Annotated in this window: 57 protein-coding genes (1 of these 57 cut by a window edge); 42 read left to right on the plus strand and 15 right to left on the minus strand. The window is 62.1% G+C overall.

Features of this window, described 5'->3' with window-relative positions; translation table 11 throughout:
- The first annotated feature begins 90 nt into the window (after positions 1–90).
- From JQ600_RS17810 to JQ600_RS17830, 5 genes are all read left to right on the plus strand, one after another.
- Entirely contained in the window at positions 91–354 is a 264-nt protein-coding gene (locus JQ600_RS17810; protein WP_212001595.1) for a hypothetical protein, read from the plus strand.
- Positions 355–549: 195 nt separating this feature from the next.
- The gene (locus tag JQ600_RS17815; RefSeq protein WP_192738016.1) at positions 550–807 is read left to right on the plus strand and encodes a hypothetical protein; all 258 of its coding nucleotides are present in this window, start codon (positions 550–552) and stop codon (positions 805–807) included.
- 122 nt (positions 808–929) lie between these two features.
- Positions 930–1832: a DUF692 domain-containing protein gene (locus JQ600_RS17820; RefSeq protein WP_212389950.1), complete on the plus strand. Its 903-nt coding sequence runs from the start codon at positions 930–932 to the stop codon at positions 1830–1832.
- Entirely contained in the window at positions 1829–2611 is a 783-nt protein-coding gene (locus tag JQ600_RS17825; protein ID WP_212389951.1) for a DNA-binding domain-containing protein, read from the plus strand. The genes JQ600_RS17820 and JQ600_RS17825 overlap by 4 nt, the downstream gene beginning before the upstream one ends.
- Positions 2612–2672: 61 nt before the next feature.
- On the plus strand, positions 2673–3662 hold the full coding sequence (locus tag JQ600_RS17830) for a hypothetical protein (protein WP_249133164.1): 990 nt from the start codon (positions 2673–2675) through the stop codon (positions 3660–3662).
- 8 nt (positions 3663–3670) lie between these two features.
- Here the strand turns inward: JQ600_RS17830 and JQ600_RS17835 are convergent, their stop codons facing one another.
- The 3 genes from JQ600_RS17835 to JQ600_RS17845 all read right to left on the minus strand — a co-directional run bounded on the left by JQ600_RS17835 (position 3671) and on the right by JQ600_RS17845 (position 7162).
- Entirely contained in the window at positions 3671–4063 is a 393-nt protein-coding gene (locus JQ600_RS17835) for a hypothetical protein (RefSeq protein WP_212389952.1), read from the minus strand.
- 168 nt (positions 4064–4231) lie between these two features.
- Positions 4232–5617 (minus strand): Spy/CpxP family protein refolding chaperone, encoded by a 1386-nt coding sequence (locus JQ600_RS17840; protein WP_212389953.1) that lies wholly within the window; start codon positions 5615–5617, stop codon positions 4232–4234.
- 132 nt (positions 5618–5749) lie between these two features.
- The gene (locus JQ600_RS17845) at positions 5750–7162 is read right to left on the minus strand and encodes an FAD-binding oxidoreductase (protein WP_249133182.1); all 1413 of its coding nucleotides are present in this window, start codon (positions 7160–7162) and stop codon (positions 5750–5752) included.
- Positions 7163–7289: 127 nt separating this feature from the next.
- Between JQ600_RS17845 and JQ600_RS17850 the strand changes: the two genes are divergently transcribed.
- Entirely contained in the window at positions 7290–7775 is a 486-nt protein-coding gene (locus JQ600_RS17850) for a thioesterase family protein (RefSeq protein WP_212489999.1), read from the plus strand.
- A gap of 22 nt (positions 7776–7797) precedes the next feature.
- Here the strand turns inward: JQ600_RS17850 and JQ600_RS17855 are convergent, their stop codons facing one another.
- Positions 7798–7971: a DUF1328 domain-containing protein gene (locus tag JQ600_RS17855; protein ID WP_212266403.1), complete on the minus strand. Its 174-nt coding sequence runs from the start codon at positions 7969–7971 to the stop codon at positions 7798–7800.
- 281 nt (positions 7972–8252) lie between these two features.
- Between JQ600_RS17855 and JQ600_RS17860 the strand changes: the two genes are divergently transcribed.
- The 9 genes from JQ600_RS17860 (at position 8253) to JQ600_RS17900 (ending at position 18541) form a co-directional block, all read left to right on the plus strand.
- Positions 8253–10949: an ATP-dependent helicase gene (locus JQ600_RS17860; RefSeq protein WP_212266401.1), complete on the plus strand. Its 2697-nt coding sequence runs from the start codon at positions 8253–8255 to the stop codon at positions 10947–10949.
- 249 nt (positions 10950–11198) lie between these two features.
- Complete coding sequence (locus tag JQ600_RS17865; protein WP_212389978.1) at positions 11199–11828, plus strand: L,D-transpeptidase; 630 nt, start codon at positions 11199–11201, stop codon at positions 11826–11828.
- A complete protein-coding gene (locus JQ600_RS36885; protein ID WP_212266644.1) occupies positions 11829–11978 on the plus strand; it encodes a type II toxin-antitoxin system HicA family toxin in 150 nt (49 codons plus the stop codon).
- Positions 11979–12357: 379 nt separating this feature from the next.
- A complete protein-coding gene (locus JQ600_RS17875) occupies positions 12358–13947 on the plus strand; it encodes an ABC transporter substrate-binding protein (protein WP_212489995.1) in 1590 nt (529 codons plus the stop codon).
- A 95-nt stretch (positions 13948–14042) separates the two neighbouring features.
- The gene (locus JQ600_RS17880; protein WP_212266397.1) at positions 14043–14978 is read left to right on the plus strand and encodes an ABC transporter permease; all 936 of its coding nucleotides are present in this window, start codon (positions 14043–14045) and stop codon (positions 14976–14978) included.
- 166 nt (positions 14979–15144) lie between these two features.
- Positions 15145–15966, plus strand: coding sequence for an ABC transporter permease (locus JQ600_RS17885; RefSeq protein ID WP_212389955.1), 822 nt, complete (start codon positions 15145–15147; stop codon positions 15964–15966).
- Positions 15963–16943 (plus strand): ABC transporter ATP-binding protein, encoded by a 981-nt coding sequence (locus JQ600_RS17890; protein ID WP_212389956.1) that lies wholly within the window; start codon positions 15963–15965, stop codon positions 16941–16943. The genes JQ600_RS17885 and JQ600_RS17890 overlap by 4 nt, the downstream gene beginning before the upstream one ends.
- On the plus strand, positions 16936–17964 hold the full coding sequence (locus tag JQ600_RS17895; RefSeq protein WP_212389957.1) for an ABC transporter ATP-binding protein: 1029 nt from the start codon (positions 16936–16938) through the stop codon (positions 17962–17964). The genes JQ600_RS17890 and JQ600_RS17895 overlap by 8 nt, the downstream gene beginning before the upstream one ends.
- A 157-nt stretch (positions 17965–18121) precedes the next feature.
- The gene (locus JQ600_RS17900) at positions 18122–18541 is read left to right on the plus strand and encodes a hypothetical protein (RefSeq protein ID WP_212266389.1); all 420 of its coding nucleotides are present in this window, start codon (positions 18122–18124) and stop codon (positions 18539–18541) included.
- 70 nt (positions 18542–18611) lie between these two features.
- Here JQ600_RS17900 and JQ600_RS17905 read toward each other — a convergent pair whose 3' ends face one another.
- Positions 18612–18839, minus strand: a complete 228-nt coding sequence (locus tag JQ600_RS17905; protein ID WP_212266387.1) for a cysteine rich repeat-containing protein — start codon at positions 18837–18839, stop codon at positions 18612–18614.
- Positions 18840–18932: 93 nt separating this feature from the next.
- On the minus strand, positions 18933–19688 hold the full coding sequence (locus tag JQ600_RS17910) for a hypothetical protein (RefSeq protein WP_212389958.1): 756 nt from the start codon (positions 19686–19688) through the stop codon (positions 18933–18935).
- 274 nt (positions 19689–19962) lie between these two features.
- Here JQ600_RS17910 and JQ600_RS17915 point away from each other — a divergent pair, with 274 nt between their 5' ends.
- From JQ600_RS17915 to JQ600_RS17930, 4 genes are all read left to right on the plus strand, one after another.
- Positions 19963–21714, plus strand: coding sequence for a Spy/CpxP family protein refolding chaperone (locus JQ600_RS17915; protein WP_249135941.1), 1752 nt, complete (start codon positions 19963–19965; stop codon positions 21712–21714).
- Positions 21715–21972: 258 nt separating this feature from the next.
- Positions 21973–23652, plus strand: coding sequence for a hypothetical protein (locus tag JQ600_RS17920; RefSeq protein ID WP_212389960.1), 1680 nt, complete (start codon positions 21973–21975; stop codon positions 23650–23652).
- A 10-nt stretch (positions 23653–23662) separates the two neighbouring features.
- A complete protein-coding gene (locus JQ600_RS17925) occupies positions 23663–25141 on the plus strand; it encodes a UbiA family prenyltransferase (protein ID WP_212389961.1) in 1479 nt (492 codons plus the stop codon).
- Positions 25142–25353: 212 nt separating this feature from the next.
- The gene (locus tag JQ600_RS17930; RefSeq protein ID WP_409363317.1) at positions 25354–25830 is read left to right on the plus strand and encodes a VOC family protein; all 477 of its coding nucleotides are present in this window, start codon (positions 25354–25356) and stop codon (positions 25828–25830) included.
- 86 nt (positions 25831–25916) lie between these two features.
- On the opposite strand, the gene JQ600_RS17935 is transcribed toward JQ600_RS17930, so the two are convergent.
- Positions 25917–26549 carry a LysE family translocator gene (locus tag JQ600_RS17935; RefSeq protein WP_212266379.1) on the minus strand — a complete coding sequence of 211 codons (633 nt, stop codon included), beginning with the start codon at positions 26547–26549 and terminating at the stop codon, positions 25917–25919.
- Positions 26550–26921: 372 nt separating this feature from the next.
- Between JQ600_RS17935 and JQ600_RS17940 the strand changes: the two genes are divergently transcribed.
- From JQ600_RS17940 to JQ600_RS17990, 11 genes are all read left to right on the plus strand, one after another.
- Positions 26922–27143: a hypothetical protein gene (locus JQ600_RS17940; protein ID WP_212266377.1), complete on the plus strand. Its 222-nt coding sequence runs from the start codon at positions 26922–26924 to the stop codon at positions 27141–27143.
- Positions 27144–27149: 6 nt separating this feature from the next.
- Positions 27150–27569 (plus strand): hypothetical protein, encoded by a 420-nt coding sequence (locus JQ600_RS17945; RefSeq protein WP_249133168.1) that lies wholly within the window; start codon positions 27150–27152, stop codon positions 27567–27569.
- Positions 27570–28024: 455 nt separating this feature from the next.
- On the plus strand, positions 28025–28507 hold the full coding sequence (locus JQ600_RS17950; RefSeq protein WP_212389963.1) for a hypothetical protein: 483 nt from the start codon (positions 28025–28027) through the stop codon (positions 28505–28507).
- A 752-nt stretch (positions 28508–29259) separates the two neighbouring features.
- Complete coding sequence (locus JQ600_RS17955; RefSeq protein ID WP_312011048.1) at positions 29260–29925, plus strand: lytic transglycosylase domain-containing protein; 666 nt, start codon at positions 29260–29262, stop codon at positions 29923–29925.
- A 329-nt stretch (positions 29926–30254) separates the two neighbouring features.
- Positions 30255–31805 carry a M48 family metallopeptidase gene (locus JQ600_RS17960; RefSeq protein ID WP_249135942.1) on the plus strand — a complete coding sequence of 517 codons (1551 nt, stop codon included), beginning with the start codon at positions 30255–30257 and terminating at the stop codon, positions 31803–31805.
- A gap of 35 nt (positions 31806–31840) precedes the next feature.
- Positions 31841–32398, plus strand: a complete 558-nt coding sequence (locus tag JQ600_RS17965) for a hypothetical protein (RefSeq protein ID WP_212389964.1) — start codon at positions 31841–31843, stop codon at positions 32396–32398.
- 43 nt (positions 32399–32441) lie between these two features.
- Positions 32442–32813, plus strand: coding sequence for a nuclear transport factor 2 family protein (locus tag JQ600_RS17970; RefSeq protein WP_212389965.1), 372 nt, complete (start codon positions 32442–32444; stop codon positions 32811–32813).
- Positions 32814–33036: 223 nt separating this feature from the next.
- The gene (locus JQ600_RS17975; protein ID WP_212266367.1) at positions 33037–33255 is read left to right on the plus strand and encodes a hypothetical protein; all 219 of its coding nucleotides are present in this window, start codon (positions 33037–33039) and stop codon (positions 33253–33255) included.
- Between the two features lie 83 nt (positions 33256–33338).
- The gene (locus tag JQ600_RS17980) at positions 33339–34019 is read left to right on the plus strand and encodes a Crp/Fnr family transcriptional regulator (RefSeq protein WP_212266365.1); all 681 of its coding nucleotides are present in this window, start codon (positions 33339–33341) and stop codon (positions 34017–34019) included.
- Positions 34020–34890: 871 nt separating this feature from the next.
- Positions 34891–35115, plus strand: coding sequence for a response regulator (locus JQ600_RS17985; protein WP_249133169.1), 225 nt, complete (start codon positions 34891–34893; stop codon positions 35113–35115).
- Between the two features lie 428 nt (positions 35116–35543).
- Positions 35544–35762, plus strand: a complete 219-nt coding sequence (locus JQ600_RS17990; protein ID WP_212266363.1) for a DUF6894 family protein — start codon at positions 35544–35546, stop codon at positions 35760–35762.
- Positions 35763–35824: 62 nt separating this feature from the next.
- On the opposite strand, the gene JQ600_RS37400 is transcribed toward JQ600_RS17990, so the two are convergent.
- Positions 35825–35992, minus strand: a complete 168-nt coding sequence (locus tag JQ600_RS37400) for a hypothetical protein (protein ID WP_212266361.1) — start codon at positions 35990–35992, stop codon at positions 35825–35827.
- 84 nt (positions 35993–36076) lie between these two features.
- Here JQ600_RS37400 and JQ600_RS18000 point away from each other — a divergent pair, with 84 nt between their 5' ends.
- Both JQ600_RS18000 and JQ600_RS18005 read left to right on the plus strand, forming a co-directional pair.
- Positions 36077–36421, plus strand: a complete 345-nt coding sequence (locus JQ600_RS18000; protein WP_409363316.1) for a c-type cytochrome — start codon at positions 36077–36079, stop codon at positions 36419–36421.
- A gap of 247 nt (positions 36422–36668) precedes the next feature.
- Entirely contained in the window at positions 36669–37508 is an 840-nt protein-coding gene (locus JQ600_RS18005) for a universal stress protein (RefSeq protein ID WP_212389966.1), read from the plus strand.
- Between the two features lie 92 nt (positions 37509–37600).
- Here JQ600_RS18005 and JQ600_RS18010 read toward each other — a convergent pair whose 3' ends face one another.
- The gene (locus JQ600_RS18010; RefSeq protein ID WP_212266357.1) at positions 37601–37798 is read right to left on the minus strand and encodes a hypothetical protein; all 198 of its coding nucleotides are present in this window, start codon (positions 37796–37798) and stop codon (positions 37601–37603) included.
- 192 nt (positions 37799–37990) lie between these two features.
- On the opposite strand from JQ600_RS18010, the gene JQ600_RS18015 reads away from it, so the two are divergent.
- Positions 37991–38236: a hypothetical protein gene (locus tag JQ600_RS18015; protein WP_212389967.1), complete on the plus strand. Its 246-nt coding sequence runs from the start codon at positions 37991–37993 to the stop codon at positions 38234–38236.
- A 798-nt stretch (positions 38237–39034) separates the two neighbouring features.
- Here JQ600_RS18015 and JQ600_RS18020 read toward each other — a convergent pair.
- Positions 39035–39220 carry a hypothetical protein gene (locus JQ600_RS18020; RefSeq protein ID WP_249135943.1) on the minus strand — a complete coding sequence of 62 codons (186 nt, stop codon included), beginning with the start codon at positions 39218–39220 and terminating at the stop codon, positions 39035–39037.
- On the opposite strand from JQ600_RS18020, the gene JQ600_RS18025 reads away from it, so the two are divergent.
- Complete coding sequence (locus JQ600_RS18025; RefSeq protein ID WP_249135944.1) at positions 39192–41159, plus strand: thiamine pyrophosphate-binding protein; 1968 nt, start codon at positions 39192–39194, stop codon at positions 41157–41159. The genes JQ600_RS18020 and JQ600_RS18025 overlap by 29 nt on opposite strands.
- Before the next feature lie 31 nt (positions 41160–41190).
- Here the strand turns inward: JQ600_RS18025 and JQ600_RS18030 are convergent, their stop codons facing one another.
- Positions 41191–42405, minus strand: coding sequence for an NAD(P)/FAD-dependent oxidoreductase (locus JQ600_RS18030; protein WP_212389970.1), 1215 nt, complete (start codon positions 42403–42405; stop codon positions 41191–41193).
- 404 nt (positions 42406–42809) lie between these two features.
- Between JQ600_RS18030 and JQ600_RS18035 the strand changes: the two genes are divergently transcribed.
- The 6 genes from JQ600_RS18035 to JQ600_RS18060 all read left to right on the plus strand — a co-directional run bounded on the left by JQ600_RS18035 (position 42810) and on the right by JQ600_RS18060 (position 50068).
- The gene (locus tag JQ600_RS18035) at positions 42810–44120 is read left to right on the plus strand and encodes an adenylate/guanylate cyclase domain-containing protein (RefSeq protein WP_212389971.1); all 1311 of its coding nucleotides are present in this window, start codon (positions 42810–42812) and stop codon (positions 44118–44120) included.
- A gap of 369 nt (positions 44121–44489) precedes the next feature.
- On the plus strand, positions 44490–44696 hold the full coding sequence (locus JQ600_RS18040; RefSeq protein ID WP_212270330.1) for a hypothetical protein: 207 nt from the start codon (positions 44490–44492) through the stop codon (positions 44694–44696).
- Between the two features lie 1912 nt (positions 44697–46608).
- Positions 46609–47238, plus strand: coding sequence for an OmpA family protein (locus JQ600_RS18045; protein WP_249133188.1), 630 nt, complete (start codon positions 46609–46611; stop codon positions 47236–47238).
- Between the two features lie 149 nt (positions 47239–47387).
- On the plus strand, positions 47388–48311 hold the full coding sequence (locus tag JQ600_RS18050; RefSeq protein WP_212392402.1) for an ABC transporter ATP-binding protein: 924 nt from the start codon (positions 47388–47390) through the stop codon (positions 48309–48311).
- Positions 48308–49069: an ABC transporter permease gene (locus JQ600_RS18055; protein ID WP_212270329.1), complete on the plus strand. Its 762-nt coding sequence runs from the start codon at positions 48308–48310 to the stop codon at positions 49067–49069. Before JQ600_RS18050 ends, JQ600_RS18055 begins: the two co-directional genes overlap by 4 nt.
- Before the next feature lie 213 nt (positions 49070–49282).
- Positions 49283–50068, plus strand: coding sequence for a L,D-transpeptidase (locus tag JQ600_RS18060; RefSeq protein WP_249133189.1), 786 nt, complete (start codon positions 49283–49285; stop codon positions 50066–50068).
- Here the strand turns inward: JQ600_RS18060 and JQ600_RS18065 are convergent.
- The 3 genes from JQ600_RS18065 to JQ600_RS18075 all read right to left on the minus strand — a co-directional run bounded on the left by JQ600_RS18065 (position 50052) and on the right by JQ600_RS18075 (position 53297).
- Complete coding sequence (locus tag JQ600_RS18065; RefSeq protein WP_212392394.1) at positions 50052–50516, minus strand: DUF6691 family protein; 465 nt, start codon at positions 50514–50516, stop codon at positions 50052–50054. The two genes, JQ600_RS18060 and JQ600_RS18065, sit on opposite strands and share 17 nt — an antisense overlap.
- 3 nt (positions 50517–50519) lie before the next feature.
- A complete protein-coding gene (locus JQ600_RS18070; RefSeq protein ID WP_212392395.1) occupies positions 50520–50945 on the minus strand; it encodes a YeeE/YedE family protein in 426 nt (141 codons plus the stop codon).
- A gap of 66 nt (positions 50946–51011) precedes the next feature.
- The gene (locus JQ600_RS18075; protein ID WP_212392396.1) at positions 51012–53297 is read right to left on the minus strand and encodes a spermidine synthase; all 2286 of its coding nucleotides are present in this window, start codon (positions 53295–53297) and stop codon (positions 51012–51014) included.
- Between the two features lie 255 nt (positions 53298–53552).
- Here JQ600_RS18075 and JQ600_RS18080 point away from each other — a divergent pair, with 255 nt between their 5' ends.
- Positions 53553–55154 carry an NAD(P)/FAD-dependent oxidoreductase gene (locus tag JQ600_RS18080; RefSeq protein WP_212392397.1) on the plus strand — a complete coding sequence of 534 codons (1602 nt, stop codon included), beginning with the start codon at positions 53553–53555 and terminating at the stop codon, positions 55152–55154.
- 41 nt (positions 55155–55195) lie between these two features.
- Here JQ600_RS18080 and JQ600_RS18085 read toward each other — a convergent pair whose 3' ends face one another.
- The gene (locus tag JQ600_RS18085; RefSeq protein ID WP_212392398.1) at positions 55196–55360 is read right to left on the minus strand and encodes a hypothetical protein; all 165 of its coding nucleotides are present in this window, start codon (positions 55358–55360) and stop codon (positions 55196–55198) included.
- 561 nt (positions 55361–55921) lie between these two features.
- Between JQ600_RS18085 and JQ600_RS18090 the strand changes: the two genes are divergently transcribed.
- A protein-coding gene (locus JQ600_RS18090) for a 50S ribosomal protein L11 methyltransferase (RefSeq protein WP_212392399.1) crosses the window boundary here: on the plus strand, positions 55922–56290 show its 5' portion. The gene runs 522 nt beyond the window's last position; 369 of the gene's 891 nt are visible here — the first part of the coding sequence; its start codon is at positions 55922–55924; the stop codon falls past the right edge of the window.

Here is a 56290-nt window from a genome sequence, read left to right on the forward strand (position 1 = left end):
TTTCATTAGCGTTGTGCGGCTCGATGATCTCACAGTCATCGAACGCTCACGGCGTCCTGTTGTCGTCAAACAATCATCGAGGAGAACGTCATGAAGCTGAATACAAAATCCGGAGCGACGCTCGCAGCCGCCGCGGCCACCTTGTTCCTCGCTGGCGCGGTTGTGTCGACCGGGTCGACGTCGGCAAACGCCGCCGCCGGCAAGTGCATGGTCGGCAACGCCTGCAAGGGCCAGAGCGCCTGCAAGGGCGGCTCGAGCGCCTGCAAGGGTCAGAATGCCTGCAAGGGTCAGGGCTTCTCGATGACCACCGAGAAGGCGTGCACCGCCATGGGCGGCAAGTTCGTCAAGGCCTGATCGTCCCGAATTGACGCGAAAAGGACCCGGCATCGATGCCGGGCCCTTGTTTGACCCAAAAGTTGGCCGATTATTAAAGTAATTTTATCCGGCCGTGTAACCAAGCCAAACCCGCCGCGTATTTATCCCCGGGTACCATCTGTCGGTCCTGATTGCGGGTGGTGCACCTTCACACTTCTTTTCGAGGAGACGTCCATGAAGATGACTTCCAAGTCCGGCGCCACGATTGCCGCCGCTGCAGCCACTCTGTTCCTGGCCGGCGCGACGATGTCGACCGTCACTTACGCCGCCGGCGAAGGCAAATGCGTCGGCGCCAACGCCTGCAAGGGCCAGAGCGCGTGCAAGAGCGGCGCGAGCGCCTGCAAGGGACAGAACGCCTGCAAGGGTCAGGGCTTCTCCGCCATGACCAAGGAGAAGTGCGACGCTGCCAAGGGCAAGTACTCGCCCGCCTGATCGCGATAATCCGGAACGGGGCTCCGTTCCGGGAACGGGGCCCGGTGTATGCCGGGTCCCGTTTCCATGATAATTTGAGGCAATACCCATCGCCTGATCGCGATGCGCGAAGCGGAGACGACATGAACGTCGCAAGCAGATTGCCCAACTCCCCGGCGGCGGTTGAGCGTCCGTTGCAGTCGGATAAGCCTCCCTTCCTTGGCTTCGGGCTCGGCCTGCGCGCGCAACACTACGACGAGATCCTCGGCGGAAACCCGCCGATCGACTGGTTCGAAGTCATCAGCGAAAACTACATGCTGCCCGGCGGCCAGCCGCTGCGCGTACTTGACCGGATTTGCGAACGCTATCCCGTCGTGATGCACGGCGTGTCGCTGTCGATCGCATCGACCGCGCCGCCGAATTTCGAATATCTGCAGGGCCTGAAAGATCTCGCCAGGCGCGTCGAACCAAAATGGATTTCCGACCATTTGTGCTGGACCGGCGTCCACGGCAAGAACCTGCACGATCTCTTGCCGATCCCCTATACATCAGAGGCGCTCGACCACGTGGTCAGCCGCGTGCAGCTGGTGCAGGATTTCCTCGGCCGCGCCATCGTGCTCGAAAACGTCTCGACCTATGTCCAGTTCAACAATTCCGAAATGACGGAATGGGAATTCCTTGCGGAATTGTCGCGCCGCTCCGGGTGCTGGCTGCTGTTCGACATCAACAACGTCTATGTCAGCGCCTTCAACCACGGCTATGACCCCATGACCTTCCTTAACGGGATTCCTGCGGACCGCGTCGTGCAATTCCACATGGCCGGCCACAGCCACATGGGCACCCACATCATCGACACCCACGATCATCCCGTCTGCGAAGACGTCTGGGATCTCTATGTCGCGGCCATCAAGCGCTTCGGCCGGGTCTCGACCATGATCGAGCGCGACGACAACATCCCGCCGCTCGACGAGCTTGTTCTGGAAGTAAACCGCACCCGCGAGATCGCGAAGAAGGTCTTGCCGCCCTTGGGCAAGCAGGCGGGATGAGCGACTTCGCGCGGCAGCAGGCTGATTTCCAGCGCGGCATCCTGACCGGCGACGACACGGTGCTCGCCGAAATCCTCGACAGCCCCCGCGAGAAACGCGAGACGCTGTACGGCGTCTATCGCTATGCCTATGGCTCGCGGCTGGTGGAGGCGCTTCGTAACGACCATGAGCTGCTGCATTCGTATCTCGGCGATGAGACGTTCGACGAGATGGGTCATGCCTATGTCAAGGCGCGCCCCTCAGAACATCCGAACCTGCGCTGGTTCTCGCAAGGCCTGCCGGAGTTTTTGAGATCGGCAGAACCCTATTGCGACCATCCTGTTCTCGCTGATCTCGCAGCGCTGGAGAAAGCGCTCAACGACGCCTTCGACGCCGCGGAAGGTGAGCTGCTTGACCTCACCGCCATGGCCGCGTTTGCGCCGGAGCAATGGAACGACCTCACATTCCGGCCGCATCCGAGCGCGGCCAGGCTCGATTTGTCGACCAACGCATCCGCGGTCTGGATGGCGCTCAAGAACAACGAGACGCCACCGGACGCGGCCACGCTGGAAGAACCGGCGCGCATCCTGGTCTGGCGCCAGGACACCACGCCGATGTTCCGCGAACTCCCCGCTGAAGAGGCGATGATGTGGGACGAGGCCGCGAACGGCATTCCGTTCGGCGTGCTCTGCGAGATGCTCGCGACCTATGACGATCCCGATGGTGCGGCGGCGCGCGGCGCCGGATATCTGCACGGCTGGATCACATCAGCAACCTTGACGGCGGTTTCCGCCGATTAAAAAGGGCCCGAGACATGGGCACCGATACCGATCGATCCGTTACGACCAGAAGCGTGTCACGATGAAAACGCTCGGCGGCATCAGCTGGATCGTGTTGACCGCCGTCCTCACCGCCATGCCGGCAAGCCTGATTTCGTGCCGCGCCGATGCGCAGTCGGACTATATGCGCGGCGACCGGATGCCGTATGACGCGTTCGACCGGATGCCCAAGACCGATATCGAAATCGAAGGCAGCACCATCCATGTCGGCTTCGCGCCCGGCGAGATGACGCTGCCGCGAGAAAAGGTGCTGGGTTGGGTCCGGATGTCGGCGAAGGCAGTCGCCACCTATTATGGACGGTTTCCCGTCGAACAACTGCGGCTGCTGCTGGTGCCGGTCGACGGCGCCCGCATTCGCGGCGGCACGACATGGGGCTATCGCGGCGCCGCGATCCGCATTCCGCTCGGCCGCGATTCCACCGAAGAGGTTTTGCGGCGCGACTGGGTGATGGTGCACGAGATGGTGCACACCGCCCTGCCCGATCTGAACCATCGCCACACGTGGCTGTCGGAAGGTCTTGCCGTCTATATCGAGCCGGTGGCACGGGTGCAGGCCGGGGACCTCACGGCAGCGGAGATCTGGCAGGCGATGATGCGCGACATGCCGAAGGGCCTGCCGCAGGCCGGCGATCAGGGCCTCGACAATACCGACACCTGGGGCCGGAGATATTGGGGCGGCGCGCTGTTCTGCCTGCTCGCGGACATTGAAATCCGCAAGCGAACGAATAATCGCCTCGGCCTGCAGGACGCCATGCGCGGCGTCCTCGCCGCGGGCGGCAATCATGAAAAGGATTGGCCGCTCGATCGCATTCTCTCCACCGCCGACAAGGCCGTCGGCGTCGACGTTCTGGCTACGCTTCATGGCGAGATGGGTTCAAAGCCCGTGACGCCCGATCTCGCGGGCCTGTGGCGCGACCTCGGCCTGAAGCCGCAGGGCGAAAGCCTCGAATTCGACGACGCTGCGCCGCTGGCGGCGATCCGCAAAGCCATCACTTCGCCGCGCGCGAAATAGCGGTGCTGCTACGCCGTGCCCAGAATAGGATGCTGCTTCAGCACGTCGTCACTGATCGATTTGGACTGGATGGCGCGAAACAGCGTTTGCGCGGTCGTGGTGTGATTGGCCTGAAGGCACAGTTCGAGGATCTGGCGCACTGCGGTGTCACGCAACAGACCATCGGAAATCTTCATGGCGATTTCCATAGCGACTTTCGCCGCGCGCTCATAACGTTCGACTTCGGACTTGATTTTCGCGTGCGAACGGTCGGCAGCACCGCTGATCTTTTCCGCACTGCTGGCCGCAGAACGGCAGATTTCCCGTATCTTGTGCGCAGCCTGGATATCGCCGATCGGCCCCTCGATGGGCTCGTCCCAGATCTCCTTCTCCTTGGGTGCGTCGTTTTTGAACCATTGCATGGTATCAACAGCCAGCGCGTTTTCAGGACAAACAATGCGATCGTGCGATCAGCGGCCGCATTCTCATCCGGGAAAATCAATCGGTGGTGACATTCCGGCAACAGAGGTTTGCAAATCCGGTTCGTTGCTCGTGGCGTGCAGCCGGCCTCCATGATCTCGGGCGACCGTCTACGATGGTCGCCTTGGTCCGATCGCCTCGAACTGCGCCTTCTGTTCATCGTCCAGCGTGGCGTAAAAATCCTCCAGCGCAGCGCGCACCTGCTTGACGGCTTGCAGCATGGTATCGAGCCGCTTGGCGATGGCGGCGAACCGCGCTGGCGGCGTCATCACATCGCCCGGCTGACAGGCCGCCTTCAATATCTCGGCGGCCTCGGCGCTGGTATCCTGAAGCACTTGCAGGGTGGAGCGCTGGGTCTCGTTCGGACGCAACCTGGTTTCGATCTCGCTGGCTGGCCATGCCATGGCGGCAGACTGCGCCACGCCACAGCCCTGTGCAGTCCCTTGCGCAGGCACCTGGACAGATTGGTTCCTCGCATTGTTGGCCACGGATATCCTGCGCTGGTCCTGCGCGAGCGCGTTGAAGCGGGCCTTCTGCTCGTCGTCCAGCATTCCATAGAATTTCTCCAGCGGTGGCCGCACCGTGGCGACCGCCGAAATCATCGCCTCGATCCGCTGCTGCATGGCGCTGAGCCGGCCCGGCGCCGTCAATACGATTTGCGACGGGCATGCCGCACGAATGTTCTGCGCAGCCGCGATCGACGCGTTGCCGAGTTCGTCGAGCGCGGCAAATTGCGTTTCGGTCGGCAGAACGGTGAGCTGGATTTGATCGATGGGTAGCCCGGCGATGGCGCGCCTGTCGTCACCGCACATTTGCGCCAGCGGGGCGGGCCCGCGATGTCTGCGGCCGGACGGCCGCTGTGCCAGATAGCCGGTCAACGCATCGTAGCCGTAGGGCGCGAATATTCCGGCGTAAATATCGGTGTAGCCGTAGTCCCAGAAGCCGCTGCGGTCTCCCCAGATCGTGTAATCGTAGATGTCGTGATAGGCGAACGGCCAGAACAGCGGACCAACCCACCCGTAGCCGCCATTACCGTGTTGCCACCACCCGCCTCCGCCGCGGCCCTGATGCCAGCCCGCGACGGCGAGACCGGCGGCGATCTGTGCCCGCGCCGCGGGATTGCTGAGCAGACGCCCGCCACGCAACCCGCTGGCGCGCGACAGCGAATTCATCGCATGGCGGAAGTTTCCGGATCGTACCGAAGCGTTGCGGATCTGGCTGAGATTCGGGGCGAAGCGATGGCCGCGAAAACTGCCCCGCGAATACGAACGGGATATGGCGAACTTGCCGCCGCCGTGGTGACCACGAAAATGACGGTGATGCCCGCCGAAATGCCCGTGCCCGCCACCGTGGGCCCGGCCATGGTGACCCCCGCCATGCCCGTGGCCATGACCACCGCCGTGGCCCCCACCGTGACCTCCACCTTTGCCGATCGCCACGCTCGAAAGCAGGGCCGCCAGAACAAAGACCACAATTCCGATTGCCGGTTTGGGCATGGCACGCTCCCTTGCGCCACTCGCTGACGTTTTGCGGCAACAGACTGACGCCGACGGGGAGCAAAAGTTCCACTTGCGAGGCGGCAAGTGGACGAGCCTTCAGGGAATTCGCGGGAGAATTTGCGCCCGGCCCTAAACCGCCGGCACGATCTTCCCGGGATTGAAGATGTTTTGCGGATCGAGCGCCTTCTTCAGCGCGCGCATGGCGTCGATCGCCTCATCACCGAGTTCGGCCTTCAGGTATTTCTGCTTGCCCTGCCCGATGCCGTGTTCGCCGGTGCAGGTGCCGCCCATCGCCTGCGCGCGTTCGACCAGGCGGTGCATGAAATCCTCGCCGCGGGCCATCTCGTCGGCGTTGTCGACGTCGCAGACCAGCGAGCAGTGGAAATTGCCGTCGCCGACGTGACCGACGATCGGCGACAGCAGGTTGAGCCGCTTCAGATCCTCCTCGGTCTCGGTGACGCAATCGGCCAGCCGCGAGATCGGCACGCAGACGTCGGTCGCCACCACGCCGGCGCCGGGACGCAGCGCCTTCACCGACCAGTAGGCGTCGTGCCGCGCCTGCCAGAGTTTGGTGCGGTCCTCCGGTTTGGTGGTCCAGGTGAAATCACCGCCGCCGCATTCGCCGGCGATTTCCTTGAAGTTCTTCGACTGCTCCGCGACCTCATTGGCGCTGCCGTGGAATTCCAGCAGCAACAACGGCGTCTCCGGCAGCGTCAGTTTCGAATAGGAATTGCAGGCGCGCACCTGCTCGGCGTTGAGCAGTTCGATGCGCGCAACGGGAATGCCGGTCTGGATTGCAAGGATCGTCGCCTGGCAGGCGCCGCGCACGGTCTCGAACGAGCAGGCGGCGGCCGCAATCGTCTCGGGAATGCCGCGCAGCTTGATGGTGAGCTCGGAGATGATGCCGAGCGTTCCCTCGGCGCCGACGAACAGATGCGTCAGATCGTAACCGGCGGAGGATTTCTTGGCCCGCGTGCCCGTGGTGATGATTTCGCCGTCGCCGCGCACGACCTTCAGCGCCAGCACGTTGTCGCGCATGGTGCCGTAGCGCACCGCGTTGGTGCCGGAGGCGCGGGTCGAGGCCATGCCGCCGAGCGAGGCGTCGGCGCCCGGATCGATCGGGAAGAACACGCCCTGGTCGCGCAGATGCTCGTTCAGCGCCTTGCGGGTCACGCCGGGCTGGATCACGCAGTCGAGGTCGTCGGCATGGACCTCCAGCACCTTGCTCATGTCGTGCAGATCGATGCAGATGCCGCCGGCCGGCGCGTTAACCTGCCCCTCCAGCGAGGTGCCGGTGCCGAACGCAATCACGGGAACGGTATGCTTGGCGCAGATCCGCACCACATCCTGGATATCGGCGGTTTCCTGCGCCATCACGACAGCGTCGGGCGGCTGGGTCGGCAGCCAGGTGGTGGTATGGGCATGCTGTTCACGCACCGCCTGCGAGGTGATCAGCCGGTTGCCGAACCGCGCCGCCAGCGCCTCAAGCGCGCTTGCCAGCGCCTGCGGTTCCGGCCGCTTCTCATTGCCCGATATCGTCATCGCCACGCAAAATTCCTCCCGGCTTTGAGCGGACCGTGGCAAAGGATATATGAGGGGTCAAGAGAGATCGGCCAAACAGGGATGGATGATGACTTCAGCTTCAGCCGCCAAAGACAAGCTATCCGATATGCCCCTGCCTTCTGCGCCATTCCTGTCGTCGGTGATGCAGATCGAGCCGCAATGGATCGATTACAACGACCATCTCAACATGGCCTATTACAACGTGATGATGGACCGCGCGATCGATGAAATGTGGCTGCATCTCGGGATCGGCCCTGCGTACATGAAGGAGCGCCACGGCTCGACCTTCACCGCCGAATGCCATGTGCGGTATTTGCGCGAGATTCACCTCGGCGATCCCGTGCAGGTCACGGTCTATCTGCTCGCGGCCGACGAGAAGCGCATTCATACGTTTGAAGAGCTGCGCCACGCCACCGAGGGCTGGATCTCCGCGACTTCGGAGAACATGACCATTCACATCGACATGAACGCGCGCAAGGCCGCGCCGTTTCCGCCCGATATCCGCGCCCGCATCCAGGCTGTGGTGGATAGCCATGCGGCCGTTCCACGTCCCGAGGGCACCGGCCGGAAAGTGGCGATGCCCTCGAAATAGCGCCTGGAAGTAACGCTTGCGGCTAAACCCGCGTGCGTCCACGCACCAGACCGACCACCGCCGAGACGAGGAACAGGATGATGGCGATGAAGAAGATCGCCTTGGCGATTTCGATGGAGGCGCCGGCGATACCACCGAAGCCCAAAATACCTGCGATCAATGCGACGACCAGAAACGTAACGACCCAGCTTAGCATGACACGACCTCTGTTTGGTTGCGATCGGCGCGGTTAGAAAGGATCGCGCCAGCTCATGCCAAAACAATCCGTCCCGGCAGCGATGGTTCCTGGGTGCGAAACCGGGAATATTTGTCAATAAGGCGGAACAAAATCGCGGAGGCCTGCGAAAAACGGTCCCGGGATAACGCCGGATTAAACCTGTCAAAACGGCCGGACAGGCCCTATATGGCGCCTAATCCCTGCTAAGAAGGCTCCCCTTCACCGCCTCACGGTGCCATCGTGGGGACAAGACGATTCGCATGACAGAGCCGAGCAAGCTGCCCCATCACGGCGTTCCCGAGCACCAGCCCGCAGCTGGCGGCATCGCCGCGCGTGCGCGCGCCACGGCGGCCCCGCAATATCTCAACGGGCTCAATCCGGAGCAGCGCGACGCCGTCGTGACGCTGGACGGCCCGGTGCTGGTATTGGCCGGCGCCGGCACCGGCAAGACGCGCGTGCTCACCACCCGCATCGCCCATATCCTGAGCCAGGGCCGGGCGCGCCCGCATGAAATCCTCTCCGTGACCTTCACCAACAAGGCCGCGCGCGAGATGAAGCTGCGGCTCGGCCAGATGCTCGGCCAGGCCGTCGAGGGCATGCCGTGGCTCGGCACCTTCCACTCGATCGGCGGACGCATCCTGCGCTACCACGCCGAACTGGTGCAGCTGAAATCCAATTTCACCGTGCTCGACGTCGACGACCAGGTCCGCCTGCTGAAGCAATTGCTGCAGGCCGAGAACATCGACGACAAGCGCTGGCCGGCGCGGATGCTGGCCGGGCTGATCGACGGCTGGAAGAACCGCGGCCTGACGCCGCCGCAGGTGCCGGCGGGCGAAGCCGCCGTGTTTGGCAACGGCAAGGGCGGCAAGCTGTACGCCAGCTATCAGGAGCGGCTGAAGATCCTCAACGCAGCCGATTTCGGCGATCTGTTGCTCGAGAACATCCGCCTGTTCCGCGAGCACCCGGATGTGCTCCGGCAATACCAGAGCCGGTTCAAATTCATCCTGGTCGACGAATATCAGGACACCAACGTCGCGCAGTATCTGTGGCTGCGGCTGCTGTCGCAGGCGCCGAGCAAGCCAAGCGTGCCGCTTTCTTCCGTTATTCCGGGGGCCATCGATACGCCCGTCATTCCGGGGGCGACCTCCTCCGTCATTCCGGGGCGCGTCGAAGACGCGAACCCGGAATCTAGAAGTGAAGAGGACTCACCTCGAGATTCCGGGTTCGCACCTGGCGGTGCGCCCCGGAATGACGAGCGAGGCGCCCTTCCCGCGATGACCGCGCCGAAAAACATCTGCTGCGTCGGCGACGACGACCAGTCGATCTATGGCTGGCGCGGTGCCGAGGTCGACAACATCCTGCGCTTCGAGCACGATTTCCCCGGCGCGAAAGTCATTCGTCTCGAACGCAATTACCGCTCCACCGGTCATATCCTCGCCGCCGCCTCGCATCTGATCGCGCATAATGAAGGCCGGCTCGGCAAAACATTGCGCACCGAGGATGTCGACGGCGAGAAGGTCACCGTGACCGGCTCCTGGGATTCCGAAGAGGAAGCCCGCGCCATCGGCGAGGAGATCGAGGAACTGCAGCGTGCCGGCGACAACCTCAACGAGGTCGCGATCCTGGTGCGGGCCTCGTTCCAAATGCGCGAATTCGAAGATCGTTTCGTCACGCTCGGCCTGCCCTATCGCGTGATCGGCGGTCCAAGGTTCTATGAGCGCGCCGAAATCCGCGACGCGCTGGCGTATTTGCGCGTGATCAATTCGCCGGCCGACGATCTTGCCTTCGAGCGCATCGTCAACGTACCCAAGCGCGGGCTCGGCGATGCCACCGTGCAGATGCTGCACGACCACGCCCGCAAGCGCCGCATCCCCTTGTTCGAGGCCGCCCGCGCCGTGGTCGAGACCGACGAGCTGAAGCCGAAGGCGCGCGGGTCCTTACGCGATCTGATCCTGCATTTCGACCGCTGGCGCGCCCAGCGCGAGGTGACCGCGCATACGGAGCTCGCCGAAATCGTGCTCGACGAGAGCGGCTATACCGAGATGTGGCAGAAGGACCGCTCCGCGGATGCCGCCGGTCGGCTCGATAACCTCAAAGAGCTGGTGCGCTCGATGGAGGAGTTCGAGAACCTGCAGGGTTTCCTCGAACACATCTCGCTGGTGATGGACCGCGACGGCGGCGCCGAGGAAGAGGCCGTGTCGCTGATGACGCTGCACTCGGCCAAGGGTCTGGAGTTCGACAACGTATTCCTGCCCGGCTGGGAGGAAGGCCTGTTTCCGAGCCAGCGCACGCTCGACGAACAGGGCCGCGCCGGCCTCGAAGAAGAACGTCGTCTCGCCCATGTCGGGCTGACCCGCGCCCGCCGCCGCGCCAAATTGTACTTCGCCACCAACCGCCGCATTCACGGCACCTGGACGACCACGATCCCGTCGCGCTTCCTCGACGAATTGCCCGCGCCTAATGTCGAGATCACGGAATCCAAGGGCGGCTCGGGCTGGGGCGGCAGCGGCGGCTACGGCGCCTCGCGCTTCGACAACATGGAATCCTTCGGCTCCAGCTACACCACGCCGGGCTGGCAGCGCGCGCAGGCCAATCGCGCGCGCAACAATCAGGGCGGCCGTCACGGCCAGACCCGCGACGGTTTTGAGGAAAGCCAGTCGCCATTTTCGGGTTCGCGTAGCGATACCTCAGGTTCGCGCGGCGAAACCTCTGGTTCGCGCAGCGATACCTCCTTCGGCGGCGGCTTCTCCCGCACCAAGCGCGGACCGATGGTGATCGAGGGCGAATTGGTCGCCAAATCCACCGGCACCGTTTCGGAGTTTTCACTGGATGACCGCGTCTTCCACCAGAAATTCGGGTACGGCAACGTCGTGAAGATCGACGGCAACAAGCTCACCATCGCCTTCGAGAAGGCCGGCGAGAAGAAGGTGGTCGACAGTTTTGTCGAGCGGGTGTGAACCAAGGGCTTTCTGTTCGTCCAGGCCCTGACCATCTCATCGGACATTGCCGATCTTCGAGCGGAGCATTCGAAAGTTCGACGAGAGTCTGAGACTCGGCTTCACGATCCGCAAGTGCACGCAGGTCGACGATTCGAGCGCGGAAATCGATGGTTGCCCCCCGTTATCGCGGGGTTGCTTTCCAACGACGCCATTATTTTAGCACTATTTGAGCTGCAAATAGATCGGTCTAGCGCTTTGGGGGTCGCGGTGCCGAGATCCGGACTGGCGTTGATCCTAGTAGGGTTGCTTGGGTTTTTACTCAGCAGCTGCATGCAAGCGACGCTCGCTCCGTCGTCGAATGCCAGCTTGACCCAGAGGGACCGGCAGTTGCTGGCCGACGCGCCTTATGCGCAGGCGAGTATTCCGGAGACTTATCGCCGGCATATTGTCGACTACATGCGCAAAGAGCAGCCGGGCACGATCCTGGTCGATACCAACTCACGCTTTCTGTATTACGTTTTGCCGGGAGGCAAGGCTATCCGCTACGGCGTGACGGTGGGAGAGGAAGCGCTGGCCTGGTCCGGCGTCGCTACGGTTGGCCGTATGGCTGAATGGCCGGACTGGATTCCGACGGCGGAGATCCAAGCCAGGCTCGGCCCTTATCCCAAGCGCGTTGCCGGAGGCCCGGCCAACCCGCTGGGCGCGCGGGCCATCTACCTTTACGAAGGCAACAAGGACACGCTGTACCGCATCCACGGCACCAACCAGCCGGAATATATCGGCCATGCCATCTCGTCCGGCTGCATCCGCATGACCAATGAGGACGTCATTGATCTCGTGAATCGGGTGAAGCCAGGCGCGATCGTCGTCGTCCTCCCACCCGGCCGGAGTGCATAAATTCCGCATCACAAGTTTCGTCATCCGGTATCGAACAAGATCACCATCATCACTCATCCGAAGCGGGATATGCCAGTTGGCACAGTCCGTGCGATCTACCGGCAGGTCGGCTGGGACAAGTATTGGGAGTTCGCGATGAGCGGCGGTTAGTCTTGAGATTTCTGGCTTGGTGATGGCGCCGGCCCGGGTGGACCGCCATCAGGAACCGGCATCAAGGCTTACGACGGTTATTTCGTCTTTCGGAACCCCGGCTTTACGGGCCCAGCACGGAACCGAAAATCCATTCAATCGCAATCGCTTACACGCCCGCGCAAGTTGCGCGCCAGGGAGCGGGAGCGGTCAAATCGATTCCGGCGAACGCGAAGACATCCCGGACCAGATGGCGCACCGCGTGCTGTCTTCCTGCGGTCGTCCCTTCTCGTCTTGAGGCTGCAAGATCGTCAGCAACACGAAACGAGGACCTTGCGCTCGATATGCCGCGAGTGATCAACTCTCGGACCGGAATGCTCCTGCACGGTTGGAGAAAAACATGATGTTCAAGAAGATTGCGATCGTGGCTGGTTTGGGACTGGCGTTATCAGTCACGGCGGAGGCCCAGACGCCGCGCAAGGGCGGCACCATTCGGATGACGGCGCCCTATGGCTCGAGTTTCACCAGCATGGACATTCATACGACGCAACGCGCCCAGGACGAGATCTTCGCCAAGGGCCTGCATCGGTCGCTCTACATTTGGGACTCGGCCGAGGGTAAGCCGGTTCCGGAGCTTGCCAAGGAGGCCATCGTCTCGGGCGGCGGTCTTGTTTATACCTTCAAGCTGCGCGACGACGCTTATTTCCACCATGGTCGCAAGATGACGGCTGACGACGTCATCTGGAGCTACAACCGCATCATGGACGGCGCGAAGGCCTATCCCGGCGCGCGTTTTGTCCGAATGATCGAGGGCGCCTCCGAGGTCGAGAAGGGCAAAGCCAAGGAAATCTCCGGCCTGAAGAAAATCGACGATTTCACGCTCGAAATGAAGCTGACCGAGAAGGTCGATCCGGGTTTCTACTTCTTCACCGCGCTGACTTCGATCTATCCGGCCGACGAGGGTGCCAAGGACAGCTTCATCCAGAAGCCGATCGGCCTTGGGCCGTTCAAGTTCGTCGAGCACGTGCCGGGATCGCGCGTCGTGCTGGAGCGGTTTGACAAGTTCTACAAGCCCGGCAAGCCGTACGCCGACAAAATGATCGTGTCGATCATGGGCGAAGCCGCGGCGCGCGATGTCGCCTTCCGCAACAAGGAAATCGACACCTCGGTGCTCGGGCCCGCGCAGTACGTCGCCTATCAGGCCGACCCCGCCCTCAAGGGTACCATCGTCGAAGTCGCCGAGGTCTTCACGCGCTACATGGGCATCAATCCTTCATTCAAACCGTTCTCCGACAAGCGGGTGCGGCAGGCCATCAACCATGCGATCGATGCCGATCTGATCATCAGCAAGCTGGTCAAGAACAAGGCCTATCGCGCCACCAGCTGGCTGCCTTTGACCTCACCCGCCTACGACAAGACCATGAAGCCCTACGCCTTCGATCCTGCGAAGGCGAAGCAGTTGCTCGCGGACGCAGGCTATCCCACCGGCTTTGAATTCGAATGGACGGCGAGCCAGAATGAAAGCTGGGGCCTGCCGATCGTCGAGGCCATCATCCCGATGCTGGACCGGGTGGGCATCAAGGTGAAGGTCAAGCAGGTCGAGACCGCGGTGCTGGCGGAGGTCGCTCGCAAGGGCGAATTCCAGGCCTTCATCTATTCCCAGGCCACCGGCCCGGACCCTCAGGCCGCGCTCAAATGCTTCCACTCGGCGACGCCGCAATCCGCCTGCAACTACACGGCTTTCAAGAACGCGGATTTCGACAAGCTGCTCGATGAAGCCGGGCAGACCGACGACGCCGCCAAGCGCGTCCAGCTGCTGCAAAAGGCCAATGCCCTGCTCTATGACGAAGCGCCGGTCTGGTTCTTCAACTACAACAAGGCGGTCATGGCGGTACAGCCGTGGCTGAAGGGGATTCAGTTGAACGCGACCGAACTGACGCATCAGAACGTCGAAGACCTCTGGGTCGACGAGACCTCGCCCGCCAAGTGACTTGACCTACAAGTGACCTACAAGTGACACGCGCTCTCGCCCTCCCTCCATCGCAAAAACACAAAAAACGATAGAGGGAGGGAGGAACAGGTCTGATGCTCTCGTTCGCTATCCGTCGAATCCTGCAAACCGTTCCGACCGTGCTGGCTGTCGTGCTGGTGATCTTCGTGCTGTTCAGCGTCGTGCCGGGCAGCATCATATCGAGCATGAACGATGACGGACGGGGTCCGACGGACCCGCAGGTCGTGGAGCGCATGAAGAAACAGCTCGGCCTCGACGATCCCGTCTATATCCGCTTCAGCTCCTACGTCGCCAAGCTCGCGACCGGCGATTTCGGGACGTCGTTCCGGACCCGCGAGCCGGTCACGACGATGCTCGCCAAACGGATGTGGCCGACGCTGCAATTGATTTTCGCGTCGATGACGTTTGCGATCGTGATCGGGGTACCGCTGGGTTTCATCGCAGCGCTGCGGCCGGGCAGCTTCGTCGACACGCTCTCGATGGTCCTGGCGGTGTCCGGGCTTTCAATGGCCAAATTCTGGCTCGGGCTGCTGCTGATGTACCTGTTCGCGTTGAAACTCGGCTGGCTGCCGAGTTTCGGCTATGGCGACGGGGGGCTAAAATATCTGGTCCTGCCTGCCGTGACGCTCGGTGTCTCGCCGATGGCGCTGCTGGCGCGGACGACGCGCGCCGCGGTTCTCGAGATCATGACCGCGGATTTTGTCCGCACCGCGCGCTCGAAGGGCATGAGCGAGACCCGGGTCGTGAAGTGGCATGTGATGCGCAACGCGCTCGTCCTCATCCTCACCACGATCGGCCTGCAATTCGGCGCGTTGATGGGACAGGCGGTCGTCGTCGAGAAACTGTTCTCCTGGCCGGGCATCGGCTCGCTGCTCGTCGACAGTGTCCTGCAGCGCGACCTTCCTGCCGTCCAGGGCTCCATCCTCGTCGTGGTGCTGTTCTTCCTGACCATCAATACGATGATCGACCTGCTCTACGCCGTGATCGATCCCAGGATCAGATACGCATGAGCACTAGAGCGTTTTCCAGCGAAGTGGACGTCGGTTCGCGTGAAGAAAACGCGTCAAATCAAGAATCTGGAGCCCCGTTCCGATTCCATCGGAACGGAAAAGGCTCTAGCCGGCCCGAGCACGCCTGCGAACGATTGACTGTACCGCCTGCGGCGGGGTCGCCGCGATGAAGCTCGGCGCCAATCTCGTCATCGGCGGGGCGCTGTTCGCGCTTGCGATCTTCGTCGGCCTGCTCGCGCCCTGGCTGGCGCATACCGATCCCGTAATGGATGCCAACCTTTTGAATGCCGAGGAGCCGCCGAGCTGGATCTGGTGGTTCGGCACCGACGCGCAGGGCCGCGACATCTATTCCCGCGTCGTGCACGGCGCGCGCATCTCGCTGACGGTCGGCATCGTCTCGCAGCTCGTCAACAGCGTCATCGGCGTGACACTGGGCCTGACCGCGGGCTATTGGGGCGGCTGGTGGGACGATTTCGTCAACGGGCTGACCAATCTCATGCTCGCGATCCCGTCGCTGATCTTCGCGCTTGCCATCATGGCGGTCCTTGGACCCGGCCTTACCAGCCTGCTGATCGCGCTCGGGTTGACCAACTGGTCCTTCACCTGCCGGATCGCACGGGCGTCGACGCTGTCGCTCAAGAGCCAGGGTTATGTGCAGGCCGCACGGGTGCTTGGCTACGGCGATTTTCGCATCATGATCACGCAGCTGCTGCCGAACATGGTCGGCCCCATCATCGTCATCGGCACGCTCGGCATGGGCGGCGCGATACTGGCCGAAGCCGCACTTTCGTTCCTTGGCCTCGGCGTCCGCCCGCCCTATCCAAGCTGGGGCAGCATGCTCTCGGAGGCCCGCGACCAGATCACGACGGCGCCGTGGCTCTCGATCTTCCCCGGCCTCGCCATCTTCCTGACGGTGCTCGGCCTCAACCTGCTCGGCGATGGCTTGCGTGACATTCTCGATCCACAGTCGCGGAGCCGGCGCACATGACGGGCTCTCCTTTGCTCGAGGTCGAGGATCTGCGTATCGATCTCAACTATCGATCCAGCCATGTCGCGGCGGTCGAGGGCGTTTCATTCCGCATCGACCGTGGCGAGACCTTCGGCCTTGTCGGTGAATCCGGCTGCGGCAAGAGTATTACGGCGCTCGCTTTGATCGGCCTGTTGCGCCAGCCGCTTTCGATCGGCGCCGGCGCCATACGATTTGACGGCCGGGAGATCCAGAGACTTTCGGCGGCCGAGCAACGCGCGCTGCGCGGCAATCGCATCGCCATGATCTTCCAGGAGCCGATGACGGCGCTCAATCCGGTCTCGCCCGTCGGCCGGCAGATCGCCGAGATGTTCGTGCTGCACCAGGGCAAGGACTGGCGGGAAGCCAACCGGCTGGCGGTCGAGGCGCTGGCGAGCGTTCGCGTCCCCGCACCAGAACGACGGGTGAAGGATTACCCGCACCAGCTTTCGGGCGGCATGCGCCAGCGCGTGATGATCGCCATCGCACTCGCATGCGGGCCGGATCTTCTGATCGCCGACGAGCCGACAACCGCGCTCGACGTCACCGTGCAGGCGGAGATCATTGAGCTGATGCGCAATCTATGCGCCGAGAGAGGCACCGCCATTTTGATGATCAGCCACGATCTCGGCCTGGTCGCCAATGTCTGCCGCCGCGTCGCCGTCATGTATGCCGGCCGCATCGTCGAGGAGCGCGGCTCGGACGACATCTTCCGCGCCAGCGCGCATCCCTATACGCAAGGCCTGGTCGACTCGCTGCCGCGGCTGGGGAGCCGCGCTGCGCTTGGCCGGACGCGGCTGACGGAGATCGCGGGCGTCGTCCCGGCGATCACGGATTTCCCGGACGGCTGCCGGTTCAATCCACGTTGCGCGCGGGCGACCGACATTTGCCGGACCACCGAGCCGGAGACGACCTGGCTCGATGCAGGCGGGTTAGTCAGGTGCCATCACCATGCATGAACCTGCGGCGAGGCCCGGCGACGATGTCATCCTCAGCGTGGAGGATCTCGCGGTTCATTTTCCGGTCGGTGGCGGCTTGCTGGGCGGCGGCCGACGGCTGCTCCGTGCGGTCGACGGCGTCGATCTCGAACTGAAGCGCGGTGAATGCCTCGGTCTGGTCGGCGAATCCGGATGCGGCAAGTCGACGGTGGCGCTTTCGATACTGGGCCTGCAGGCGCCGACGCGGGGCCGCATCGTGCTGGACGGCCAGGTCGTGACGGGCCGGCAATCGGGCGATCGAAAGGCATTGGCCCGCATCGTGCAAATCGTGTTTCAGGATCCCTACGCCTCGCTCAATCCACGCCAGACCGTTCGCCGCACGCTGGAAGACCCGCTGCGCCTGCACGGCGTAACCGCCAAAAGCGAAATCGACGCACGCGTTGCGGCGATGCTCAGGCATGTCGGCCTGCGGCCCGAGCAAGCCGGCCGCTACCCGCATGAATTCTCGGGCGGCCAGCGTCAGCGCATCGGCATCGCCCGCGCGCTGATACTCAATCCCAGGATTGTCATCTGTGACGAACCCGTTTCGGCGCTGGATGTCTCGATCCGCGCCCAGATCATCAATCTGCTGCTGGAATTGAAGGAAACGCTCGGCCTCTCCTACATCATGATCAGCCACGACCTCGGCGTCGTCGAGCACATGAGCGACCGGGTCGCCGTCATGTATCTCGGCCGCATTGTGGAGACCGGCCACTGGCGCGAGATCTTCGAACGGCCGGCGCACCCATATACGCAGACCCTTATATCCGCCATTCCCGATCCGCTGCGCCGCGCGCCGCTCGCTACGACACCGGGCGAGCTTCCCAATCCGCTCAACCCGCCGGACGGCTGTGCGTTCAGTCCGCGCTGTCGTTATGCCGAAGCCGTGTGTCGTCGCGAGCCCCGGCCATCGCTTGAAGCGCGTCCCGACGGACACGCGGTCCGCTGCTGGCGAGCCGACGAGATTGCCGGTCAGGCGGCGCTGGCCTCGACCGAAAGCTGAGATCCCCAGCAGCGTTGTCCCGCACGACAGCCCAACTGCCACTTGTTCCCGGTCAGGTCAGCCATACGGAGTACCCCCAGGTGGCGACGCCTCCGGTTGAAAGGCCGCGTAGGCTCGATGACTTACAAAAGCGGGTTTGGGGGAAACGGAGGTTTCCATGACCAACTCCAATGGACGACCGACGCGTTTCTATCGGTTGATCGCAGCTCGCGTGGCAGGATTGAGTGCGGCTGCTTTTCTCGGGATCAGCACAGCCTATCCACATGACGCGATGCGGCCAGAACTCAACACGTGGTTCAAGAGTCTCAAGAACAAGGCGGGCGTAGGGTGTTGTGACTCCGGAGATGGCCAGCACGTGGAGGCCGAGTGGGACATGGCCAAAGGTGGCTATAGGGTCCTGCTGAAGCATCCGCATCGGCCAACCGAACCGGGGCAATGGTTCGACGTGCCATACTCCGTCGTGATCGACCAGCCGAACCTCAGCGGCATCGCGATGGTTTGGTGGTGGCCGCGCTTCGACACCCGAGGAAGTATGATCCCTATGTTGCGCTGCTTCATTCCGGGACCGGCTGGGTGATCCGCTGAGCAAACAATAGCGCCCGCAAGTGCGCTACGGTCCAAACCCGACTTGGCGAGAACACAGCGCCTCACATGCCGCGGCTGGCAAATACCTTTTGGCAGCCCGTGCTCAGCTTGGCCCTGTTCTGTTGCAGGCATGTTTGAACCGCCCCGTCATCGCCCAATTGCTGCCGGCAAAAGCGCTGTGCATCTCGTGTGCAGGCCTGCTGTTCCTGCGGTGTACCCTTCTGACCCTGTGCAAACGACAGCGAAGTCTCGGTCAGCAAGATGATTAGAACGAGGACGATTGAACGCATGACGATTCTCCGTGTGTTGACGGGAACAAAACGTTGCTCCCCGTCTGCGGTTCCTCGATCGACATACCCGGTGGGCCTGGCAGCGGCGGGCCTTTATCCGGCCCGCCAGGACGAATCATATTTTCGGGAAAAAGCGGCAACTTTTTTCGCCCGATCGAATTGAAAGCAAGCGCGAAAGATTGGGAGTTCAAAATGGATGACGAGTTTCCGCTGAAGACTGCCGTTGATCGAGCCTGGACCGTGCACCTGGCCACGCACGATGATGTTGACGCGGCCGATCCGCGTCGTTGCTCGCTTGAGAGGTACCTGAGCGGAAAATGGCAAGCTGGTGAAAGCGATCCCGAAGAACTGACATGCTCCGGACTTTCGTATCTGGATCGCCTCGGATCCGAGAGTTGGTGAAGGCATGATGGCAAGCTTTGCAAAGACCCTGAGCGGACTCGTCACACAAAGCGCGCGACCGGATTGGACGCTGGCCGCCATTGCAACTCTCATGGCGGCCGGCGTCGCAACGTCGCTTCGGTATGCATTTGGATAAGGACCTGAGCGATGGCGGACAGGCGAGGCTTGAGACTCATCGGACTTGCCTTTGCAATCGTGGCCCTGGCCGTGACTGCGACAGCGGCGGTGGTTGCGACCGCTGAGGCCGAGCGGCTCGACGTGCAATCGACCCGCCAACCGTAAAACGGTCTTGCGCCCATCTTGAATTTGGTCAGGTTTTTGAGTTTCGTCAGGCTTGTGCGTCGGCAGCCTGCGTCGCAACGCCGCAATGAGAATTTTAGATCGATTGCCGCGCTCGCGCGTTGAGAGTGACGGGCGACTAACGATCTGCCAGGTAGCGACGATCATGCTTGCACCCAGCCTTCGCCTTTCAGCATTTCTTCTCGGCGTTTCGATGGTAGCGGGGAGCGTGGGCTCTTCCGCCGCCCAGGAGAAAAGGCATGGACCGCCTGCGGCCGCGGGCCGGCCTGCGGGACCGCCGCCCGGCATGGCTCACCCTGCACCGCCTCCTGCCATGGCGCGCCCTGCACCGCCCCCCGCCATGGCGCGGCCTGCACCGCCCCCCGCCATCGCGCGGCCTGCCCCACCTCCCGCGATGGCGCGCCCTGCCCCGCCGCCCGCTATGGCGCGGCCCGCCGCGCCGGCGTTCCGTCCGGCCGCGCCGCAGCAGCGGCCGGCGATGGCGCCCCGTCCGGCGCCACAGATCGCCGCGCCACCGCGCCCCGTCGCTCCGAGAGTAGCAGCACCGTCGCGCCCCAGCGCACCAGCTGCCGCGAGCCCATCCCGGCAGGATCGGATCGGCCAGCGCGAGCAGCGCATTCAGCCGCCGCAGCAGGCGATGCAGGAGCGGCAGCGCGACGGGCTTTCGCCCCAAAACGCGCAGCGCCGGGAGCGCATCGACCGGTTGCAGCAGCGCGTGCAGGATTTGAAGTCCCAACAGCCGGAAGGCCAGCGCGCGCAACGCGCGCAGCAACGGTTGCTGCAAACCGAACAGCGGCAGCTCCAGCGTGAAGAGCGTCTGCAGCGGCTCCAGCAAACCGCGCAGGAACGGCAGCGCGATACGCTCACGCGAGAAAGCGCGCAACGCGAGCAGCGCATCGATCGACTGCAGCGGCGCGTGCAGGAGCTGCAGTCGCGACAGCCGGATGGCGTGCGGGCACAACGCGCGCAGCAACGATTGCTGCAAACCGGGCAGCGACAACTCCAGCATGAGCAGCGCCTGCAGCAACGCGACCTGGCGCGCCGGCAGGAGTTGGGAATGCCGCCCTCCGGCAGGCAGGCCGAGACCGCCGCTGCCGCGGTGCAGGCCGCCGCCCGCGGGCGGTTTGCCGAGCGCTTCCGCAGCAATCCTGATCCGCAGGTCCAGGCGGCGCTCGAGGGCGGGCGGCACGGCTGGGCTCCCCGCCACGCCTGGAAGCGTGGCCTGCGCGCGGCGTTTGTGCCGTGGGCCGGCCACGTGTTCTGGCCCTATGCCTATTCCGACATTTTCGAATACACGTTCTGGCCCTCCGGCTACGACGTCGGATACTGGGCTTACGCCTACGATGACTTCGTCGATACCGTGTTCTGGGGCGCGGATAGTCCATATTCCGCCTATGCCAGGCTCGGCTCGACTGATTCCCGGGAGAGCGACGGCGCAATCGGCGGCTCCCGGCCGCGCGAAAGCGCGGGCATGAGTCCACAGGCTCTCAAGCAACTGTGCAAGGAGCCCGAAAAGGGTATCACCGCCTGGCCGATCGCTTCGATCGAGGAGGCGGTGCGGCCGACGCCCGAACAGCGCGCAGTGCTTGACGATTTGAAGAACGCGGCAGCAATGGCCGCCGATGCGTTCAAGGAATCTTGCGTCGACTCGTTTGCGATGACACCGCCCGGCCGCTTGCGGGCGATGATGAACCGCCTCAGCGCCACGCTCGAGTCCGTGCGGATCGTGCGGCCGGCCCTGGAGAAATTCTACAGCTCGCTCAGCGACGAGCAACAGGCCCGCTTCAACGCGCTCGGCCCCGACATCAGCGAACGTTCGCAGCCGCAGCAGGAAGCGAACGCGCAGCCGGATAGCTGCGGCGATCCAAAGCCCAGCCTGACCAACCTGCCGATCGAGCGGATCGAAACGGTGATACGTCCGGCGGGCAAACAGAAGGAAGCGCTCGAGCGCCTGCGCGAGGCCACGGAGAAGGCCGTTCAGACGCTGCAGGCGGCCTGTCCGGTGGACGTACCGCTCACGCCGGTTGGGCGGCTGGAGGCGATGGAGAAGCGGTTAGAGGCCATGATGCAGTCGGCCAAACTGGTGCAGCCGGCGCTCGATGAGTTCTATGCCACGCTGGCCAGCGAGCAGAAGGCGCGATTCAATACGCTGGGACGGTTCGCGGGCCGCTGATTGCAACTTCAGCGCAAACGCAAATGGAGGCCTCCGGCCGTTCTCCCACGGAGGCGTTGCCGGTCAAATGGAGCAGCGACAGATCGCCGAAAATTGTGTGCCAATCATCGACACTGTTGTGCCAACAGCGTCACTCTGAAACGTCCGAAAAGCAGTGCGGCGAGCGTTCATCTTAAATAGTTACCGTGTTTTTTAAAACGGGTTTGCGCTCGCTCCAAAAGACCATATCGACCAAAGCGCGATAGCTGAGGGTTCGATATGACGGAAGCAAGTTACGATCTCATCAGGTCCCGGGCAGCATCTTTCAATTGGCGGATCACTGCGATTGCTGCGTTCACGGTTTTGGTCGTGGCCGTTGCGGCATTGGTCCACGTCGTGCCTTACGGCCGGGCGGTATGGGATTTCGTCTTCATCCTCGATGGCGCCTATCGCATCGGTGTCGGGCAAGTTCCGCACGTCGACTTTGCTTCGCCGATCGGCCCGCTCACGCTTTACCTGACCCATTTTGCCGAACGCCTGTTTCCAGGCGGGCAACCGTTCATCGGGCTGCACGCGCTGGCGTGGCTCATGGTGGTGCCGCCGTTCGCCGTCATCGCGTCGCGCATTCAGTTCGGCTGGGGATTTGCCGCCGGCTTCGCGGTTCTCGCCGTGGTGGTTCTCGTGCCCTACACGCTCGACTCCAGCATGCTCTCCGAGATCAGCTATTTTGCCACCTATAACCGCTTCGCCACCGCGATCCTGTTCCTGGCAGCATTGTGGTATGTGCTGCCGAAGGCCCGTGGCGACGGCGTGTTGCTGGGTTACCTGCTGACTGCCCTGATCTTCATCAAGATCACCGCCGCTATCGCAATGCTCGGCCTCGTCGTCGCGGCCGTGCTGCTCGGACGCGCGCGACCCGCCGCGCTGTTCGCCATGCTGTTCGTTACCGCAGCGTTGGCGGGACTGGTCGAACTGGCGACCGGAGGGCTCGTCTCCGGCTACCTGCACGACATCGTCTCGATGAGTGCCTTGAACCGGGGCGGCGCCGTTTTCCGGCTCGCCGCCTCCTCGGCGCGCAATTGGCTGCCGCTTGTGGTCACGATCACGATCGTCGTGCTCGCGGCCCGCGAACTCGATTTCATCGCGGCGGTCAGGCGCCCGCTCAATTTCGTGCGCGAGACCATCGCCCGGGAAGCCTTCGTCGTGGACGCAGCGCTGCTGGTCGCTGTAGCGCTGGCCGCGGAGAGTCAGAACACCGGCGGCGTCGGATTGATTGCCGCCGCGGCCGTACTTCTCCACCCGAGCCTGCGCACTACCCGTGGCTGGCGCCTGATCGCCGCAGCGGTACTCGGCGCGACACTCGTGCTGCCGATGGCCGACGTCGTCGAAAAGCGCGTCGTCTCGACCTTTGTAAGGGAAAAGCAGGGCACGACCGACCACGGCTTTTCAACATTCCTTCCGGGCATGCGCGTACCAACAGCCACCCTCGCCGGCTCCCGGCTGATGACGCGCCTGCAATCCGAATGGCTGCCCTTCCTCGACGAGACCGCCAACAACGGCTTTGACCTCGACGGCGATCCCGGCAGCACCAGCCCGGCGACGCGCGCGGCGTGGGCTGTCAGCGTTGCCGAGGCCGGCGCGAACTTTCAGCGGCTCGGCTACGCGACCAAGGCGCAGCGCTATACGACCATCGATTTCGCCGAATCCTTTCCGCGGCTGCTCGGCCTGACGCCCGCGCGCGGCACCACCCTGGCGATGGATTTCCGGCGCACGGTGCCTGCGTTTTCCGTGACCGAAGCGTCGGCCTATCTGGCGAACGCGGACGGTGTGTTCTTCCGCACCTGTGTTCTCCCCGGCGCGACCGACACCAATCCCGCGACCTTCCGTACCGTGCTGGAACGGGAGTTCACGCGCCACAAGCTGCATCCCTGCTGGGATTTCTACAGCCGTACCCGCTGAAAGGGCCCGCATGTCCACCTTACCCCTGCCGCTTGCACTCTCCGATCCGCGCGAGGCGCCGCAACCGCGGCCGCTGATCCTCGATCTCGATGGCACGCTGGTGCGCGCCGACATGCTGCTTGAAACCGTGCTCGCGCTGCTTCGTGCCGCGCCGTGGCGGCTGTTCGAGATCGGCCTGTGGATGCTGCGTGGCCGCGCCTATCTGAAGCGCCGTCTCGCCGAGGAGACCAACATCGAGCCGGAGGTTCTGCCGTTCAATGAAGAACTCCTGGCCTATGCGGCCGATATCGCGGCGAGCGGGCGGCCGGTCTATGTCGCCACCGCCGCCGACGCCAAGGTCGCGGAAAAGGTGGTGCGGCGGATTGCCTTCATTCGCGGCGTCATCGGCAGCGACGGCTTGCGCAACCTGAAAGGCGAAGCAAAGGCACAGGTTCTCGCCGAACGATTCCCTGACGGCTTCGACTATGCCGGCGATGCGCGCGCCGACATTCCGATCTGGCGCCGCGCCGAAAACGCCATCGTCGTCGAGGCGGCAACGTCGGTGCAGCACGCCGCCGCAAGCGTCGCGACCGTCGCCAAGGTGTTCCCGCGACCGTCCCGGATCCGTGCATTGGTGCGCAGCATGCGCCCGCACCAATGGGCGAAGAACGCGCTGGTTTTCGTGCCACTCATCCTCGCAGGCTTGGTCTCCCACGTTGACGCCGTCTACGCGACGACCTGCGCATTCCTCGCCCTCGGCCTGGTCGCCTCATCCACCTATCTCGTCAACGACATCTGGGACCTGACCGACGACCGCAGCCACTGGTCGAAGCGAAACCGGCCGCTGGCGAGTGGACGCCTGCCGCTTGCAACGGCGATCGCCGCCGTTCCGATCGGGCTGTTCGCAGGGCTAGCCGTTGCGGCGCTGGCCGGACCGGCAACCGTTGCCGTCGTGCTGCTGTATCTCGCGATAACCCTGCTCTATTCGTTCGCGCTCAAGCGTATCCCCATTCTCGACGGCTTCGTGCTGGCCGGACTGTTCACGCTGCGCCTCGGCGCGGGCATCGTGGCGTCGGGCGCGCCGCCGTCGCCCTGGCTGCTGGTGTTCGCGATGTTCCTGTTCGCCTCGCTCAGCTTCGCAAAGCGCCACACCGAGGTCGCCCGCGTCATCGAGCGCGGCGGCACCGAAGTCCGTGGCCGCGGCTACAAGTCCATCGACCTGCCGCTCATCATGGGCATCGGCATGGCGACGGGGGTAGCCGCCGTGCTCATCATGGTGCTCTACATCATCAACGACGCCTTCCGGCAGAGTTTTTACGGCAACACCGCCTGGCTCTGGGCTTTTCCGGCCATCCTGTTCCTGTTCGTGTGCCGGATCTGGCTGAAATGCGGCCGCAGCGAGCTGCACGACGATCCCGTGGCGTTTGCCGTCACCGATCGGCCGAGCCTGGCGCTCGGCGGCGCCCTGATGGTGTGCTTCGGACTGGCATGGTCGGGCGTGTTTGGCTGACATGCCCCGTCGCCGCTTGCGCCTCGATGCCGCGGAGGTTCCGCGTCGTCGGGCGTGGAAGACACAGGTTGGCCCCTGTAAAATAATCCAAAAAAAACCGCAGGACGATGTCGGATTCGGCCGACCCCGTTCGTCGTTTCGCCACGCCGATCGGGCCGGCCTGGACACCGCAAGCGGCACCAAGCGAAGCGAAAGGATGAGAAATGGCCAAGATGACTGCCAAGAACACGATTTGCGTATGGTACGACAAGGACGCCGAGGCGGCTGCCCGCTTCTACGCCGAAGTCTTTCCCGACAGCGCCGTGCACGCCGTCTACCGCGCACCGAGTGACTACCCCTCGGGCAAGAAGGGCGACGTGCTGACCGTCGACTTCACGGTTGCCGGCATTCCCTGCATCGGCCTCAACGGTGGCCCCATGTTCAAGCAAACCGAAGCGTTTTCGTTTCAGATCGCCACCGACGACCAGGAAGAGACCGACCGCTACTGGAACGCCATCGTCGGTAATGGCGGCCAGGAGAGCGCATGCGGCTGGTGCAAGGACAAATGGGGCGTTTCCTGGCAAATCACGCCGCGCACGCTGACGGACGCGATGGCGGCCGGCGGCGCCGAAGCCAAGCGCGCCTTCGATGCCATGATGACCATGAAGAAAATCGACGTAGCCGCGATCGAAGCGGCGCGGCGCGGTTGATGTTCGCCGGATAGAAGTGGCCTGGCCCGGGCTCGGTCGTCGCGGGTGCAAAGCGGACGTGGACCGGCCTCACTGAATTTTCAGTATCAGGCGTGACGCCGGCTGAACAACAACAGGCCACCCATCGTTGCGAACAGCCCTCCTGTTGCCCTGTTGATCCAGCGCATGTGCCAGCTGGAGCGCAGGACGGGGGCGATCGCGGAGACGCCGAAGGCACACATCGCCAGCACGCTGAATTCGCATGCGATGAAGGTAACGGCGAGGATGGCATATTGCGGCGCGAACGGCTCGACCGGGTTCAGGAACTGCGGGAAGAACGCGGTGAAGAACAGGATGGCCTTGGGATTGCTCGACCCGACCAGGAAGCCCCTGACATAGTGCGTGCGCAAGCGCCGGCCGCTGTCCGCTGGAGCCCTCTTGATATCGACGGCTTCAGCGGTGCTGCCGAACGTCTTGATGCCGAGCCAGATGAGATAGATCGCACCGATCACCTTGACCACGGTGAAGGCAAGCTCCGATGCCGCGAGCAATGCACCGAGGCCCAGCGCCGAAAGCGCCATGACTCCGAGGACCGCGCTGATGCTGCCAACCGCAGCTGCCAGCGCGCCTGACTTGCCTTCGTTCAGCGCCGTCGTCATGCAAGTGAGCATGGTTGGGCCGGGTGACAGCACCAACACGGCTACGGCGGCCAGGTACAGCAAGTAGGTCGTCAGGGTCATTATTCGCATCCATATGCGTGGTGAGGTTAAGCGCGCGGAGTGAGGTCAAGCGACACCCTGTCGGGTGTGCCAGCCGGTGATGGTTACGACGGAGGCAGGCCTATTTCATTAGCAGTTGGGTAGCCGCCCACCCAGCCCATACTTGTACCAAAAGCGACGCGGATTACCCTGAGCGGCCCTATCCCGGTTCGGAATGTGAGCAATTTCGACCAGCGCGGCGGAAAATTGCATCCTGCCCGCATTTCGAAAATGAATCGCCCATTTTTGAGCTCGCCGGCGGGCGGCAATTGTATTTTGGCGAGCCTTTGGAACTTTTCGGAACTTCTGCCATTGCAGATTTGCTGATGGTGCGAACCCCAAGGAGTGTTTGCAATGGCAACCCACATCGTTATGGACCACACTGGCGATACCCGCCATGAGTTTGATGCGAACGACGCGAAGGCGTTGTTTGAAGCGGAAAAGCGCTTCGAACAGCTCACAGGCGCCGGCTTCACAGCGGCAATCAGAAACTCCTCTGGCGATCCGACGGTAACCCGCAGGTTCGATCCGAAAGCCGAAGAAACCCTGTTTTATCCAAGGCTAGTCGGCGGTTAGCGTCTCATGTTGCAGACAACGCTACGTAATGCGGTCCGTAACATCAGGCAATTGCTGGCGGATAGCGCGAACCGCTGGCAATTGCTGCGGGCTCAATATCGGGAATTGGGCTGCCCTCAAAGGGAGGTGCGCGGCATAAGGTTGCTGCAAGCGTGGCTATCGCCCGAACAACTGGTTCAGTTCAACAAATACGGGTACTTCGAAGTCACGGGCTGCCAGACCGGCAAGCGATACCGGATCTGTTATGGCACAGCGACAAATATTCATGAACTTGACCAATATGGGCGCCCGAAAGCCGGTTGGTGTTTTGTACCAAACCAGCCACTGGTGCCCGGCGACGTCATGCTCGCACAGAAAATTGCTTTGGAAACCGACGAGTGGGCTGCGCTGGCGGTGGCTAAATCGTTCAGGCCGACTTGGCATTGAAAAGACCTGGCACGTCTGAGGGGCCGAGGTCCGCTGCGCTGCACGGGCAGGAGAAGCGCTGGCGGTCCTGATGCGGTGCAGCACGGGCTGCGCCGACGGCGTCTCTACGGAAAATGGATACAAGCAGACTGTTTACCAAGTCGGTCAATGACGTGAAAACCACCTTCCCTAAGCCGTCCGAAACAAATCCGCTCTAGGCTGCCTCCAACAGCAAGAGGCAGCAAATGTTCACGATCATCAGGGCGCTCGTCATCGCGGTATGCGCGTATGCCGGTTCATCGGTAGCAGGCAGTCAATTCCCGGACCTGCCGAACTCCCATCAAATCTACACCGAGTAGCTCACGGAAGTTCGTGATCGAACTCGGCAACAGCAATTCCGGCAGTAACCACGTTCAGTTACGGACTGTCAGGAATTACGGCGTTTGCTCTCGTCAGGTTCTGTGGCGGAGATGGTCATGCCTCTCGGACGATACATAGCCTGGGTCGGCGCATCGTTGCTTGTGTTGCTGTTCGTGGCCAACTGGTTCTTTCCGCAACCCTCGGCGGAGCCCGCCGGTGACGAAGTTAACAGGCCGGTCATCCGGATCGCTTCTCTGCAGCAGCCGCCGGAGCGGATCGTCATCGACACCAACCTTCCGACGATCGTTCCGCCGCCCGCGCCCGCCGATGCCATGCCGGACGAGCCGCCCGCGCAAGCACAATCATACGCGCCGATAACTTCTCATGCGTCGGTTACTGGCGTGGAAAAAAGCAAGCCAAAAGCCACGAAGAGAATGGTGAAGGAGGCTGCAGCCAGACACCCGTCATCGCCCCATACGCAAATCAAAACGCCTGTGGTCGCGAGTGGCAGCCCGGCACCGGTCGCAGCGCCCACCAGGTTGTCGTTCGCGAACATCATTTCCGGGCAGCTGGTGAGAGAGCTGTTCAACCTTCATTGAGCCCGTGCGCAGAGACACTCGCGCCTCCGTGCATTAACCCTGTTGTCAGACTTACTTCGTCGCTCCTGCGCGCAAGTCAATTCTGCCGCTAACCCGCCGCATTGGATCCTAGAAATCGTTCTGCGACGTTGGGCAGACTATTTCCCCCTATACGGGGCAAGCACCTTCGTTCTGGAAGAGCAGATCATGATGAGGGCAGGTCTCCTCGTTGTCGGCCTCAGCGCTCTGACCATCATGGAGCTGGGGACACCGCGACGCACCAAGACAACTGCGCCAGATCGGTTCGAGCAACTGACCATCGGCGTCAGCGAATCAGGTGACACCCTGGAGACGACTGACCGGCACGAAGTCCACCGTTTGCAGCATGAAGCACCGGTTCAGCCGATCTCATCCGTCGAACGAACACCGCCGCCGGATGCAACGGCTTTAACTCCAGAAAAGGAGCCGAGCACTGTCGGGAGCGCTACAGGCGGCAAAAAGCACGTTGCCGGGAAGTTACGACCTGGATCCAAATACACGGAGCCTGACAAACCCAAGCCTCAATCCACAGATCCCAACAAAGCTGCAAGGATGGCCCGGCCGAAGCCGATGGGCGAGGCCAGGCCGTGTCGTCCGAATGCTTTCGATGGTCTTCTTCAAGCATTGAACTTGTCCTCCCGATGCCAGACCTAGCGCAATGGCCTTCGTGCAATGTCGCGTTGGCCGGCGCCGAACCGGCGAACCTCGCTCGTAGATCTGGGGGCGGAGCGCGTGTGGACGAAATCAGGCCACCTCGCCCGGACGAGCGGGGCGCACCTGACAGATCGCGAGATCCGTTCAACGTGGCAATCGTCGCGATCGTGTTAGCGGCGGCGATTGCGTTGGCTGGTATCGCAGGCGCCTACATCTTTCGCAGTACTTATTCAAACCGGCAGACAATCGAGTCAATCGACGTCAAGGCTCTGGTGGAGCGCATCATCAAAGTCGAATCGGCGGGAATTGCGAACAAAAAGAACAAGCTTTCCAGCGCCACAGGGGCTGGTCAATTTCTCGATGACACATGGCTCGAAGCCATCCGAAAGCATCGCCGCGATCTGATCAAGGGTCGCAGCGATAAGGAACTCCTGGAGCTACGGCAGGACGCAGAACTTACGCGGGAGATGATTGCGCGGCTGCTTGAGCAATATGCCAGGACACTGAATAAGCGCGGTCTGCCCCTCACGTCCGGTTCGCTTTATCTGGCCTATTTTGCCGGACCGGCTGGCGCCGTCGCTCTGCTGTCCGGCGCCGAACATGCCGACGCCGCGTCCGTCATGGCGGCCGCTGACGCGACCGGTCGAACCACCCGCCAGAAACTTGTCAGGGCTAACCCGTTCCTCGAGGTCCTAACGGTACGCGATCTCAAGAACTGGGCCGATCACAAGATGCGTGGCATCTAGATCGCCCAATTGCCGACATCTGGCCATTCGCCGCTATGGAACGACCGAACTGATCGCCAATGTCAGGGTTGCGCGGACTCTCGGGCTCACATTCCCGCCGACAATCCTTGTGCTCGCGGACCAGCTGATCGAGTGGAGCCCAAAAGCAACTCGCCGGGACGCATCTACGCCGAATGCCCGGAGGGACCGAAAGGTCAATTACACTGCCATGATGCGAGTGGTTCCGGCAAAGGACCGAAAGTCGTATAGTGGCATCCATTCTTGCCAGATGAGCCAGAGGGAGCAAATCCATGCGGAAGTCTCCATTCGGTGTCGCCGTCGCGGCTCTTATGCTTTCTACGCCTCAGCCGCTGGTCGCCGCGCAAGACGACGTGGATCAGCAGCTCGGTAACGTGAGCTTCAAAACCTCTTGCAACGATGTTGCGCAGCGTCGCTTCGATCGCGCGATGCGCTACCAGCACTCGTTCTGGTACACCAATGCCAAGGAGATCTTTGAGGAGGCCATCAAGGCTGATCCGACATGCGCCATGGCGTATTGGGGCATCGCGCTCACGATGATGGACAATCCGCACGCCGCAATTCCGCGGCCGAATCTTGCGCCCGGCCTCGCCGCGATCACCAAAGCCAGGGAGATCGGAGCCAAGACCGAGCGCGAACGCGACTATATCGATGCGATGATGGTGATGTATGCAGACCACGAAACGATCCCCCATGCCCAGCGCATGCGCGCGCTGCGCGACAAACAGGCCGACATCGCAGCGAAATATCCAGACGATGACGAGGCTCAGATTGCCTACGCCATCACGCTCAACACCTCGGCGGATTTGAAAGACAAGACCTACGCGCAGCAGACCAAGGGCGCCGCAATCCTGGAGCCGATGTCCGTACGGCTGCCGCAGCATCCGGGCGTGACGCACTACCTGATCCACCTCTACGACTATCCGGCGACTGCGCAAAAAGGCCTCGACGCCGCCAACCGCTACGCCAAGATCGCTCCGGCCGCGCCGCACGCCCAGCACATGCCGTCGCACATCTACACCCGCGTCGGCTATTGGAAGGAATCGATCGTCTCCAACGCCGCCTCCGTGAAAGCCGCGAAGTCCGAGAAGTCGGTGGGCAATTACCTGCACGCGCAGGATTACATGGTTTATGCCCATCTTCAGCTCGCCCAGGACCAGCAGGCGCGCGCCGTCATAGACGACATGATCAAAGAGACCGACTTCAAGGTGACGGTCGCGGCCGCCGACTACGCGCTGGCGGCCTCGCCGGCCCGCTTTGCGATCGACCGCGGCGACTGGGACGCGGCCTCGCAACTGTCCGTCAGGCCGAGCGGCCTGAACTACGCGATGGCGATCTCGCATTTCGCACGCGCGCTCGGCTCGGCGCGCTCCGGCAAGCCGGAAGCGGCCAGGGCCGACATCCAGAAGCTCGCGGAATTGCGCGACAAGTTACGCGACGCCAAGGATAATTATTGGTCGCAGATCGTCGACATCCAGCATCAGGTCGCCGTTGCCTGGGTGCTTCACTCGGAGGGCAAGTACGACGAGGCTCTCAAGGCCATGAGTGCGGCAGCGGACGCCGAGGACCTGACCGAGAAGCATGTGGTCACGCCAGGTCCGATGGCGCCGGCGCGCGAGCTCTACGGCTCCATGCTGCTCGATCGCGGCATGGCCAAGGAGGCGCTTGTGGCATTCGAGGCCACCAAGGCCAAGGAGCCGAACCGCTTCCAGGGCTACGCCGGTGCGGCCAAGGCCGCCGACACGCTCGGTGACAAGGCGGCGGCGCGACAGAACTATCAGCAACTCATGGCGCTCGCGGCGAACGCCGACACGGAGCGGCGCGAGGTAGCGGCGGCAAAGACGTATCTCGCCAGCAACTAGAGCATGATCCGGCTAGCGAGCAGAACGGTGGTGCAATGAGAAGGCTAGCTATCGCCGTCGCAGCAGCAGCGCTGGGGTGCGTACTCGCGGCGGCGTTGGCGTGGTCCGGTCTGCCACGGCACGCCGCGGCAACTGCGACGGCGCCTGTTTGGACCGAGGTGGCCTGGCCCTTCCCCATCGATCAGTGGGGCAAGGGCAAGGCGTTCCGCTGCAAGGCGGCCGACTGCGGCGCCGAGGTGAGCCTCTATCTGCGTGCCAAGATCGGGTTCTGCAATTGCACGACCGGCGTCGCCGATGATGAAGATCTGGATCGCATGGGAGATCTCGTTCTCGTCGGCGACGTTGCGCCGCTCGGCGCCGGTCGTCCGATCAACATTGCGTGGATGAAAGGCCGCAGCCGCGCCTACGCGCTCAACGCGCGCAATCCGCTCGGCAAGACGGCGATATCCGTCGTCTTCAACGAACGCTGCGACATGATCGCCGCAACCGCCGTGCTCGGCCACGACCGGCCGGCGGCGACCGAGCCCAGCGTGATCGAATTCCTCAACGGCGATCGGGTGATGCGCTGGGCCGAGATCACGCTTGGCCTTTGATGCGCGTGCAGGCAGGACTGTCCAAACGGGATGGAGACGGCAGATGGACATTCGCGCCGCACTGAAGGAGCTGTGTGAAGCCTTCAACGCGCACGATCTCGATCGCATCATGGCATGCTTTGCTGACGATTGTATCCTTGAGATGCCGAGGGGAAGCAGCCCGTGGGGCTCCCGTTTCGAGGGCAAGCGGAATGTACGGGAAGCGCTGGCGACGCGCTTTGAAGGCTTGCCCGATGTCCATTACGGCAACGATGCGCATTTTGTGGACGCGGCTGCCGATACCGGCATCTCGAAATGGACCCTCACGGGGACCACCCGGGAGGGCGCACGAAAGGAAGTCCAGGGTTGTGACTTCTATACGTTCCGCGACGGCAAGGTGATCCGCAAGGATTCGTACTGGAAAATCGTGGAGTGAGCGTACGGTTTGGGCACTTTCGGAGCAACGCGAACCGCCGTGGACCACTTTGAATTTGTCGGTTCACGCCTCGTTCACCTGCAATCTCCGAAGTGAGCCGCCGCGGATGCCCCGAAGGGGGTTCCCCTTCCCGTTATTTGGCAATGTGAGCAATTTTGACCAGCGAGTCGGTGTTGCGACGCGGCATGATGCTATCGTCACCCCACATCGGAAGATCAGGCAGATGACATGGGCTCGCGAGCTTGTGGAAAATAACGCCGTCGAAACCAAGCGCTACACGATGGCGGAGCTTTACGAACTGCGCCGGCTACTTATCAGGCACTCGCGCTCCATGCCGCCCGGGCCAGCCCGCAATGAGCACCGGCAGATTGCGGCTTCGATGCGCTCGCTCGCCTGCGACAAAAAGTGGCTGGCCGCCCATGCCGTGGATGGCCATAAGTAGGGCCGCCTCGGACGTAGTTAAATTCCGGACCGCTACGGCCAAAACGGCTAAGGTAGATGTCCTGCCGCGGGATCAAACCGGACATGGCTAACAACACCAATCAGATTGCCTTTGATCCCAAGGCGTTTCTCGCCGTCGTGGGCGAGGGCAAAACGATCCTTGAATTTCATAAGGATCAGGTCGTCTTCGCCCAGGGCGACGCGGCAGACACCGTCTTTTACATTCAAAGCGGACGGGTCAAGGTTGTTGTCATATCTGAGCAAGGCAAAGAGGCGGTGGTCGGGATTTTTGGAGCCGGCCAGTTCTTTGGCGAAGGCTGCATGAACGGCCATTCGGTGCGGATTGCGACCACGACCGCGATGGAAGACTGCCTGGTCACCACTATCACGAAGGCCGCAATGCTCGCAGCCCTTCACGATCAACCGAAGTTTTCCGAGATGTTCATGGCCTATCTGTTGACCCGCAACAGCCGCATTGAGGAAGACCTGATCGATCAGCTCTTCAACTCCAGCGAAAAGCGGTTGGCGCGCCTGCTGCTTCTGCTGGCGAATTTCGGCAAGGAAGGCAGTCCCCAGCCGATCATCCCAAATATCAGCCAGGAGACTCTGGCCGAGATGATCGGCACCACCCGGTCCCGGGTGAGCTTCTTCATGAACAAATTCCGCAAGCTCGGCTTCATCAGCTACAACGGAAAAATTGAGGTCAATAGTTCATTGTTGAATGCGGTCCTGTACGACAAACCCGAGATCAAGCGCGAGCCGTAACGATCGAGCGCGTCGCTTCAACGGACCTCTTCACGCCCCTGAATACGTCACGACAAGTGCGGCAACTGCCAGAACGCAGCTCACGATGAGCACCAGGAGAACGGGTCTGCCCAAGAGACCACCTCTGGCCTCCACCGCTGTCTCGACTATTTGCTTTCCATCCTTATGCATTGAACTCTCCTGTGAGCGGACCAACCGCCGCCCCTCGCACAAGTTCCAGGACCTTACGGACGTTCAACGTTGCCGGATTTCTGGTCCCCATAGTTGGAAGTGAGCAAAAGAGAACAGCGCCGCCGCAGCGAATGTGATCGGCTTGAAGCCGAACGTCGCTGTCCGCAACGGCGACGTTTCCAAGCGTGGCCCCGGCGCGGACCAGCCCCCAAGCCCAAGCGCCGGGGTCATTCTGTCCAAGTTCAGCACGTTCGACCGTGAACGTGAAACGACGTCGCGCCGCGATGCGGCCTCGTTGATTTCTGGTGATCGCAATGGCGATGTGATCGGCCGGCGCGCCGCGATGAGAGCGGCCCCAGCCAGGGGCTGGCTTCCTGCTGGGGCCGGTCTTTGAGAGCCGGGCGCAGCCGAATGGCGCACCCGTCCTATGCAAATGTCAGCACATCCCTGCCTTTGGCGCTGCTCAATTTTGACCACTATGCGAAACAGATATGCCGGGTCCTGATTGGGACGGCCCCGACGCGACGCTTGTGCATCGCCATTTTGGAAGGCCTCCAACTCATTAACTTTCGGAATGTGAGCAAAATGGAACAGACGGGGGGACCGGGGGAGTGCCAAGCTGGTTCCATCACCGGCCCGCTTCGGCACCTACCGGTGACTGAGAGTTCTGGAACGCTCCCGCCCAATTCAGGGAAGCATCATGACTTCATCCCAACAATTTCTGATCGCGATCGAGCGCCCGCGCTGTCTCCACTGCCAAACGCGGATGATGCTGGAGCGCGTTTGGCCGGGGCCGATCGGCTTCGAACACCGGCTGTTCGAATGCCCTAAATGCGATCGCGTGCAGACAAGCGTCATTGTGTCGGATCCCTTGAAGTCGAAGGTGGTCGGATGGCTCGGGGGAGAACTCAGAACACCGAACTGAGGTAACGTCCATGCTGCAAAGACAAAGCCAGGGTCCACAATGCACGGCTTGTGGTTCTCCCATGAAGTTGACCGCTATCGAACCGAGCGATACGGGCCAGGACCTGCGAACGTTTACTTGCCCGCATTGCAGGAGGGTTCAACAGCACATCATCGAAAGCGCGGTGACTGATGCATGGTTGGAACGTGGCGGATTGATAGCCTGATGTATCGGCGCCACGAGTGCATCGCCAAAGCGTCAACCTGTCGTGAGAACGCGCACGAGGATCCAACACGTCATGACTACTGGATCGACGAAGCAATCGTATGGCATCAACGCGCCATCGACGCCCGTCGCGAATACGTGGCCACTCACGAAGTTCATGATGGGCGCCTGATACCGAAGTAGCGCGTTTGATTGGCCACGATCCCTGCAATCGAGCATTGACCATGCAAAAGTTCTTTTTTGACATGAAAGACGGCGTCCCGATGAGAGACCGCATCGGCATCGAGTTCAACACCAATGCCGAAGCGATCAGGCACTGCAAGGAGATCGCGCAGGACTTCCGGGACAACAGCCTGCGGGACGACCAGGACCTTGAGATATTGGTTGTCAACGAAAGTGGAAAAGAGATTTATCGCGAGTTTGTTCACCGCGAACCGGAATAAAGGCGGCAGGGCCGACTGCCCCTGCCCGCGTTAAATAGAGTGGTCCAATGATGATAGCTAACTCAACTCTCGAGTTCGAGCGCTTGCTGGGCAAGGCCGCGCTCGCATTGTGGCCGGACCTCCCTCGCGACGTGCAGGAGAACCTTTTCGAAACCGCTATGGCCGGGGACATTATCGTCGGAAAACATCTGGCGTCGTACCTGCACGACCACCATCCGAAAACGGCTCATCCCGCAACGCCGACGCAGTTAGCATAGAGGGTGTCACGGGCCTCTGGACAGACATAACAGGCACGTTGGCCGGGAGCGTCTTATTTGATTTACTTACACCAACTCAAGGTGAGTATCGTATCCTCTGTTGCTATCGCACTAAGCGTGTTGGTGAATGCAACCTTATGCAGCGCCGAACCCAACGCCGCTGCGGGCAAGGCGTTTGCTCAAGCCAACTGTTCGCATTGCCATTCCATCGATAAGTTCACCCTGAGTTCCTTAGCCATTGCCCCGCCGTTTCGAACTCTCCACCTGCGGTATCGCGTCGAGTCGCTCGAAGAAGCGCTTGGCGAAGGGCTTTCCACCGGTCATGCGAATATGCCCGAGTTCAGGTTGGATCCCGGGCAAGTTGGCGATTTCATCAGCTTCCTTAAATCGCTTGAGCCTTAGCCAGTACAACGATCGGCGTTAGCGAGAACTCGCTGTCTGGACTCGAACGTGCGACCAGTGGCGATTTGACCCATCTCGGACATGGACTCTTCAGCTCGCTTTCCCGAGTCTGGTGCCCATATAGGAGTTATCATCGCGTTCGTTGTTCGCCGCTATCGGTGACTGAGAGCCACGGCGCTCCCGCCATCATCATCGCGCACCTCGCCCAGGATTTGGGCGATCGCTGCATTGCTATGAGGAGGAAGTCTTGGCTTTCAAAGATATTCTCGTGACATTGACCAGCTATCCCGAGCCGTCTCCTTCATCGGTAGTCGACGATGCGGTTTCAATCGCTGCGGTCCTCGGCGCGCATCTCGCAGCGCTGTCCTGCGAAACGCACGTTCAGGTGCCCGGACATTTCCTTTCGGGCTCGTTCGCCAATCTTCCCGAGATCATTGCGGGTGAAGGCGCCAAGAGCCGGCACAATGCCCAGACCCTGCTCGCGGCATGCGACAAAGCCGCGGAAAGGGCTGGCGTTCCTCACGAAGCAATCCTTCAGAAATGTACCCCGACTGAGGTCCCGAACCTGCTTGTCGACTATGCCCGGCTGCACGATCTGACCATCATGCCAGTTATGGACTCGGACGATCAAATGTACGCGGAGGCGGTTATTTTTGGATCAGGTAAGCCTACCCTGGTCTTGCCGAAAATTCCCCGGTCACGTTCGTTCGAGCTTGGCACGATCGCTGTGGCTTGGGATTTCAGCCGAGCTGCCGCCCGCGCGATATCGGACGCTCTTCCGCTTCTTGAAAAAGCGAGAAAGGTCCATGTGGTCACAATTGTCGGTGAAAAGGACATGGACACAAAGCATTCTGCTGAGCAACTTGCAAAGAACTTGGCTCGGCACGAAATCGATGTTGTGCTGGAAAGGATCGAAGCCAAGGGCAAGCCGATTGGCAGCGTCCTTGAATCGTATTCGCTGTCCCACGGGGTGGATTTGCTTGTGATGGGTGCTTATGGCCACTCGCGGCTAAGGCAGTTCATCCTCGGAGGCGCTACCAAGAGCCTGTTATCGAAGCCACCCGTGCCGATCCTCTTTTCGCACTAACGACGAACCCGTCAGCGCTATCATTGCTTGACCGCCATATTGAGCGATGATCGGAATACCCGACGTGACAGCTGCGCCCGGACGCACCGCCGCTACGAGGCCAAAGCTGCGATTCCGGCAGCAATCCGATTTCTGCCCGGTGTGGTTAGGCGCAACTTGCCATCGATATCGGCCATGTAGCCTAACGCGATCAGTCGGGCGCTGTGTTCGGCAGGGATGACCGCCGGACGGTCATTTACGGCGGTATGGCCAACCGCAAGCAGCGATGCGAATTCTTGATGGGTCAGCATTGTCGCCTCCAGGTCATGGTCTGAGTATGGCCTGCTTCGGCAACACCGCATGGTCAATTTAGCTCAGTCGGAAAAAATTGAATCCGAAAAAATTGAATCCGTCAGTCCCCATTTGAAGCGCGAAGTTCTAGCCCATGTCCGAGTCTGCCCCTGGGACCGAACCCGGGCACTTCACATCGCCGGGGACAACTTATGGATCGCAAAGAAGCCGCACATAAGCCTGACTGGAGGCAAAGCCTGTCGGGTGGAGGATTCGCCATGGCTTCCAGATTCGTAATCGGTGACAAGGTCCATCAAGCATTCAGCAACCACGCCGAGGGAACGGTCGTTGCGATATTCAAGGATCGGGCCGGTGGGCTCCGGTATGCGGTTGAAATGTTCGGCCACCGCACCATTCAGATCGCAAGCGAAGGCAGCTTGGTCGCCCGCGACGATTGAGTCGTCGAACTGACCCGGCTTTGGGACGGCTATATGTCGGCGGCCGCCCTGATCAATGTCGCTCTGTCTGGGAAATCAATCCGGCCTTTGTCAGGGGATTCCGGGAACCTTAGCCATAACGGTCTGTTGGTTTCGAGCAATCCGACCAGACTCCCTCTTCGACCTTCGGCTGGGCAGCGTGGACTACGGCCATAGAGTTATGGCGAGGTCGGGCGGAGAAATCCGGCAACCTTGGTAACCCGTACGCTGAATAGGTGCTGCAGCATCGTCCCCAGCCGATTCAAAATCCGTTGAGAAGCAGGAAAATACGAAGCTGCGCCTATTCTTGCAATCGAGTCTTGCAATCGAGGCACATGATGGAACACGTTTATCATATCGATGACGGTCTCTTCCGCCAGGTTGACGGACCGCAGGGCTGCGATGTCGTCGAGCAGAGTAAGCTCTGACCAGGGCGCGGTTTGGATAATTCAAACCCTGCCCTTGACGTCTTGAACAGAGCTGGCGGCGTCGGCCGGGAGGATTGAACAAGGCTTGCGAGGTCGACAGAGGCAACCATGAAAATCGCGCGTCCACCGCCGAGCTGTACCCATTTCCAAACCACGGAGCTGCCGTGCGCCACATGCGGCAAGCCGATGAAGCTGACCCTCATCGAACCAAGCAGCTCCCACATCGAACTGCGCACGTTCGAATGCGCGGGGTGCGACACAGGCGCCAGCTTTTTGATGGCTATTTAGGCGGCGTCACCTCGTGGCCACTTCAACCCGACGGGCAAATCACCAAAGCTCTGTCCCGCCCCGCTTAGTCGCGGATCATTGCGATCAGCTTGAAGTCCTTGTCGAGCTTGATGTCGTACTGCCCATCCCTGCATTTGGCGTCATCGACTTCAAAATAGCTGCTGGCCTCGGTTTCCTTTTCCATCTTGCCACCCGTGCAGCCAAGGCCTTCCAGGACAGCCTTGATCTTCTCGGCCTCGGCCGGTGTCACGGGGGTGTCAGCAAGCGCGAAAGTGCTGCTTGCAAGCGCAGCAGCGAACGCCGTCAAGAAGAGCTTCTTCATCGGTGCATTCTCTCCAATTGAGCAAACGAAACCAGCCTGCCCCAGGTTTGTTCCAACAATCGTAGGCGTCAGGAGGAACCCACATACGCGCCCGGGAGATCGCTTCACGGCACACGCTCGGCCGCTCGCCACAAACAACGGTATTGAGGACGCTGCCTGCGTGTTATCGTCCAAAAAAAAGAGGCCTGAAAGGGAGCAAGTAATGCGCGGACGGCGTGTAGTGATGGATTCGCTGGTGTCGAACGGCGTGAGCCACATCTTCGGCAATCCCGGGACGACAGAAACGCCGTTGCTGGACAGTCTGATGAGCTATCCGCAGATCGAATATGTCATGACCCTCCATGAGGGCGTGGCGGTCGGCGCGGCGAGTTTCCATGCGCAGGCCACCGGCCGCGCGGCTGTGGCCAATCTCCACGTCGCGCCGGGGCTCGGCAATGCCATCGGCGCGATCTACGGCGCGCTCAAGGCCAATTCGCCTGTCGTCGTGACCGCCGGCCAGCAGGATACGCGCATGCGGCTGGCCAACCCGGTGCTGGGCCACGACCTCGTCGCCATGGCGGCGCCGGTCACCAAATGGAGCGTGCAGGTGGAACGTGCGGATGAGCTCGCGCCCGTGCTGCGGCGCGCTTTCAAGGTCGCGACCGATGCGCCCAGGGGACCCGTCTTCGTCTCGCTTCCGATCGACGTGCTGGAGCAGGAAACCAATGTCGGGGCGATCGCGTCAGATAAATTGTGGCGCTCGCCACAACCGGACCCCGCCGGGATCGAGGAATTGGCCTCGCTTCTTCTGAAATCGCAGCGCCCCGCGATCGTCGCCGGCGATGACGTCGCCCGATCAGGGGCCTCTCAAGCGCTCGTCGCGCTGGCGGAGGCGATCGGCGCGCCGGTGTGGTTCGAAGGGTTGCGCGCCCATGCGCCGTTTCCGACCAGCCATCCGAGTTATCGCCAATCGCTCCCGGCCGACGCCGCGCAGGTTCGTAAAGCCTTATCGGATGCCGATCTCGTCTTGCTGCTGGGCGGGCCGTTCTTCGAGGACATCTGGTATGCGGAAGGCAGCCATTTCCCCGACGGCGCCGTTGTTGTCCAGATCGAGGAATCGCCCGAGCGTCTGGCGTTCAATCACCGCCTCGACGGCGGCATCGTCGGCAACATGGCGGCCAGCATCGCCTCACTGGCTGACATCATAAGCAGCCGGCAAAGCGCCGCATTCAGGCTCGCCGCAGAGCGCCGCAATCAGGCGTTGGCCGAGTTGAGCGCCCGCGACCGGGAGGCGTACCGGGCGCGGCTGGAGAAAGCCTGGAACCGCGAGCCAAGCTCGATGGCACGGGTGACGGCCGAGCTTCGGCGGGGGCTGCCTGACAATGTCGTCATCGTGGACGAAAGCATCACCGCCAGCCTCGACCTGGCGCGATCGTTCGATTATCGCGGCTTCGGTGATTATTTCGGCGGTCGCGGCGGCGGCATCGGTCAGGGATTTTCCGGCGCGATCGGGGTGAAGGTCGCGATGCCGGATCGCCCGGTGGTCGCCGTCTCCGGCGACGGCTCGGCGATGTACAGCATTCAGGCGCTGTGGACCGCAGCCCACCACAAGCTTGCGATCGTGTTCGTCATTCTTTCAAACCGGGAGTATCGCATCCTCAAGCATAACGTGGACGTCTGGCGACAGAACTTCGAGGCGGGAACGCAGCATCCCTATCAGCAGATGGACCTGACGGGACCGGATCTCGATTTTGTGCATCTGGCGGCCGGCATGGGCGTCGAAGGCACACGGGTCGAGAAGGCCGGCGACATTGCCGCGGTCATGGAGCGAGCCATTGCGGGAAATCGCCCCTATCTCGTCGAGATCGAGATCGAAGGAAAGCGGTGATGCGGCAGTGCGCTGAGGGTTATCCCCTCTGCTAGCGTGCCGTTGGCGGCGGCTTCTGCACCGTCGGCGCGGCGGCGGCCAGAATGTCCGCGCGTACACCCGTCCGCGGCGGATAGATCCGCTGCCGGTTGATAATCTGCTTGGTCGCCTTGGCAGCCGCGCCGGAGGCGTGCAGCTGGCGATCCCATCCGACGGTGTGCAGCGCTCCCCAGGCTCCGAGGTCCAGCACGGTGACATACCAATCGATGTCAAGCGGAAGCATCGGCTGCCCAAGCAAATCGGCGACAACGTTGTTTCCGGCAAAGCGGCCCATCGGCCTCGCGAACTGGCAGGACATCACGGTGGCATGTTCGCCGTCCACGACGCAGGAAGCCACGTCGCCGGCGGCAAAGATGTTTGTCGCACCGGTGAGGCGCATGAACTGATCCACGTGGAGACGGCCGAGCCGATCCCGCTCGACATCAATTGTTTGCGCCACCGGGCTTGCCCGCATCCCGCCGCACCACACCACCGTCCGCGTCGGGATGACTTCGCCGGAGCTCAGCGTGACGGTATTCGCATCGATCGCCGTGACCCTTGCGTTGAGCCGCGTTTCCACACCCAGCGCCGCCAGCGCTTCACCGACGATCGGGCGCGCTTGTTCTCCGAGTGTCACGCCAACAACGGGGTTGGGATCAACAAGAATAATGCGTCGCTCGCCGGTGAGGCCTGCCTTTTCAAGCTTGCCCGGCATCTCGGTCGCGACTTCGATGCCGGTAAAACCCGCGCCGACGATGACCACCGTGGCGCAGCCTCCGGCATCCGCCTGCCCGCCCAATGCGGCAAGGTGCGCCTCGAGCCGGACGGCCGCCGCATAACTGTCCACGTCGAAGCCACAGGCCGCCAGCCCCGGTATCGCGGGGCGCGCGAGCTGGCTGCCGAGCGTCAGCACCAGCCGATCGTAGGCGATGACCTCGCTGCCGCCATTCGTGGTGACGCTCACGCGCTGCTTGACGGGATCGACCGCCCTCACCTCGGCAACCCTGTGATCGACGCCGACCGGGTCGAGCAGTTCGGCGAGCCGTATCGCCGCCTCGCCGATGTCGACTTCGTAATTGCGAACCCTGATGTTGTGGTAGGGGTTGCGGTCGACGACCAGTATCTCGACATCCGCCGCCGGCGCGCCGATCTGGTCGCGCTTGCGCGCCGCACCCAGGGCGGCCCAGAGCCCCGCGAAGCCAGCACCGAGGACAACAATGCGCGGCATCTGATTTTCCCGAACGTTCGGCTTGAGCTAATCGTGTGAGAGAAGCGGAATCAAGTGTGTTGGGCCAAATCCCGTCAGTTTGGCGACTCCGCTTGCTACTCATTCCCGTTTGATGTTGGCCGCCAAAACCACCTTCCTCCATTTCTTGACCTAGTCCGAGATTAGTTTGGCGAATCGGCGGGGGATCCGCCAAGAGCCGTGCCGCCCAGACTGGCAAGCTTCACCTGCAAATCCAAATTAGCTTGAGTGATACCTGATTGAGGCAGCAGCCGATTACCGCATGCTGAGGCTGGGCTACGCGGTTTTGACTTCCGCGTACCGCGGCAAACTGGTAAGATTTAGGTCGAACCTGCTCACGGAATGCGACGAAGCCGATCACGCCACTTTATGTGAAGTGATGCGCAATGGTTCCGAAAACCCAATACGCAAAGAGCGGTGATGTTCGCATCGCCTATCAGGTCGTCGGCGAAGGGCCGTTCGACCTCGTGTTCGTTCCTGGTTTCATTTCGAACCTCGACGTCGCCTGGGAGGAGCCATATCGGGCGCGGGTTTGGACCCGCTTGGCGGCCTTCGCCCGCCTGATCATGTTCGACAAGCGCGGCACCGGGCTTTCCGACAGAACAGTTGGTGTGCCAACCCTCGAAGAGCGCATGGACGATGTTCGCGCGGTCATGGATGCCGCGGGCTCGCAACAGGCTGCCCTGTTCGGCATCTCCGAAGGTGGCGCGATGTCAGTCTTGTTCGCAGCAACCTACCCGGAGCGCACCCGAGCGTTGGTCCTGTACGGCACCTATGGCCACTTCCTCTCGTGGGTTATACCCCCGGACAGGATAGATGCCGCCCTGGAACGCTTGGAGAAAAATTGGGGCACCGGCGAGAGCCTCCGTTTGTTCGCCCCCAGTGTGGCATCCGATGAGACGTTCAAGCTGTCATGGGCCCGTTTTGAACGCCTGGGTGCAAGTCCCTCCGCAGTTGTCGCGCTTATGCGAATGAACAGCGAAATCGATGTGCGTCCAATCCTTCCGTCGATCCGGGTGCCGACGTTCATCATACATCGACAAGGGGACGTTCGCGTCAACGTTGAAGCGGGGCGGTTCATGGCCCGGCAAATCCCAAACGCGAAATATCTCGAGTTGCCCGGCAGCGATCACATGTTGTGGACTGGCGCGACAGAACGGATATTGGATGAGGTCGAAGAATTTCTGACAGGCTCGCGGTCCGCAATCGAATCTGATCGCGTGCTCGCGACGGTTCTGTTCACTGACATTGTGAACTCAACCAAGCGTGCCGAGAAGATCGGAGATCGTGCATGGCATGATGTGCTGGATCGGCACAACGCGCTCGTGCGGCGGGAGATTTCGCGACATCGAGGGCATGAGGTGAGAACAATGGGAGACGGCTTCCTGGCAACCTTTGACGGGCCGGCTCGGTCAATCCGGTGCGCTCTGGCGATCAATGAAGGCGTTGAAGCTCTTGGACTGCAGGTAAGGGCCGGCCTTCACACCGGCGAGGTCGAAATGGCCGATGACGATCTGAGCGGAATTGCGGTCCACATTGCATCGCGTGTCGCGACGATGGCAAAGCCCGGGCAAGTTCTGGTGTCGAATACAGTCCGTGATCTTGTCGCAGGATCAAACATCAGGTTTCATGACGAAGGTAGTCATTCCCTAAAAGGCCTCACAGAAACGGTCAGATTGTTCGCGGCCGAACGTTAGTAGTGCAAAGCGGTTGCGGCTATATCGAAGACTTTACCCGGGCGCGCCATTCATTCCGTACCAACCGCACCGCAACCATTCTCAACGGAATAGCCGCTCAACAACCGCATGCGCGAGGAAGTTCCGGGAACCTTAGCCATTACGGCCTGTTGGTTTCGAGCAATCAGACCAGATTCCCGCTTCGACATTTTCGGCTGGGCAGCGTGGACTACGGCCATAGAGTTATGGCGAGGTCGGGCGGAGAAATCCGGCAACCTTGGTAACCCGCACGCTGAATAGATGCTGCAGCATTGTCCCCAGCCGATTCAAAATCCGTTGAGCAGCAGGAAAATCCGAAGCTGCGGCCTACTCTCGCAATCGAGGCACATGATGCAACACGCTTATCATATCGACGACGATGTCTTCCGCCAGGTTGACGGACCGCAGGGCCGCGATGTCGTCGAGCAGAGCAATGTCTATACGATCCTCGCACTGCTGCCCGTGGAGGCCGACGGGCGCCTTCGATATCGCGTCAAGAGCAAGGAAGAGAATTTTGAGCGGATCGTGACCGAAGAAGCGCTAAGTCGCTTGAGCTAGCGGCCTGCCGTCCCGTGCAATACAGAGCCCACATTCTTTGAGTATTGGCAGCGGCATCGACATCGCTATCGCATCGACCGCAGCTTCAGAAAACGATAGCGCGACACTCCAAGTCTGATCAGACATTGAAAATGCTGGCGGCACTTTCGACCGGTCTATGCCTTTCGGTTTACGGCGTTGCGAAAAGACGATCGGGTCTCGCCAATTCGACCGGGGCAACGCTCTCGCTCGCCGTGCTTGGGTTCAGAATTCGCGACCTGAACTCATAATCGCGCGGCCCACCAACTATCCCGTTCAACGCAGCCCGAGAAAGCTGGCGACGACGAGAATGACGACGATGACGCCGATGATATAGAAAATGTTCATGGTGTACTCCTATTGAAGCACGCGCGATTTCAGCATGAAAGCGCGGCGCTCCAACAAGGAACGTTCCTGTCTGCAAGTAGGTTCCAACGGCCAGGGAAGCTATTCGGCGACGAGGTGGTCAATTTTATACAGGCAGACGACGTCAATGAGCAGCGCGCATCAAAAGCGACCGAGATGACAGGGCTGCAGCGAAGACGCCGACCCGTCCTTGTTCAATGCTTGGTTTCGAGCCGATCAACCTGACCGGTACACGTCCGCGCCATCTGCAGCAGATACGGCTTGAGCGCCGGGCCAACTCTCACGCGATGCCCGACTTGGGTCCGGAATGCGCAGCAAAGCGGACGTCCGTAGACCATCCTGAATTTTTGGATTCACGCAATAACTCACCTACGCGCTCCGCGAACTGAGTCGCCTCGTACGCAATAGCGATCTCGATACGGCGGCTGCGACAAAATAACCCGACGGGCAAATCAGTTCTGGTTTTCGGAAATCATGTCAAGCCCTAAATTTCCGAAAATCAAAAATATTCCCCTTTCCTTCGATCCAAATCACCGGCACATTCTGCCCATCCCGTCCCACTCAGAGGGGCGTTGGCCATCGTCACAACGAGGGGCGGGTCGCGGTGGACGCCTGGTTCACGTCTGACGACGGCGTGGATTAAGCGTACGGCAAAACCGTGTGGTCCTGGCGCCCGTTGCAGGCGTCAAGCTGTCGGAGAGGCGTGAGCGGAAACGGCAGTGACGGAGTCAACCAAGAACTCGTCTCCGGGGAGAGCACGGCATAAGCCGTAAAGCCATTGCGCAGGGAATGTCGGATGTTCTCCGCTGCCCTGTATGCTCATGTGCAGCATTTTTTGTGCTAACCGCACATGAGACCGCGGGTGCAGCGCGCATCCGGCATTCCCTGCGCCCTCTGATTCCTCGGAGGGTCGAACGGACGCAAACCTTGGGCGTATCGCGCCGCGAGAACGCGGATTCACATCCTCCGCTGTTCGACATGTAAGTCCGAATCGCCAAGGGCGCCCGGTCAATCGGGCTCGACCTGCCGGGCCCCGTATTCCAGCCGGGACCACGGCGAGCCGGCTTGCCGAGCGAAGGGAGACACTATGAACAACGGACAATATGACAGAACGGCATTCTGTTCGCCCAAGCCCTTGACCAACGGCGGATTCATCGGTTGAGATGCAACCATGTTCCGGGGCAAATCCATCCTGCTGATCCTTGCGCTCACGGCGCCGTCGCTGGCGTCGGCGCAGACCATCAGCTTTGGCGAGGGGGCCGCCATTCTCGGCAAGAGCTGCGCCCCCGACATCACCGCCAATTGCCGCGGCGTCAACATCGACTCCACCCGCCTGAAGGAGTGTCTCTATCGCAACCAGGACGTGATGTCGGCGGCGTGCAAGACCGATTATCCCCGGGCGTTCGATGCGATCCAGAAACGCATCGCGGCGCGTGCCACCGTCGGGCGGGAGTGCGAGTTCGAAGTGGTCAAGAAGTGCGGCGGCAAGGGACGCGAGGTGTTCAAGTCCCTGGCTTGCCTGCTGGCGTTGCCGACCGTGAGCGCGCGATGCACCAAGTCCATCGCCGATGTCGGCTACCGGGCGCAGGACGACGTCGCAACCAAGCTCAGCGGGCTGGAAACACCGCTGGAGCTGGATATCCCCGCGCTGCGCCAGCAAGTCCTCGAGCGCTCGAAACAACGGGGCAAGAACGAACCCCCGCCGAACAAAAGGCCGCCGATCGCGCCCGAACTGAGCAAGCTGCCGAGCTTCAATGTCGACATCCAGTTCGACACCGACACCCCGATCGTGCGGCCGGAATCCTATCAGACCATCGGACGGCTGGCCGATACGCTGGTCAACTCCGCATTGCTGAACTACACGTTCCTGATCGTCGGCCATGTCGAATCGACCGGCAGGCGCGACCACAACGTCTTCCTCAGCCAGCGCCGCGCCGACGCGATCCGCGACATCCTGGTCAACACCTTCAAGATATCGGCGAAGCGGCTGCAGTCGGTCGGACTGGGCGAGGAGCAACTGCTCGATCCCGCCCGTCCCAATGGACCCGTCAATGCGCAGACGCAGATCATGACGCTGGCGAAGGTGCCCGAGCAGGCCGAGCCGGCCGCGGCGGCAAAAGGCGCGGCTGCGAAAAAACCGGCCAAGAAAAAGCAGTAGCAAGAGATTATAATTCCATTCGCCGATTGCGAAGCGGCCCGCGCATTCCTATCTGAAAGTTCCCGCTGCCCCCGCCCGCGCTAACGCGGCCGCAGCGCTGCGCCATCTCAGTTGCCACAATTTCAGATCAGACTGCGACCATGCTCTCCATGTCCCCGATCATTTCCGTCGCCAACCTGTCCAAGACCTATGGTTCGGGTTTCAAGGCGCTGAACGGCATCAATCTGGATATCCGCCGCGGCGAGATTTTCGCGCTGCTGGGACCGAACGGCGCCGGCAAGACCACGCTTATATCGATCATCTGCGGCATCGCGAACTTGAGCGAAGGCCGCGTCACCGTCGACGGCCACGACATCAACAAGGATTACCGCGCCGCACGCTCGCTGATCGGGCTGGTGCCGCAGGAACTGCACACCGACGCCTTCGAATCGGTGTGGGCGACCGTGAGCTTCAGCCGCGGCCTGTTCGGCAAGCCGAAGAACCCCGCCCATATCGAGAAGGTGCTCAAAGACCTGTCGCTGTGGGACAAGAAGGATTCCAAGATCGTCACGCTGTCCGGCGGCATGAAGCGCCGCGTCATGATCGCAAAGGCGCTGTCGCACGAGCCGCAGATCCTGTTCCTCGACGAGCCGACCGCGGGCGTCGACGTCGAACTGCGCAAGGGCATGTGGGAAGTGGTGCGCACCCTGCAGGCCTCCGGCGTCACCATCATCCTGACCACGCATTACATCGAAGAGGCCGAGGAGATGGCCGACCGCATCGGCGTCATCAACAAGGGCGAGATCATCCTGGTCGAAGACAAGGCCGGGCTGATGCAAAAACTCGGCAAGAAGCATCTCAAGCTGTATTTGCAGAGCAAGGTCGAGGCGATCCCTGAGGCGCTTGCCGCCTACAATCTCGAACTGTCCGAGGACGGCCGCGCGGTGACCTATAATTACGACACCAAGGGCGACCGCACCGGCATCACCAGCCTGCTCAGCGACCTCCGTAACGCCGGCATCCGCATCTCCGACCTCGACACGACGCAATCGTCGCTCGAAGACATCTTCGTCAGCCTGGTGAGGGCACCATGAACTGGCGGGCCGTTCAAGCCATCTATCTGTTCGAAATGGCGCGCACCTGGCGCACGCTGCTGCAGAGCATCGTCTCGCCGGTCGTTTCCACCTCGCTGTATTTCGTGGTGTTCGGCGCCGCGATCGGCTCGCGCATCACCGAGGTCGACGGCGTCAGCTACGGCACCTTCATCGTGCCGGGACTGGTGATGCTGTCGGTCTTGACACAGAGCATCGCCAACGCCTCGTTCGGCATCTACTTTCCGAAATTCGTCGGCACGATCTATGAACTGCTGTCGGCGCCGGTGTCGTATTTCGAGATCGTGCTAGGTTACGTCGGCGCCGCCGCAACCAAGTCGATCATCCTCGGCCTGATCATCCTCGCCACCGCCGCCCTGTTCGTGCCGCTGCACATCATGCATCCCTGGTGGATGCTGACCTTCCTGGTGCTGACGGCGGTGACCTTCAGCCTGTTCGGCTTCATCATCGGCATCTGGGCCGACGGTTTCGAAAAACTGCAGATGATCCCGATGCTGGTGGTGACGCCGCTGACCTTCCTCGGCGGCAGCTTCTATTCGGTGAACATGCTGCCATCGGGCTGGCGCACCATCACGCTGCTCAATCCGGTGGTCTATCTGATCTCCGGCTTCCGCTGGAGTTTCTACGAAATCGCCGACGTCAGCGTCGGCTTAAGCCTCGGCATGACGCTGGGCTTCCTCGCGGTGTGCATGGTGATGGTGTGGTGGATCTTCAGGACGGGGTACCGGCTCAAGAATTGACGGACTCCCCCGCCCGCTCGCGAAAAAGTCAGCACTATCAGCGTGATTCAGCCCCCTCTCCGCCTTGTTTGCGCCGTGGGGCACATTAACGATGGGTCCGCAGGCCGCTGGAACGGCGACCGGATTCCGGGCATATTGGATGCCGGGGGACGGAGAGCCGCTTCGCTTGCATTCATGGCGCTGCGGTAAAACGGCCTGGAGGCCAAAGTGAAATTGCGTTCCTTCCTCGTTGCCGTCACCGGCCTGATGTTGTTCATGACCAGCGCCGCGCAGGCCAAAGTCGCCATCACCGTCGACAAGGATAGCCAGCAGATGACCGTCGCCGTCGACGGCGTCGAGCGCTATCGCTGGCCGGTGTCGAGCGGCCTTCCCTCCTATGAAACGCCGAACGGCAGCTTCCGCGCCTTCCGCATGGAAGCGGATCACTATTCCAAGGAATTTGACGAAGCGCCGATGCCGCATTCGATCTTCTTCACGAAGGTCGGCCACGCCATTCACGGCACCGATTCGGTCAACCGGCTCGGCTCTCCGGCTTCGCATGGCTGCGTGCGGCTGTCGCGCGACAACGCCGCGAAGCTCTATGCGCTGGTGCAGGAGCAAGGCGTGCTCAACACCACGGTGACGCTGACCGGCTCATCCCAGGTCGCCTTGGCGCGCAATCCGCGGCCGCGCACCAACGCCGTCGCACGCCGTGCTCCGGCGCAGCAATATGAGCAGCAATCCAACGCCGCTGGTGATCCCGTCGTGATCACGCCGCAGCCCGGCATGGCGCCGCAGGGTCGCGCCGAGGACGGCTACATCTATCCGGCCGACGGCAGTTCCAGCGAGGCGCGTTATCCGGCGCCGCGCGATCGCCGCCTCTACGGCGCCCAGGCCTATCCGCAGCCGCAGCCGCAATATTATGACAACCGCGGCTACGCGCCGGCGCCGCAGGGCTATTACCAGCCGCAGCCGCAGCCATATTACCAGCGGCGCGGGCTGTTCACCTATCAGGATTGATCGAGACTTGCGGTTGCAACGGTGGCCGCGACGCCTGCCATGTGTCGTGAAGCAGCATCCCGCTGGCCATCGCCACGACGAACACAATCACGCCCGGCGACAGCGTCGCCAGGCTCTCCAGCGCCGGTCCCGGGCACAATCCGACGAGACCCCATCCTACTCCGAACATTCCTGCGCCCAGCACCAGCGGCGCATCGATGTCGGATTTGCGCGGCCAGAAATACTGCCCGGCCAGCACCGGCCGCGCGCGCTGCCTTGCCAGCATGAAGCCGGGAGTGGCGACAGCCAATGCCGCCGCCATCACCACGGCGAGGCTCGGATCCCACGCGCCAAAGATATCGAGGAATGCGAGCACTTTGGTCGGCTGCACCATTCCCGAGACGAGCAGGCCGGTTCCGAAGATCAGGCCACACAACAACGGCGCGATGATCCGCGATATGATTTCCATGGCTCAGCCTCCCAACATGTGGCGGGTGACGGCCACGGTGATAACCGCCGTCACCATAAAGACGATGGTCGCCGCGATCGAGCGCACCGACAGCCGTCCAATCCCGCAAATGCCGTGACCGGAGGTGCAGCCGCCGCCGAGCCGCGTGCCGAAACCGACCAATAGCCCCGCCGCCACGATGACGGCCCAGTTCGCCGGCAGCTTGGGTGTCGCCATGCCGTAGCCGATCCATCCGGCGATAACGGGAACCAGCATCAGCCCAGCGATGAAGGCGATGCGCCAGGCCTTGTCTTCGCTCCTGATATTCAGGAGCCCCGCAAAGATGCCACTGATGCCGGCGATCCGGCCGGTCAGCAGCATCAGCAGCACGGCGGAAAGGCCGATCAGCGCTCCGCCGATCGCGGCCGACACGGGAGTGAAATTGGCCATGGCGAAATTCCGTTCGTTTGGAAAGCGCGCCGAACCATAAACCTGCAACGAATTATCGCAATGGGCCTATTGGTCGCCGTCGCGCATCCGGCGCCAAACGGCCCCCAGCACGTTGGAGTAATCGTCGGTCCAGACCCGCTGGTGGTCTTCGGCCTCGGTCTCGGCCCATTTGTCCGATGACGCGAGCGCGCCAACATCCGCCTCGTGCCGCGCCGACACCACCACCGAGGTCGAGAAGATGTACTCACTGTCGCGGCCGGAATCCTCGCTGTAGACCCAACTCTTCATGTCGTTGGCGTCGGCAATGCCGACGACGACGCTGGACAGCTCCAGATGCCGGTTGGAAACGTGCATCGCGACCACACCCTGCGGCGCGAGCTTTTCCTTGTAGATCTCCATCGCCTCTTCGGTCGCCAGATGAATCGGAATTGCATCCGACGAATAGGCGTCGACGATGATCAGGTCGTAGACACCGTTCGGTTCGCGCGCGAAGGTCAGCCGCGCATCGCCGATCACCGGCTTCAGGTCCGGCTCGCACTTGCTGATATAGGTGAAATATTTCGGATCGCGCGCGGTATCGACCATCGTCTGGTCGATCTCGAAGAACTTCCAGTCCTCGCCCGGCAACGAGGCGCAGGTCAGCGTGCCCGAGCCAAGCCCGATCACCGCAACCCGCAGCGCGGCCCCTTTCCGCTCCCGCACCGCCGTGATCGCCTGCCCGATGCCGCCATCCTTGTGGTAGTAGGTGATCGGCTCGGGCCGGCCGATCACTGGCGTGCCGTCATCGTTCTTGAATTTTTCGGCGCCGTGGATCGTGGTGCCGTGCATCAGCACATGATACTGGCCGTTCGACGTCACCACGATCTTGTGGACGCCGAAGAAGCTGCGCACGGTCTCCACCCGCCCGTCGTCGGAAGGGTAGGCGCGCAGCAGCACCAGCGCCACCACCACGGTTGCAAAGATCTTCCAGCGGCTGGCGTTCAGCCCAAGTGCCAGCAATGCCGAGAGCACGCCGACCGCGCCGATCATCCAGACGCGGTGATCGTCGAGCCAGTGCATGACCTTGCCTGGTGACCAGGACGGTGCGATCAGCGCCACCGCCAGCACGGCGAGGAACGGCCAGTACCAATCGCTCCAGCTCGGCAACCGTTCGTTACCCGTCGGCCGGCACAACGCCGCCAGTGCCAGCAGGATCGGATATTCGGCGATCCAGGAAAAGGTGAAGGGGGCGATCAGGCCCGCGAAGAGGCCGCCGACCATACCGCCGAACGACAGCGCGACATAGAAGCCGGTGAGATACTTGGCGGCCGGCCGCGTCCGCGCCAGTTCGCCATGGCAGGCCATCGCGATGACGAAGAAACACAATTGGTGTCCGCCGAGCGTCAGCAGCAAATTCTGCTCGCCGCCGAAGGCCAGCAGCACGACGACGCCGGCGATCGCCAGCGGCTGCGCCAGCAACATCCATTTGTGCGGCAGCAGCGGCCGCGACTGGAACACCAGCACCCAGGTCAACAGATACAGCGACAGCGGCAGCACCCATAACAGAGGAGCCGCGGCGACGTCGGTGGAGATATGCGCTGTCACCGCGATCAGCAGACCCGACGGCACCGCTGCGAGGAAAATCCAGCGCGCGCGCGTCATCCATGACGGCGCCGGCGCATCCGCATCGTCGGCAGGCATGTTCAGGTCAGCTGCATTGGCCGGCGAACGCAGCAGCAACATTGCGCAGCTTGCGATCAGCACGATCAGCACGCCATAGCCGCAAGTCCATATCAGGTTTTGCGCGCGGAGCGTAAACATGGGCTCCAGCAGCACCGGATAGGACAACAGCGCCAGGAAACTGCCGATGTTCGAGGACGCATAGAGAAAGTAGGGATCGGGCCCGCTGGGATGGCCGGTGCGGACGAACCAGGCCTGCAGCAGCGGGTTGTTGGCGGCGAGCGCAAAGAACGGCAGCCCGATCGATACCGCAAAGAGACCCAATAGCCAGACCGCATAGCCAGAATTCGGCGGCTCGCCCCAGCCGCTCGAGATCGACAGCGGCAGCGTCAGCATGGCAACGACGAGCAACACCAGATGCACGGCCACAGGGACGGCGCGGTTGCGGAGCTGCATCAGAAAATGCGCATAGGCATAGCCGCCCAGCAGCAGCGACTGAAAGAACACCATCGCCACCGACCACACCGCCGGCGAGCCGCCGAGACGCGGCAGCACCATCTTGGTAAACAGCGGCTGCACCGAGAACAGCAGCAGCGCGCTGACGAAGATCGCCGCGGTGTAGACCACCAGAACCATCCGGTTCCGGGAATCGGACGACAGGTCCGTGGCGGCGGACGGTTCAGAAAGGCTCATGAGAGCTCCGGCATGGACCCGGCGGGCGCCGGAGGGCGGATTCTTGGCGACAGGGCGCCGCGAGAGCGCAATGGAGCATAAGGTACCTGCGTCGGCAATGCAGGCCGGGACGTCAAATCCCTCATTTGATGCTGTGCGGACATTCACATCTTCGCTATGGAGGAACGTCATTCCGGGGCGCGCGAAAGCGCGAACCCGGAATCTCGAGATTCCGGCGAACCATCCCGGAATGACCACACAGATCTTGAAGCGCACATGAACGAAACGGACGTCGTCATCATCGGTGCGGGGCATAACGGCCTCACCTGCGCGGCCTATCTCGCGATGGCCGGCCTGCGCGTGAAGCTGGTCGAGCGCCGCAAGGTGGTCGGCGGCGCCGCCGTAACCGAGGAATTCCACCCGGGATTCCGCAATTCGGTGGCCGCCTACACCGTCAGCCTGCTCAACCCGCAGATCATCGCCGATTTGAAGCTGGCCGAGCACGGCCTGCGCATCGTTGAACGCCGCGCGCAGAATTTCCTGCCCGCGCCCGATGGCAGCTATCTCCTCACCGGCGAGGGCCGCACCCGGGATTCAGTCACCAGATTGAGCCCACGCGACGCCGATCGCATCGATGCGTTCGCACACGAGCTGGAGGGCATTGCGGATGTATTGCGGCAACTGGTGCTACGCGCCCCGCCGAACATCGTCGAAGGCTTCAGCCTCGGCGCCATCCGCGAGACTTTCAATGCGCTCGGCACCGCCAGTATCCTGAAAAAGCTGTCGCTGGAACAGCAGCGCAGCCTGCTCGATCTGTTCACACGCTCGGCCGGCGAGATGTTGGACGAGCGCTTCGGGAGCGACCTGGTAAAAGCGCTGTTCGGCTTCGACGCCATCGTCGGCAATTACGCCAGCCCCTACGCGGCAGGCTCGGCTTACGTGATGCTGCACCATGCGTTCGGCGAGGTGAACGGCAAAAAGGGCGTGTGGGGCCACGCCATCGGCGGCATGGGCGCGATCACGCAGGCGATGGCGCGCGCGGCGCGCGGCCATGGCGCCGACATCGAACTCGATGCCGGCGTGCGCGAGGTGATTGTCGAAGGCGGCCGCGCGGTTGGTGTCATCCTCGACAATGGAAAGACCGTGCGCGCGAAATACGTCGTCTCCGGCGTCAATCCGAAATTGCTCTACACGCGGCTGGTGCCACGAGAAGCGCTGGCGCCGGAATTCCTCGCTCGCATCACCCACTGGCGCAACGGCTCCGGCACCTTCCGGATGAATGTGGCGCTGACCGCCCTGCCCTCGTTCACGGCGCTGCCGGGCGAAGGCGATCATCTCACGGCCGGGATCATCCTCGCCCCCAGTCTCGATTACATGGACCGCGCCTGGCAGGACGCCCGCGAGCGGGGCTGGAGCCGCGAGCCGGTGGTCGAGTTGTTGATCCCCTCGACGCTCGATGATTCGCTCTGCCCACCCGGCCAGCATGTCGCGAGCCTGTTCTGCCAACACGTCGCGCCGCAATTGCCGGACGGAAAATCGTGGGACGACCATCGCGAGGAAGTGGCCGACCTGATGATCGCGACGGTGGACAAATATGCGCCGGGCTTTGCGGGAAGCGTCGTCGGCCGACAGGTGCTGTCGCCGCTCGATCTGGAGCGCCAGTTCGGTCTGCTCGGTGGCGACATCTTTCACGGCGCGCTGACGCTGAACCAGTTGTTCTCGGCGCGGCCGATGCTGGGCCATGCCGATTACCGCGGGCCGCTGAAGGGCCTTTACCATTGCGGCTCGGGCGCCCATCCCGGCGGCGGCGTCACCGGCGCCCCCGGCCACAACGCCGCCAAGGCGATCCTGGGCGATCACCGCGCGCTGTTTGGTTGAGGGGCGCAACACCGCTACCGGTGCCGCGCCCTGCTCGGTGGCTAGATGGCGTCGTAGGCTTCGGTCGGAAGCACCCGCGCGGTCTGCATCATCGCCAGCGGCGAGATCGTCTCCATCGCGGACTGCTGGCGCTCTTCAGCCGACGGATAGCTGACGAAAGCGCACAACGCACACATGACTGCAATAACTGCCGTAATCCTGGCCATTTCAAATTTCCCCCTTGTTATATTTATTTACGGCACCGATCCTGGCATGCGCCCGTTTAACGCCGGGTTCCCGCATCCCCGGTCGCGGCGCCGATCAGCAAACGCTGTGAATCGGCGGTGAATTGGCTAACAAGCCTTGAAAATTGCGATCGCTTCCGCCGTGGACAAGGTGTGGAAAAACCGTTGGACCACCGGTGGAGAAACTGATGCATCGGCGGTGCAAACCGGCAGTGCTGGCCTGTGGAAGCCTCCTGTATGTTCCGGTGCATGACCTTGTGGATAAGCGTTGCGTCAAGGGTCGATAAACTGTGCAAGCGCGACCGCACGCCAGGCGGCGACCGCTCAATCAATCAGGGAATGAGGCGATGGGTGTCCTCGACGCAATTAGGAGAGTGGTTCTTATGCTGGAAATGGGGCTGGCAAGATCAGCCATGATTGAGGTACTTCAGAGAGGCCACGGAACCGGTTCCGCCGGCCGCCGCCAGTGGTAGGTTCTCCCGACCTTACGAACTGAAACTTGCTTAAGTTTGAGCCTTCCCGCTGTTTTCTCGTGGTTCCCCAATGACCTCCACCCCTGCTACCTCCCGTGCGGCCTTCGCGGTCGGCACTGAGACCGCCGCCAAGCTAGTTGTCGATATACTTACCGAAGTCTTTCTTGAGGGGCAGGCCGCCATCGCCGCGTTTGAAGGTCCGGGCGGCCGCTGGGATGTCTCCATGCATTTTGCCGTCGCGCCGGATCAGGCGCTGGTGCGCGAACTCGTCACCAACGCCGCCGGCGCAGACATCGCCAAGAATATCGCCTTCGACACGGTCGAGGCCAAGGACTGGGTCAAGGCCACGCTCGAGGACCTCGTCCCGGTCCCGGCCGGGCGTTTTGTCGTGCACGGCCACCACGACCGCGCGCGAGTGCCATCCAACAAGATCGGCATC

Source organism: Bradyrhizobium sp. AUGA SZCCT0176, assembly GCF_018130145.1.
In the GTDB taxonomy this organism is placed as follows: domain Bacteria; phylum Pseudomonadota; class Alphaproteobacteria; order Rhizobiales; family Xanthobacteraceae; genus Bradyrhizobium.

What these genes read in the sequence shown, in the direction of transcription:
- JQ600_RS17810 (WP_212001595.1), top strand. Translation starts at nt 91, where the DNA reads ATGAAGCTGAATACAAAATCCGGAGCGACGCTCGCAGCCGCCGCGGCC.
- JQ600_RS17815 (WP_192738016.1), top strand. Translation starts at nt 550, where the DNA reads ATGAAGATGACTTCCAAGTCCGGCGCCACGATTGCCGCCGCTGCAGCC.
- JQ600_RS17820 (WP_212389950.1), top strand. Translation starts at nt 930, where the DNA reads ATGAACGTCGCAAGCAGATTGCCCAACTCCCCGGCGGCGGTTGAGCGT.
- JQ600_RS17825 (WP_212389951.1), top strand. Translation starts at nt 1,829, where the DNA reads ATGAGCGACTTCGCGCGGCAGCAGGCTGATTTCCAGCGCGGCATCCTG.
- JQ600_RS17830 (WP_249133164.1), top strand. Translation starts at nt 2,673, where the DNA reads ATGAAAACGCTCGGCGGCATCAGCTGGATCGTGTTGACCGCCGTCCTC.
- JQ600_RS17835 (WP_212389952.1), bottom strand. Translation starts at nt 4,063, where the DNA reads ATGCAATGGTTCAAAAACGACGCACCCAAGGAGAAGGAGATCTGGGAC.
- JQ600_RS17840 (WP_212389953.1), bottom strand. Translation starts at nt 5,617, where the DNA reads ATGCCCAAACCGGCAATCGGAATTGTGGTCTTTGTTCTGGCGGCCCTG.
- JQ600_RS17845 (WP_249133182.1), bottom strand. Translation starts at nt 7,162, where the DNA reads ATGACGATATCGGGCAATGAGAAGCGGCCGGAACCGCAGGCGCTGGCA.
- JQ600_RS17850 (WP_212489999.1), top strand. Translation starts at nt 7,290, where the DNA reads ATGCCCCTGCCTTCTGCGCCATTCCTGTCGTCGGTGATGCAGATCGAG.
- JQ600_RS17855 (WP_212266403.1), bottom strand. Translation starts at nt 7,971, where the DNA reads ATGCTAAGCTGGGTCGTTACGTTTCTGGTCGTCGCATTGATCGCAGGT.
- JQ600_RS17860 (WP_212266401.1), top strand. Translation starts at nt 8,253, where the DNA reads ATGACAGAGCCGAGCAAGCTGCCCCATCACGGCGTTCCCGAGCACCAG.
- JQ600_RS17875 (WP_212489995.1), top strand. Translation starts at nt 12,358, where the DNA reads ATGATGTTCAAGAAGATTGCGATCGTGGCTGGTTTGGGACTGGCGTTA.
- JQ600_RS17880 (WP_212266397.1), top strand. Translation starts at nt 14,043, where the DNA reads ATGCTCTCGTTCGCTATCCGTCGAATCCTGCAAACCGTTCCGACCGTG.
- JQ600_RS17885 (WP_212389955.1), top strand. Translation starts at nt 15,145, where the DNA reads ATGAAGCTCGGCGCCAATCTCGTCATCGGCGGGGCGCTGTTCGCGCTT.
- JQ600_RS17890 (WP_212389956.1), top strand. Translation starts at nt 15,963, where the DNA reads ATGACGGGCTCTCCTTTGCTCGAGGTCGAGGATCTGCGTATCGATCTC.
- JQ600_RS17895 (WP_212389957.1), top strand. Translation starts at nt 16,936, where the DNA reads ATGCATGAACCTGCGGCGAGGCCCGGCGACGATGTCATCCTCAGCGTG.
- JQ600_RS17900 (WP_212266389.1), top strand. Translation starts at nt 18,122, where the DNA reads ATGACCAACTCCAATGGACGACCGACGCGTTTCTATCGGTTGATCGCA.
- JQ600_RS17905 (WP_212266387.1), bottom strand. Translation starts at nt 18,839, where the DNA reads ATGCGTTCAATCGTCCTCGTTCTAATCATCTTGCTGACCGAGACTTCG.
- JQ600_RS17910 (WP_212389958.1), bottom strand. Translation starts at nt 19,688, where the DNA reads ATGATCGTCGCTACCTGGCAGATCGTTAGTCGCCCGTCACTCTCAACG.
- JQ600_RS17915 (WP_249135941.1), top strand. Translation starts at nt 19,963, where the DNA reads ATGGCGCGGCCCGCCGCGCCGGCGTTCCGTCCGGCCGCGCCGCAGCAG.
- JQ600_RS17920 (WP_212389960.1), top strand. Translation starts at nt 21,973, where the DNA reads ATGACGGAAGCAAGTTACGATCTCATCAGGTCCCGGGCAGCATCTTTC.
- JQ600_RS17925 (WP_212389961.1), top strand. Translation starts at nt 23,663, where the DNA reads ATGTCCACCTTACCCCTGCCGCTTGCACTCTCCGATCCGCGCGAGGCG.
- JQ600_RS17930 (WP_409363317.1), top strand. Translation starts at nt 25,354, where the DNA reads ATGACTGCCAAGAACACGATTTGCGTATGGTACGACAAGGACGCCGAG.
- JQ600_RS17935 (WP_212266379.1), bottom strand. Translation starts at nt 26,549, where the DNA reads ATGACCCTGACGACCTACTTGCTGTACCTGGCCGCCGTAGCCGTGTTG.
- JQ600_RS17940 (WP_212266377.1), top strand. Translation starts at nt 26,922, where the DNA reads ATGGCAACCCACATCGTTATGGACCACACTGGCGATACCCGCCATGAG.
- JQ600_RS17945 (WP_249133168.1), top strand. Translation starts at nt 27,150, where the DNA reads ATGTTGCAGACAACGCTACGTAATGCGGTCCGTAACATCAGGCAATTG.
- JQ600_RS17950 (WP_212389963.1), top strand. Translation starts at nt 28,025, where the DNA reads ATGCCTCTCGGACGATACATAGCCTGGGTCGGCGCATCGTTGCTTGTG.
- JQ600_RS17960 (WP_249135942.1), top strand. Translation starts at nt 30,255, where the DNA reads ATGCTTTCTACGCCTCAGCCGCTGGTCGCCGCGCAAGACGACGTGGAT.
- JQ600_RS17965 (WP_212389964.1), top strand. Translation starts at nt 31,841, where the DNA reads ATGAGAAGGCTAGCTATCGCCGTCGCAGCAGCAGCGCTGGGGTGCGTA.
- JQ600_RS17970 (WP_212389965.1), top strand. Translation starts at nt 32,442, where the DNA reads ATGGACATTCGCGCCGCACTGAAGGAGCTGTGTGAAGCCTTCAACGCG.
- JQ600_RS17975 (WP_212266367.1), top strand. Translation starts at nt 33,037, where the DNA reads ATGACATGGGCTCGCGAGCTTGTGGAAAATAACGCCGTCGAAACCAAG.
- JQ600_RS17980 (WP_212266365.1), top strand. Translation starts at nt 33,339, where the DNA reads ATGGCTAACAACACCAATCAGATTGCCTTTGATCCCAAGGCGTTTCTC.
- JQ600_RS17985 (WP_249133169.1), top strand. Translation starts at nt 34,891, where the DNA reads ATGACTTCATCCCAACAATTTCTGATCGCGATCGAGCGCCCGCGCTGT.
- JQ600_RS17990 (WP_212266363.1), top strand. Translation starts at nt 35,544, where the DNA reads ATGCAAAAGTTCTTTTTTGACATGAAAGACGGCGTCCCGATGAGAGAC.
- JQ600_RS37400 (WP_212266361.1), bottom strand. Translation starts at nt 35,992, where the DNA reads ATGAGCCGTTTTCGGATGGTGGTCGTGCAGGTACGACGCCAGATGTTT.
- JQ600_RS18010 (WP_212266357.1), bottom strand. Translation starts at nt 37,798, where the DNA reads ATGCTGACCCATCAAGAATTCGCATCGCTGCTTGCGGTTGGCCATACC.
- JQ600_RS18015 (WP_212389967.1), top strand. Translation starts at nt 37,991, where the DNA reads ATGGATCGCAAAGAAGCCGCACATAAGCCTGACTGGAGGCAAAGCCTG.
- JQ600_RS18030 (WP_212389970.1), bottom strand. Translation starts at nt 42,405, where the DNA reads ATGCCGCGCATTGTTGTCCTCGGTGCTGGCTTCGCGGGGCTCTGGGCC.
- JQ600_RS18035 (WP_212389971.1), top strand. Translation starts at nt 42,810, where the DNA reads ATGGTTCCGAAAACCCAATACGCAAAGAGCGGTGATGTTCGCATCGCC.
- JQ600_RS18040 (WP_212270330.1), top strand. Translation starts at nt 44,490, where the DNA reads ATGCAACACGCTTATCATATCGACGACGATGTCTTCCGCCAGGTTGAC.
- JQ600_RS18050 (WP_212392402.1), top strand. Translation starts at nt 47,388, where the DNA reads ATGTCCCCGATCATTTCCGTCGCCAACCTGTCCAAGACCTATGGTTCG.
- JQ600_RS18055 (WP_212270329.1), top strand. Translation starts at nt 48,308, where the DNA reads ATGAACTGGCGGGCCGTTCAAGCCATCTATCTGTTCGAAATGGCGCGC.
- JQ600_RS18065 (WP_212392394.1), bottom strand. Translation starts at nt 50,516, where the DNA reads ATGGAAATCATATCGCGGATCATCGCGCCGTTGTTGTGTGGCCTGATC.
- JQ600_RS18070 (WP_212392395.1), bottom strand. Translation starts at nt 50,945, where the DNA reads ATGGCCAATTTCACTCCCGTGTCGGCCGCGATCGGCGGAGCGCTGATC.
- JQ600_RS18075 (WP_212392396.1), bottom strand. Translation starts at nt 53,297, where the DNA reads ATGAGCCTTTCTGAACCGTCCGCCGCCACGGACCTGTCGTCCGATTCC.
- JQ600_RS18080 (WP_212392397.1), top strand. Translation starts at nt 53,553, where the DNA reads ATGAACGAAACGGACGTCGTCATCATCGGTGCGGGGCATAACGGCCTC.
- JQ600_RS18085 (WP_212392398.1), bottom strand. Translation starts at nt 55,360, where the DNA reads ATGGCCAGGATTACGGCAGTTATTGCAGTCATGTGTGCGTTGTGCGCT.